This is a genomic window from Serratia sp. LTN-2, assembly GCF_059740205.1.
The window spans coordinates 115,343-173,013 of record NZ_JCAXDO010000008.1; the positions used below are offsets into that span (position 1 = coordinate 115,343).

49 protein-coding genes and 1 riboswitch (2 of these 50 running past the window's edge) are annotated in these 57,671 nt (G+C 60.7%); of the genes, 21 read left to right on the plus strand and 28 right to left on the minus strand.

Annotated features, from left to right (window positions below):
* Both AC6BYQ_RS16605 and sgrT read right to left on the minus strand, forming a co-directional pair.
* Positions 1-87, minus strand: partial view of a sugar efflux transporter gene (locus AC6BYQ_RS16605; protein WP_498057232.1) — the beginning only. It extends 1,110 nt beyond the left edge of the window; 87 of the gene's 1,197 nt are visible here — the first part of the coding sequence; the start codon lies at positions 85-87; its stop codon lies off the left edge, out of view.
* Between the two features lie 153 nt (positions 88-240).
* Positions 241-417, minus strand: a complete 177-nt coding sequence (sgrT, locus tag AC6BYQ_RS16610; protein ID WP_019455054.1) for a glucose uptake inhibitor SgrT — start codon at positions 415-417, stop codon at positions 241-243.
* Positions 418-504: 87 nt separating this feature from the next.
* On the opposite strand from sgrT, the gene sgrR reads away from it, so the two are divergent.
* The 7 genes from sgrR to ilvN all read left to right on the plus strand — a co-directional run bounded on the left by sgrR (position 505) and on the right by ilvN (position 7,945).
* Positions 505-2,166: an HTH-type transcriptional regulator SgrR gene (gene sgrR, locus AC6BYQ_RS16615; protein ID WP_063918150.1), complete on the plus strand. Its 1,662-nt coding sequence runs from the start codon at positions 505-507 to the stop codon at positions 2,164-2,166.
* A 37-nt stretch (positions 2,167-2,203) separates the two neighbouring features.
* A riboswitch (TPP riboswitch) is annotated at positions 2,204-2,322 on the plus strand.
* A 57-nt stretch (positions 2,323-2,379) separates the two neighbouring features.
* Positions 2,380-3,366, plus strand: coding sequence for a thiamine ABC transporter substrate binding subunit (thiB, locus tag AC6BYQ_RS16620; protein ID WP_498057233.1), 987 nt, complete (start codon positions 2,380-2,382; stop codon positions 3,364-3,366).
* A complete protein-coding gene (thiP, locus tag AC6BYQ_RS16625; RefSeq protein ID WP_498057234.1) occupies positions 3,342-4,949 on the plus strand; it encodes a thiamine/thiamine pyrophosphate ABC transporter permease ThiP in 1,608 nt (535 codons plus the stop codon). Before thiB ends, thiP begins: the two co-directional genes overlap by 25 nt.
* On the plus strand, positions 4,936-5,640 hold the full coding sequence (gene thiQ, locus AC6BYQ_RS16630; protein ID WP_063918147.1) for a thiamine ABC transporter ATP-binding protein ThiQ: 705 nt from the start codon (positions 4,936-4,938) through the stop codon (positions 5,638-5,640). The genes thiP and thiQ overlap by 14 nt, the downstream gene beginning before the upstream one ends.
* Before the next feature lie 88 nt (positions 5,641-5,728).
* Positions 5,729-5,842, plus strand: a complete 114-nt coding sequence (gene ivbL / locus AC6BYQ_RS16635) for an ilvB operon leader peptide IvbL (protein WP_154747116.1) — start codon at positions 5,729-5,731, stop codon at positions 5,840-5,842.
* A gap of 111 nt (positions 5,843-5,953) precedes the next feature.
* Positions 5,954-7,648 carry an acetolactate synthase large subunit gene (ilvB, locus tag AC6BYQ_RS16640; RefSeq protein ID WP_498057235.1) on the plus strand — a complete coding sequence of 565 codons (1,695 nt, stop codon included), beginning with the start codon at positions 5,954-5,956 and terminating at the stop codon, positions 7,646-7,648.
* Positions 7,649-7,651: 3 nt separating this feature from the next.
* Complete coding sequence (gene ilvN, locus AC6BYQ_RS16645; RefSeq protein ID WP_016929110.1) at positions 7,652-7,945, plus strand: acetolactate synthase small subunit; 294 nt, start codon at positions 7,652-7,654, stop codon at positions 7,943-7,945.
* A 28-nt stretch (positions 7,946-7,973) separates the two neighbouring features.
* Here the strand turns inward: ilvN and AC6BYQ_RS16650 are convergent, their stop codons facing one another.
* Positions 7,974-8,744, minus strand: a complete 771-nt coding sequence (locus AC6BYQ_RS16650) for a DedA family protein (protein ID WP_074055960.1) — start codon at positions 8,742-8,744, stop codon at positions 7,974-7,976.
* Positions 8,745-8,958: 214 nt separating this feature from the next.
* On the opposite strand from AC6BYQ_RS16650, the gene AC6BYQ_RS16655 reads away from it, so the two are divergent.
* The 3 genes from AC6BYQ_RS16655 (at position 8,959) to rluA (ending at position 15,187) form a co-directional block, all read left to right on the plus strand.
* Positions 8,959-11,325, plus strand: coding sequence for a DNA polymerase II (locus tag AC6BYQ_RS16655; RefSeq protein ID WP_019455047.1), 2,367 nt, complete (start codon positions 8,959-8,961; stop codon positions 11,323-11,325).
* A 247-nt stretch (positions 11,326-11,572) separates the two neighbouring features.
* A complete protein-coding gene (gene rapA, locus AC6BYQ_RS16660; protein ID WP_025159632.1) occupies positions 11,573-14,479 on the plus strand; it encodes an RNA polymerase-associated protein RapA in 2,907 nt (968 codons plus the stop codon).
* Positions 14,480-14,536: 57 nt separating this feature from the next.
* Positions 14,537-15,187: a bifunctional tRNA pseudouridine(32) synthase/23S rRNA pseudouridine(746) synthase RluA gene (gene rluA / locus AC6BYQ_RS16665; protein WP_004932866.1), complete on the plus strand. Its 651-nt coding sequence runs from the start codon at positions 14,537-14,539 to the stop codon at positions 15,185-15,187.
* Positions 15,188-15,232: 45 nt separating this feature from the next.
* On the opposite strand, the gene djlA is transcribed toward rluA, so the two are convergent.
* Entirely contained in the window at positions 15,233-16,054 is an 822-nt protein-coding gene (gene djlA / locus AC6BYQ_RS16670) for a co-chaperone DjlA (RefSeq protein ID WP_019455045.1), read from the minus strand.
* A gap of 228 nt (positions 16,055-16,282) precedes the next feature.
* Between djlA and lptD the strand changes: the two genes are divergently transcribed.
* The 6 genes from lptD to apaH all read left to right on the plus strand — a co-directional run bounded on the left by lptD (position 16,283) and on the right by apaH (position 23,041).
* Positions 16,283-18,643, plus strand: coding sequence for an LPS assembly protein LptD (lptD, locus tag AC6BYQ_RS16675; protein WP_063918143.1), 2,361 nt, complete (start codon positions 16,283-16,285; stop codon positions 18,641-18,643).
* Positions 18,644-18,708: 65 nt separating this feature from the next.
* On the plus strand, positions 18,709-20,010 hold the full coding sequence (gene surA, locus AC6BYQ_RS16680) for a peptidylprolyl isomerase SurA (protein WP_197667715.1): 1,302 nt from the start codon (positions 18,709-18,711) through the stop codon (positions 20,008-20,010).
* Entirely contained in the window at positions 19,997-20,989 is a 993-nt protein-coding gene (gene pdxA / locus AC6BYQ_RS16685) for a 4-hydroxythreonine-4-phosphate dehydrogenase PdxA (protein ID WP_025159630.1), read from the plus strand. The genes surA and pdxA overlap by 14 nt, the downstream gene beginning before the upstream one ends.
* On the plus strand, positions 20,982-21,800 hold the full coding sequence (rsmA, locus tag AC6BYQ_RS16690; RefSeq protein WP_063918142.1) for a 16S rRNA (adenine(1518)-N(6)/adenine(1519)-N(6))-dimethyltransferase RsmA: 819 nt from the start codon (positions 20,982-20,984) through the stop codon (positions 21,798-21,800). Before pdxA ends, rsmA begins: the two co-directional genes overlap by 8 nt.
* A gap of 12 nt (positions 21,801-21,812) precedes the next feature.
* The gene (apaG, locus tag AC6BYQ_RS16695) at positions 21,813-22,190 is read left to right on the plus strand and encodes a Co2+/Mg2+ efflux facilitator ApaG/CorD (RefSeq protein WP_019455040.1); all 378 of its coding nucleotides are present in this window, start codon (positions 21,813-21,815) and stop codon (positions 22,188-22,190) included.
* 2 nt (positions 22,191-22,192) lie between these two features.
* The gene (gene apaH, locus AC6BYQ_RS16700; protein WP_019455039.1) at positions 22,193-23,041 is read left to right on the plus strand and encodes a bis(5'-nucleosyl)-tetraphosphatase (symmetrical) ApaH; all 849 of its coding nucleotides are present in this window, start codon (positions 22,193-22,195) and stop codon (positions 23,039-23,041) included.
* Between the two features lie 48 nt (positions 23,042-23,089).
* Here apaH and AC6BYQ_RS16705 read toward each other — a convergent pair whose 3' ends face one another.
* From AC6BYQ_RS16705 to AC6BYQ_RS16720, 4 genes are all read right to left on the minus strand, one after another.
* On the minus strand, positions 23,090-24,979 hold the full coding sequence (locus AC6BYQ_RS16705; protein WP_498057236.1) for a PhoX family protein: 1,890 nt from the start codon (positions 24,977-24,979) through the stop codon (positions 23,090-23,092).
* Positions 24,980-25,160: 181 nt separating this feature from the next.
* Entirely contained in the window at positions 25,161-25,643 is a 483-nt protein-coding gene (gene folA, locus AC6BYQ_RS16710; RefSeq protein ID WP_074055967.1) for a type 3 dihydrofolate reductase, read from the minus strand.
* A 143-nt stretch (positions 25,644-25,786) separates the two neighbouring features.
* Complete coding sequence (locus AC6BYQ_RS16715) at positions 25,787-26,251, minus strand: threonine/serine exporter (protein WP_019455036.1); 465 nt, start codon at positions 26,249-26,251, stop codon at positions 25,787-25,789.
* Complete coding sequence (locus AC6BYQ_RS16720; protein ID WP_019455035.1) at positions 26,248-27,048, minus strand: threonine/serine exporter family protein; 801 nt, start codon at positions 27,046-27,048, stop codon at positions 26,248-26,250. The genes AC6BYQ_RS16715 and AC6BYQ_RS16720 overlap by 4 nt, the downstream gene beginning before the upstream one ends.
* Positions 27,049-27,175: 127 nt before the next feature.
* On the opposite strand from AC6BYQ_RS16720, the gene AC6BYQ_RS16725 reads away from it, so the two are divergent.
* Positions 27,176-27,790, plus strand: a complete 615-nt coding sequence (locus AC6BYQ_RS16725) for a LysE family translocator (protein WP_019455034.1) — start codon at positions 27,176-27,178, stop codon at positions 27,788-27,790.
* A 36-nt stretch (positions 27,791-27,826) separates the two neighbouring features.
* Here the strand turns inward: AC6BYQ_RS16725 and kefC are convergent, their stop codons facing one another.
* The 8 genes from kefC to pvcA all read right to left on the minus strand — a co-directional run bounded on the left by kefC (position 27,827) and on the right by pvcA (position 39,566).
* Complete coding sequence (gene kefC / locus AC6BYQ_RS16730; RefSeq protein WP_019455033.1) at positions 27,827-29,689, minus strand: glutathione-regulated potassium-efflux system protein KefC; 1,863 nt, start codon at positions 29,687-29,689, stop codon at positions 27,827-27,829.
* Entirely contained in the window at positions 29,682-30,239 is a 558-nt protein-coding gene (gene kefF / locus AC6BYQ_RS16735) for a glutathione-regulated potassium-efflux system oxidoreductase KefF (protein ID WP_063918140.1), read from the minus strand. Before kefF ends, kefC begins: the two co-directional genes overlap by 8 nt.
* A 171-nt stretch (positions 30,240-30,410) precedes the next feature.
* Positions 30,411-33,635: a carbamoyl-phosphate synthase large subunit gene (gene carB / locus AC6BYQ_RS16740; RefSeq protein ID WP_019455031.1), complete on the minus strand. Its 3,225-nt coding sequence runs from the start codon at positions 33,633-33,635 to the stop codon at positions 30,411-30,413.
* A gap of 16 nt (positions 33,636-33,651) precedes the next feature.
* On the minus strand, positions 33,652-34,800 hold the full coding sequence (gene carA / locus AC6BYQ_RS16745; protein WP_071532848.1) for a glutamine-hydrolyzing carbamoyl-phosphate synthase small subunit: 1,149 nt from the start codon (positions 34,798-34,800) through the stop codon (positions 33,652-33,654).
* Positions 34,801-35,271: 471 nt separating this feature from the next.
* Entirely contained in the window at positions 35,272-36,093 is an 822-nt protein-coding gene (dapB, locus tag AC6BYQ_RS16750) for a 4-hydroxy-tetrahydrodipicolinate reductase (protein WP_019455029.1), read from the minus strand.
* Between the two features lie 262 nt (positions 36,094-36,355).
* The gene (locus AC6BYQ_RS16755; RefSeq protein WP_197667742.1) at positions 36,356-37,615 is read right to left on the minus strand and encodes a glycosyltransferase; all 1,260 of its coding nucleotides are present in this window, start codon (positions 37,613-37,615) and stop codon (positions 36,356-36,358) included.
* Between the two features lie 24 nt (positions 37,616-37,639).
* Positions 37,640-38,503, minus strand: a complete 864-nt coding sequence (locus AC6BYQ_RS16760) for a TauD/TfdA dioxygenase family protein (protein WP_498057237.1) — start codon at positions 38,501-38,503, stop codon at positions 37,640-37,642.
* A gap of 94 nt (positions 38,504-38,597) precedes the next feature.
* On the minus strand, positions 38,598-39,566 hold the full coding sequence (gene pvcA, locus AC6BYQ_RS16765; RefSeq protein WP_063918138.1) for an L-tyrosine isonitrile synthase: 969 nt from the start codon (positions 39,564-39,566) through the stop codon (positions 38,598-38,600).
* Positions 39,567-39,777: 211 nt separating this feature from the next.
* Between pvcA and AC6BYQ_RS16770 the strand changes: the two genes are divergently transcribed.
* Positions 39,778-40,683 carry a LysR family transcriptional regulator gene (locus AC6BYQ_RS16770; protein WP_019455025.1) on the plus strand — a complete coding sequence of 302 codons (906 nt, stop codon included), beginning with the start codon at positions 39,778-39,780 and terminating at the stop codon, positions 40,681-40,683.
* A gap of 273 nt (positions 40,684-40,956) precedes the next feature.
* Here AC6BYQ_RS16770 and ispH read toward each other — a convergent pair whose 3' ends face one another.
* The 5 genes from ispH to ribF are packed head-to-tail and all read right to left on the minus strand — an operon-like array spanning position 40,957 to position 46,673.
* Entirely contained in the window at positions 40,957-41,910 is a 954-nt protein-coding gene (gene ispH, locus AC6BYQ_RS16775; protein WP_004932946.1) for a 4-hydroxy-3-methylbut-2-enyl diphosphate reductase, read from the minus strand.
* Positions 41,891-42,361: an FKBP-type peptidyl-prolyl cis-trans isomerase gene (gene fkpB / locus AC6BYQ_RS16780; RefSeq protein WP_019455024.1), complete on the minus strand. Its 471-nt coding sequence runs from the start codon at positions 42,359-42,361 to the stop codon at positions 41,891-41,893. Before fkpB ends, ispH begins: the two co-directional genes overlap by 20 nt.
* Position 42,362: 1 nt before the next feature.
* The gene (gene lspA / locus AC6BYQ_RS16785; protein WP_019455023.1) at positions 42,363-42,872 is read right to left on the minus strand and encodes a signal peptidase II; all 510 of its coding nucleotides are present in this window, start codon (positions 42,870-42,872) and stop codon (positions 42,363-42,365) included.
* Positions 42,873-42,885: 13 nt separating this feature from the next.
* Complete coding sequence (gene ileS / locus AC6BYQ_RS16790) at positions 42,886-45,702, minus strand: isoleucine--tRNA ligase (protein WP_498057238.1); 2,817 nt, start codon at positions 45,700-45,702, stop codon at positions 42,886-42,888.
* Positions 45,703-45,734: 32 nt separating this feature from the next.
* On the minus strand, positions 45,735-46,673 hold the full coding sequence (ribF, locus tag AC6BYQ_RS16795) for a bifunctional riboflavin kinase/FAD synthetase (protein WP_019455021.1): 939 nt from the start codon (positions 46,671-46,673) through the stop codon (positions 45,735-45,737).
* Between the two features lie 390 nt (positions 46,674-47,063).
* Here ribF and rpsT point away from each other — a divergent pair, with 390 nt between their 5' ends.
* On the plus strand, positions 47,064-47,327 hold the full coding sequence (gene rpsT, locus AC6BYQ_RS16800) for a 30S ribosomal protein S20 (protein ID WP_004932960.1): 264 nt from the start codon (positions 47,064-47,066) through the stop codon (positions 47,325-47,327).
* Between the two features lie 71 nt (positions 47,328-47,398).
* On the opposite strand, the gene nhaR is transcribed toward rpsT, so the two are convergent.
* From nhaR to dnaK, 4 genes are all read right to left on the minus strand, one after another.
* Complete coding sequence (nhaR, locus tag AC6BYQ_RS16805) at positions 47,399-48,298, minus strand: transcriptional activator NhaR (protein ID WP_025159627.1); 900 nt, start codon at positions 48,296-48,298, stop codon at positions 47,399-47,401.
* A gap of 191 nt (positions 48,299-48,489) precedes the next feature.
* Complete coding sequence (gene nhaA / locus AC6BYQ_RS16810; protein WP_498057239.1) at positions 48,490-49,656, minus strand: Na+/H+ antiporter NhaA; 1,167 nt, start codon at positions 49,654-49,656, stop codon at positions 48,490-48,492.
* 236 nt (positions 49,657-49,892) lie between these two features.
* Entirely contained in the window at positions 49,893-51,017 is a 1,125-nt protein-coding gene (gene dnaJ / locus AC6BYQ_RS16815; protein WP_004932969.1) for a molecular chaperone DnaJ, read from the minus strand.
* A 105-nt stretch (positions 51,018-51,122) separates the two neighbouring features.
* Entirely contained in the window at positions 51,123-53,036 is a 1,914-nt protein-coding gene (gene dnaK, locus AC6BYQ_RS16820) for a molecular chaperone DnaK (RefSeq protein WP_004932972.1), read from the minus strand.
* A 324-nt stretch (positions 53,037-53,360) separates the two neighbouring features.
* On the opposite strand from dnaK, the gene satP reads away from it, so the two are divergent.
* The gene (gene satP, locus AC6BYQ_RS16825) at positions 53,361-53,960 is read left to right on the plus strand and encodes an acetate uptake transporter (protein WP_033652984.1); all 600 of its coding nucleotides are present in this window, start codon (positions 53,361-53,363) and stop codon (positions 53,958-53,960) included.
* Between the two features lie 42 nt (positions 53,961-54,002).
* Here the strand turns inward: satP and AC6BYQ_RS16830 are convergent, their stop codons facing one another.
* The 3 genes from AC6BYQ_RS16830 to tal form a co-directional block, all read right to left on the minus strand.
* Positions 54,003-55,310 carry an MFS transporter gene (locus tag AC6BYQ_RS16830; protein ID WP_440528564.1) on the minus strand — a complete coding sequence of 436 codons (1,308 nt, stop codon included), beginning with the start codon at positions 55,308-55,310 and terminating at the stop codon, positions 54,003-54,005.
* A 124-nt stretch (positions 55,311-55,434) separates the two neighbouring features.
* The gene (mog, locus tag AC6BYQ_RS16835; protein ID WP_004932980.1) at positions 55,435-56,022 is read right to left on the minus strand and encodes a molybdopterin adenylyltransferase; all 588 of its coding nucleotides are present in this window, start codon (positions 56,020-56,022) and stop codon (positions 55,435-55,437) included.
* A 151-nt stretch (positions 56,023-56,173) separates the two neighbouring features.
* Positions 56,174-57,127 carry a transaldolase gene (tal, locus tag AC6BYQ_RS16840; RefSeq protein WP_004932982.1) on the minus strand — a complete coding sequence of 318 codons (954 nt, stop codon included), beginning with the start codon at positions 57,125-57,127 and terminating at the stop codon, positions 56,174-56,176.
* Between the two features lie 383 nt (positions 57,128-57,510).
* Here tal and AC6BYQ_RS16845 point away from each other — a divergent pair, with 383 nt between their 5' ends.
* Positions 57,511-57,671 carry the beginning of an alanine/glycine:cation symporter family protein gene (locus tag AC6BYQ_RS16845; protein WP_063918135.1) on the plus strand. The gene runs 1,276 nt beyond the window's last position, so 161 of the gene's 1,437 nt are visible here — the first part of the coding sequence; its start codon is at positions 57,511-57,513; its stop codon lies beyond the right edge, outside the window.

Consider the following 57,671-nt stretch of genomic DNA (forward strand, 5'->3'; position numbering starts at 1 on the left):
GCCGGCGATGCCGGAAAGAAAAGCGATCAGCAGGAATGCGGCAAAGATGGGGTTGATGCGCAGTGTCAGCCGGCTCAGGCGTTGCATATCGTCTTCCCTGACCTCAAAACGAAAGTGAAACCTTAGGCCACGGCGAGAAAAATGCAAGCGCATCGCCCTGACCAGGCATAAAAAAACCAGTGGGTCGCCCCACTGGCTGGTGAAACAGCACCATTACTCAGAAACTTGTCACCGCAGCCCCTACAGGTGCTCGCGGTACTGCTTGTCGGTCATCTCTTTGATGTCCCATTGCGTCAGGTGCGCCAGCATCGCCAGCCGCGCCTGTTCGGGCACCACGCTCAGCCAGTCGGCATGCTGACGGCGCACCGCGCGGAAATAGCGCTGATAGAACTGTTTGGATAAGAAAGCTTTCATCATTACGCCCTCCCCTTTCATTGATGAAAATTATCGGCGTAATATAGGGAAAGAAAAATTGACGACTTGAGGCGGGAGTGTTCCTCTTTTATGTCCACGTCCAGATTGCAGCAGCAGTTCATCCGTCTGTGGCAGCGCTGCCACGGCGAAACCACCGACACCACGCTGCAGGCGCTGGCAGAGGCGCTCAGCTGCTCGCGGCGGCATGTGCGCTCCCTGCTGAGCGCCATGCAACGGGAGGGTTGGCTCACCTGGCAGGCGGAATCGGGGCGCGGCAAACGTTCGCGTCTCACCTTCCATTACACCGGCCTGGCGCTGCAGCAACAGCGGGCCGAGGAGCTCCTGGAGCAGGATCGCATCGATCAGTTGGTGCAACTGGTAGGCGACAAAGACGTGGTACGCCAGATGCTGCTGTCGCAGCTGGGGCGCAGCTTCCGCCAGGGGAAACACATCCTGCGGGTGCTCTACTACCGGCAGCTGTACAACCTGCTGCCCGGCTCGGCGCTGCGGCGTTCGGAGACCCATTTGGCGCGCCAGATCTTCAACGGCCTGACGCGCATAAATGAGGAAAACGGGGAACTGGAGTCCGACCTGTCCCACCATTGGCAAATGCTGACGCCGCTGCACTGGCGGTTTTACCTGCGCCCGGCGATCCATTTTCATCACGGCCGCGAGCTGGAGATGGCGGACGTCATCAGTTCGCTTTCGCGTCTGACCTCGCAACCGCTGTTCTCGCATATCGAAAGCGTCACCTCGCCGACGCCGTTCGTTGTCGACGTGCATCTGCGCAGCGCCGATCACTGGCTGCCCTGGCTATTAGGCAGCGTACACGCCATGATCCTGCCGCGCGAATGGCGCGAGCTGCCGGACTTCGCCCGCCATCCGATCGGCACCGGCCCATACCGCGTGGTGCGCAATCTCCCCAGCCAGATGAAGATCCACGCCTTCGACGACTATTTCGGCTACCGGGCGCTGATCGATGAGGTGAATATCTGGGTGCTGCCGGAATTCTCCGAAGAGCTGGTGCACTCAGGCGTACAGCTGCAGGGCGATGAAACCGCCAACAATGAACTGGAAAGCCGGCTGGAAGAGGGCTGTTATTTCCTGCTGTTCGATCGGCGCTCCCCATTGGCGGCCGATCCCGCCATTCGCAGCTGGCTGTGCGAATTGATCAATCCCATTTCGCTGCTGAGCCACGCCGGGCCGCTCTATCAGCGCTACTGGTCGCCGGCGTACGGCCTGCTGCCGCGCTGGCACCACAACCGCGCGCTGGCGCAGCAGCCCAAGCCGCCGGGTCTGACCGAACTGACGATGACCCACTTCAATGAGCATTCGGAGTTTCACGCCATCCGTCAGGCGATCGAGCCGCTGCTGGCGCAGCACGGCATCCGCCTGATCGTGCAAAGCGTGGACTACGCCACCTGGCACCAGGGGGACGCGCGCAGCGATCTGTGGCTCGGCAGCGCCAACTTCTATCTGCCGCTGGAGTTTTCGCTGTTCGCCACACTGTATGAACTGCCGCTGATGCAGCACTGCATGAACGAGGATCTGGCGCAGGACGCCGCGCTGTGGCGAGCCAACCGCCTGCCGCTGGCGGAGTTTTGCCAACGTCTGGTCAGCGATCATCAACTGCATCCGCTGTTCCACCACTGGCTGCAGCTGCACGGCCAGCGCAGCATGCGCGGCGTGCGGATGAACACCCTCGGCTGGTTCGACTTCAAGTCCGCCTGGTTTGCCCCACCGGAGGCATAAGCGCCTTTCGTCAAGGCCGGTTAATCTTTACAATAGCGCCGTCTCAACGGGGTGCGGAAATTCGCTGCGTATCACACGCCCGATTTTCCGCTGAGAGCACACCCGTCGAACCTGATCCGGTCAATACCGGCGGAGGGATTTGAGCCCAGCGAACCGGCGACGCCGCCTCGCCCCCTCAGATGCCCTTGCCCCCTTATTTCTCAGGAGTGCAACGTGGTCAAAAAATATCTGCCCTGCTTATTGCTGCTGTGCGCCGCGCCGGTGTTCGCCAAGCCAACGCTGACGGTTTACACCTACGATTCCTTCGCCGCCGACTGGGGCCCTGGCCCGGCGGTGAAGAAAGCCTTCGAGGCCGAGTGCGGCTGTGAACTGAAGTTCGTCGCGCTGGAAGACGGCGTTTCGCTGCTGAACCGTCTGCGCATGGAGGGCAAGAACAGCGCCGCCGACGTGGTGCTGGGGTTGGACAACAACCTGCTGCAGGCGGCGCAGCAAACCGGCCTGTTCGCGCCGAGCGGCGTCGACAGCGCCAAACTGACGGTGCCGGGCGGCTGGCAGGACGCGACCTTCGTGCCTTACGATTACGGGTACTTCGCCTTCGTCTACAACAAAGAAAAACTGAAGAACCCGCCGAAAAGCCTGCAGGAGCTGGTCAGCAGCGATCGCAACTGGAAAGTGATCTACGAAGATCCGCGCACCAGCACGCCGGGGCTCGGCCTGCTGCTGTGGATGCAGAAAGTGTATGGCGACAAGGCGCCGGCCGCCTGGCAGCAGTTGGCGAAGAAGACCGTCACCGTCACCAAAGGCTGGAGTGAAGCCTACGGCCTGTTCCTGAAAGGCGAAGGCGATCTGGTGCTCAGCTACACCACCTCTCCCGCCTACCACCTGATCGCAGAGAAAAAAGACCTCTACGCCGCCGCCATGTTCAGCGAAGGCCACTACCTGCAGGTGGAAGTGGCCGGCAAGCTGAAGGCCGCCAAACAACCCGAACTGGCGGAGCGTTTCATGCAGTTCATGGTGACGCCGGCATTCCAGAACACCATTCCGACCGGCAACTGGATGTACCCGGTGATCAACACTCCGCTGCCCGTCGGCTTTGAACAGATGAACGTACCGCATACCGCGCTGCAGTACAGCGCCGAAGAGGTGGCCACACAACGCGGCGGCTGGATCCGGGCATGGCAAACCGCCGTCAGCCGCTGATCCCCCGCTGGCTCTGGCCGGGGCTGCTGGCCGCCGGCGTGATCCTGCTGGTCGCCGCGCTGGCGATGGGTTCGCTGTGGCGTCACGCGCCGGACAGCGACTGGCGCAGCCTGTGGCAGGACAGCTATCTGTGGCACGTGGTGCGTTTCACCTTCTGGCAGGCGCTGCTGTCGGCGCTGATCTCGGTGCTGCCCGCCATCCCGCTGGCGCGCGCGCTCTATCGCCGCCGTTTCCCTGGCCGGCAACTGCTGCTGCGGCTGTGCGCCATGACGCTGGTGCTGCCGGTGTTGGTGGCGGTGTTCGGCCTGCTCAGCGTCTATGGGCGCCAGGGCTGGCTGGCGACGCTGTGCGGCTGGCTAGGCGTGGAGTATGGCTTCTCGCCCTACGGCCTGCAGGGCATTCTGCTGGCGCACCTGTTCTTTAACCTGCCGCTGGCGACCCGCCTGTTGCTGCAGGCGCTGGAGAATATTCCGGTGGAACAGCGCCAATTGGCCGCCCAACTGGGCATGAGCGGCTGGCAGCAGTTCCGCTTCGTCGAATGGCCGGCGCTGCGCCGCCAAATCCTGCCGAGCGGCGCGCTGATCTTCATGTTGTGCTTCGCCAGCTTCGCCACCGTGCTGTCGCTGGGCGGCGGGCCTCAGGCCACCACCATCGAACTGGCGATCTACCAGGCGCTGAGTTACGACTACGATCTGGGACGCGCCGCCATGCTGGCGCTGATCCAGCTGGGCTGTTGCCTCGGGCTGGTGTTGATCAGTCAGCGCCTGAGCCAGGCATTGCCGGTGGGGCATACCCACGCCCAGCGCTGGCGCAATCCGGAAGACAGCCTGTGGCGACGCATCGGCGATTCCCTGCTGATCGCCGCCGCGCTGTTGCTGTTGCTGCCGCCCTTGCTGGCGGTGATCGCCGATGGCGCCAACCAGGCTATCCTCAGCGTACTGCGCCAGCCTGTGCTGTGGCAGGCCCTGTTCACGTCGCTGCGCATCGCCCTCGGCGCCGGGCTGCTGTGCGTGGCGCTCACCCTGATGCTGCTGTGGAGCAGCCGCGAGTTGAAGCTGCGGCAGCAGCTGCGCGGCGGCCAGGCTCTGGAGCTGAGCGGCATGGTGATCCTGGCGATGCCGGGCATCGTGCTGGCCACCGGCTTCTTCCTGCTGCTGAGCGATACCATCGGGTTGCCGCAGTCGCCCTATGCGCTGGTGATCCTCACCAATGCGCTGATGGCGGTGCCCTATGCGCTCAAGGTGTTGGAGAATCCGATGCGCGACCTCGCCGAACGTTACAACCCGCTGTGCCTGTCGCTGGATATCCGCGGCTGGCAACGGCTGCGGCTGATTGAGCTGCGCGCCTTACGCCGCCCGCTGGCGCAGGCGCTGGCCTTCGCCTGCGTGCTGTCGATCGGCGATTTCGGCGTGGTCGCCTTGTTTGGCAACGAGCATTTCCGTACCCTGCCTTTTTATCTGTATCAGCAGATTGGCGCCTACCGCAGCCATGACGGCGCGGTGACCGCACTGCTGTTGCTGCTGTTATGCTTCCTGCTGTTTACCCTGATCGAACGCTTACCGGGCCGCCATGCTGACGCTTGAAAAACTGACCTATCTGTATGACCACCTGCCGATGCGCTTTGACCTGCGCATCCAGCCGGGCGAGCGCGTCGCGGTGCTCGGCCCCAGCGGCGCCGGCAAAAGCACCTTGCTGAGCCTGATCGCCGGTTTTCTGCCGGCGGCCAGCGGCCGGCTGCTGCTGAACGGTGAGGATCACACCGCCACGCCGCCGGCCAAGCGGCCGGTGTCGATGCTGTTTCAGGAAAACAATCTGTTCGCGCACCTGACGGTGGCGCAGAACATCGGATTGGGGTTGGATCCCGGCCTGCGCTTGAACGCGCAGCAGCGCCAACAGCGGGCGCAAATCGCCCGGCAAGTCGGCCTGGAAGAGCATCTGGAACGCCTGCCGTCGCAACTTTCGGGCGGTCAGCGTCAGCGCGCCGCGCTGGCGCGCTGTTTGATTCGCCAGCGGCCGATCCTGCTGCTCGACGAACCCTTCTCGGCGCTCGACCCGGCGCTGCGCAACGAGATGCTGCAACTGCTGCGGACGGTGTGCGAACAGCGCAACCTGACGCTGCTGATGGTATCGCACAACCTCGACGACGCCGCGCGCATCGCGCCGCGCACGCTGCTGGTGGTCGACGGCCGCATCTACTACGACGGCCCGACGCAGGCCCTGCTGGACGGCAGCGCGCCCGAAGCGCGCGTACTGGGCATTTCGGGCAAAGCGTGATCTGACGCGCGTTTTTTATGCTGCGCCAATAAACCTGTTGTGCGAATTTTGCGCCTGTGTTTTTATAAAAACCTGACTTTTTTTACTGATGATAAGGTTCCCTGTGATCGCATCCTCGCTGACTTCGACCCTACTAGTTACCGCGCTACCAGCCGCGGTGGTCGTCGTGCGTGTGGTGGTGGTCGTCGGCAATGCGCCGTAGGGTCCGAATCAACGCATCGATTCCCAAACCCCGCCGGCGCAAACCGGGCGGGGTTTCTTGTTTTAGCACCCTGCCCAGCAAAGCTCACCGGCCTTGAGAAAGGACAGGAACATGGCAACTTCGGGCACGCCTCAACCGGGCACCAGCTTTACCGGCGCACAATTGATCGTTCATCTGCTGGAGCGTCAGGGCATCACTACCGTCGCCGGCATTCCCGGCGGCGCCGCGCTGCCGCTGTATGACGCGCTGAGCCAAAGCACCCGCATTCACCACGTGCTGGCGCGCCACGAACAGGGCGCGGGCTTTATGGCGCAGGGTATGGCGCGCGCCAACGGCAAGGCGGCGGTGTGCATCGCCTCCAGCGGGCCGGGCGCCACCAACCTGGTTACCGCCATCGCCGACGCCAAGCTCGATTCCATTCCGCTGGTGTGCATCACCGGGCAGGTGCCCTCCTCAATGATCGGCACCGACGCTTTCCAGGAAGTGGACACCTACGGCATTTCCATCCCGATCACCAAGCACAACCATCTGGTGCGTGATATCCGCGAGCTGCCGCAGGTGATCGGCGACGCGTTCCGCATCGCCGAGTCAGGCCGCCCGGGCCCGGTCTGGATCGATGTGCCGAAAGACGTGCAAACCGCCACCATCACGCTGGAAGAGCTGCCGCCGATCGCCGTGCCGGACGCCGCCCCGAGCTTCGATCCGGCACTGGTTTCGCAGGCCGCCGCGATGATCAATCAGGCAAAACGCCCGATCCTCTATCTGGGCGGCGGCATCATCTGCGCCGACGCCCACCGGCAGGCGCTGGAACTCGCCGAGCGCGCCAGCCTGCCCACCACCATGACGCTGATGGCGCTGGGCGCGATGCCGGTGGAACACCCGCTGTCGCTGGGCATGCTGGGCATGCATGCGGCGCGCAGCACCAACTTCATTCTGCAGGAGGCCGATCTGCTGATCGTGCTGGGCGCGCGTTTCGACGACCGGGCAATCGGCAAAACCGAGCAGTTCTGCCCTAACGCCGCCATCATTCACGTGGATATCGATCGCGCCGAGCTGGGCAAGGTCAAACAGGCCAACGTGGCGATCCATGCCGACGTCGGCCAGGTGCTGCAACAGTTGCTGCCGCAGATCGACACGCAGCCGCGCAGCGCGTGGCTGAACACCGTCAATGACCTGAAGCGCGAATTCCCGTTCAACATGCCGAACGCCGACGATCCGCTGAGCCATTACGGCCTGGTGCTGGCCGCCGCGCGCTGCGTGGACGACAGCGCCATCATCACCACCGACGTGGGCCAGCATCAGATGTGGGTGGCGCAGGCCTATCCGCTGAGCCGGCCGCGCCAGTGGCTGACTTCAGGCGGCCTGGGCACCATGGGCTTCGGCCTGCCGGCGGCGATCGGCGCGGCGTTGGCGGAGCCCGAGCGCAAAGTGCTGTGCTTCTCCGGCGACGGCAGCCTGATGATGAACATTCAGGAAATGGCCACCGCGGTCGAGCACGATCTGGACGTGAAAATCATTTTGATGAACAACCAGGCGCTGGGGCTGGTGCACCAGCAGCAAACCCTGTTCTACCAGCAGCGCATCTTCGCCGCCGCCTATCCGAAGCGCACCGACTTCCTGAAAATCGCCGCCGGATTCGGGTTGGATACCTGCGATCTGAATGCTGCGGAAGATCCGCAGGCGGCGCTGGCCGAGGCGATCCAACGACCGGGCCCCTGTCTGATCCACGCGCTGATCGATATTAATGAAAAAGTGTTCCCGATGGTGCCGCCGGGCGCCGCCAACATCGACATGATTGGAGAATAAGCCATGCTGCAACCACAAGATAAACCCCAGGTGATCCTGGAGCTGGCGGTGCGCAACCATCCCGGCGTGATGTCGCACGTTTGCGGGCTGTTCGCTCGCCGCGCGTTCAACGTCGAAGGCATTTTGTGTTTGCCGTTGAAAGACGGCCAGCAAAGCCGCATTTGGCTACTGGTCGCCGACGATCAGCGGCTGGAGCAGATGATAAGCCAGGTGGAAAAGCTGGAGGATGTGCTGCAGGTGAAGCGCCACAGCGAAGACGTGCGGGTATTTGAACAGCTGGAAGCGTTCTTCCAGTAAGGCGAACGGGGGCTTTCGCCCCCTTTTGTCATTGACCCGACAACACCTTCCACAACAGGTGGCGATACACCGGCATCAGCGGCTGCTGGCTCAGCGCATAACCGGCCGCCAGTGCCGCCAGCCAACTCAATCCGCACACCACGCGCAGCCGCAGCGGCGTCAGCCAACGGCTCAGCCGATCGGCGTTGCGCTTGCCCTCACGCCACCAGCGCCAGCTCAACCATACCGCCAGCCAGACAAGCAGCGCCGCCGCAAGCAGCAGCCACTTGAACATCGCGCTGTCGGCACCGGCGGGAATATCGATCGCCACGCCCGCCAGAATGCCGGGGAAGAAATAAACCGGCGGCCAGGTCAGGCAACCGATGATGTTCGGCAGCGCGAACTTGTACGGCGGCAGATCGAGCATGCCGGCCACCATCGGCACCAGCGGGCGCGTCGGGCCGACGAAACGGCCGATCAGAATGGTCGCCATGCTGTGCTGGTGCAAGGCGTGCTCGGTTTTGTCTAGCAGCGCCTTGTTCTTCTTCAGGAAAGACCAACGGTGTAAAGGCCCCTTGAACGCGCGGCCGACGAAATAAGAGATCCAGTCGCCGAGCAGGCAGCCGACGATGCCCGCCGCCCAGGCGTAGTAAAAGTCCACCTTGCCGCTGCCGATCAACGCGCCGATGCTGGCCATCATCACCGTGCCGGGCAGCAGCAGCCCCACCAGTGCCAGCGACTCCAGAAAAGCGACCAGCAGGACGACCATCAGGGTGAAAGCCAGTGACTGGGTGATCAAATCTTGTAAATAGGCTTCCATTACACCTCTGTGGATTATTCGGGCCAAACGGGCGGAGGATTTTCCAGTGCCGCCGCAGACGAGTCAATCGATGAATTGTATGCGTATTTGGCAACACCGCGCGGCAATGGACAATCACTGTATAAAAACCCATACTATAATTTATCTATATTAGCGCCAAAACCGGCATCTCGCTGAATGTCGCGCACGCCACCCGGCGGAAGACGAAGGGGTTATGACAGCACTGCAACAGGGTTTCCTGCTCACTCGCCACTGGCGCGACACGCCCACCGGCACCGAGGTCGAATTTTGGCTGGCGACCGACGCGGGCCCGCGTCAGCTGCGTCTGCCGCCGCAAACCTCGGTGGCGTTTATCCCCGCCGAACACCGGCAGCGCGCGGAACTGCTGCTGCGGGAAGAGCGGCAAGTCGAACTGAAACCGCTGGCACTGACGGATTTTCACCACCGCCCGATGCTGGGGCTTTACTGCCGCCAGCACCGTCAGCTCATCAAGCTGGAAAAACTGCTGCGGGAAGGCGGCGTTGCGGTCTACGAGGCCGACATTCGCCCACCGGAGCGCTACCTGATGGAGCGCTTCATCACCGCGCCGGTGTGGTTCAACGGCAACCCCAACGGCGGCGGCCTGTTGCTCAACGGCCAGATGAAGCCGGCGCCGGAGTACCGCCCAACGCTCAAGCTGGTATCGCTGGATATCGAGACCACCGCCCACGGCGAACTTTACTCCATCGCGCTGGAAGGCTGCGGCCAGCGGCAGGTGTACATGCTGGGGCCGGCCAACGGCGGCGATGAGCCGCTGGATTTCGATCTGGAATATTGCGCCAGCCGCCCCCAGCTGCTGGAACGGTTGAACGCCTGGCTGGAACGCCACGATCCCGACGCCATCATCGGCTGGAACCTGGTGCAGTTCGATCTGCGGGTGCTGCAAAAGCACGCCGAGCGCTACCAGATCCCGCTGCGGCTGGGGCGCGGCGGCAACCTGCTGGAGTGGCGCGAGCACGGCTTCAAACAGAACCACTTTTTCGCCGCCGCCGCCGGCCGGCTGATCATCGACGGCATCGAAGCGCTGAAATCCGCCACCTGGAACTTTCCCTCCTTCAGCCTGGAATACGTTTCACAGGAACTGTTGGGTGAAGGCAAGGCGATCGACAACCCTTATCAGCGCATGGCGGAGATCGACCGGCGCTTCGCTGAAGACAAGCCGGCGCTGGCCCGCTACAACCTGAAGGACTGCGAGCTGGTGACGCGCATCTTCGCCAAGGCCGATCTGCTGAACTTCCTGCTGGAGCGCGCCACCGTCACCGGGCTGGCGGCCGATCGCAGCGGTGGCTCGGTGGCAGCCTTCAGCCACCTCTATATGCCGCGCATGCACCGCCTGGGCTTTGTCGCCCCCAACCTCGGCGAACAGCCGGAGGAGCACAGCCCCGGCGGCTTCGTGATGGACTCGCGGCCCGGCCTGTACGACTCGGTGCTGGTGCTGGACTATAAAAGCCTGTACCCGTCGATCATTCGCACCTTCCTGATCGATCCGGTCGGGCTGGTGGAGGGCATGCGCCATCCGGGCGACGCCGACTCGGTGCCCGGCTTTCGCAACGCCCGCTTCTCGCGCAGCAAACACTGCCTGCCGGCGATCGTCGAGCAGATCTGGCAGGGCCGCGAGGCCGCCAAACGCCAGCACAACAAGCCCCTGTCGCAGGCGCTGAAAATCATCATGAACGCGCTGTACGGCGTGCTGGGATCGAGCGGCTGCCGCTTCTTCGATCCGCGGCTGGCGTCGTCGATCACCCTGCGTGGCCACGAGATCATGCGGCAAACCCGCGAGCTGATCGAAGCCGAAGGCTACCAGGTAATTTACGGCGATACCGACTCCACCTTCGTGTGGCTGAAACAGCCGCATGACGAGCAACAGGCGGCGCAGATCGGCCGGGCGCTGGTGCAACGGGTCAACGCCTGGTGGCGGCAACAGCTGCAGCAGCAGTTCGGGCTGGAGAACGCGCTGGAGCTGGAGTTCGAAACCCACTACTCCCGTTTCCTGATGCCGACCATTCGCGGCGCCGAACAGGGCAGCAAAAAACGCTACGCCGGCCTGATCGCACGCGCCGACGGCGAGGAAGAGATGGTGTACAAAGGGCTGGAAACGGTGCGCACCGACTGGACGCCGCTGGCGCAGCAATTCCAGCAACAGCTCTATCAGCGCATCTTCAAACGGCAGCCCTATCAGGACTATGTGCGCGACTACGTCGGCAAAACCCTGAACGGCGACTTCGACGATCAGCTGGTGTACCGCAAACGCCTGCGCAGAAAGCTCGACGACTATCAGCGCAACGTGCCGCCACATGCCCGCGCCGCGCGCATCGCCGACGACTACAACCGCCAACAGGGGCGGCCGCTGCAGTATCAGAACGGCGGCTGGATCAGCTACGTGATGACCGTGGCCGGGCCGGAACCGCTGGAAACCCGCCATTCGCCCATCGACTATCAGCATTACCTCGAACGCCAGCTGCAACCGGTGGCAGACGCTATACTCCCTTTCTTGCACGACGATTTCACCACGCTGGTCACCGGGCAAATGGGGCTGTTTTGAGATTGCGCCAGGTTAAGAAAAATCATCGGGTTTTGCAGGTGACGAACGCGCCGCCTTCCATTACCATAGCGCCCTTCCCAAAACTGAACCACGCTTAGCCCTGCCGTCTCGCGACGTCTGCATGGCGTGAACGGCTATTGCCCGCCAAATTTAAAACAAACCGGGATTAGCTGACGTTCAGTACAGGTGCCGCGGCCCTTCCCGCCCGGTAACAAGACTTACTTACAAAGAATCGAGCCGACAATATATGCCTTTTACTCTTGGTCAACGCTGGATCAGCGACACGGAAAGCGAATTAGGATTGGGAACCGTCGTGGCGCTGGATGCGCGCATGATTACCCTGCTTTTCCCCGCCACCGGTGAAAACCGCCTCTATGCCAGAAACGATTCGCCGATCACCCGCGTGATGTTCAACCCGGGCGATACCGTCAGCAGCCACGAGGGCTGGCAGCTGCAGGTGGAAGAGGTGAAAGAGGAAAACGGTCTGTTGACCTATATCGGCACCCGTCTGGACACCCAGGAAAGCGGCGTGGCGATGCGCGAAGTGCTGCTGGACAGCAAACTGACCTTCAGCAAACCGCAGGATCGTCTGTTCGCCGGCCAGATCGACCGCATGGACCGTTTCGCGCTGCGTTTTCGCGCGCGCAAATACCAGAGCGAGCAGTATCGCCTGCCGTTCGCCGGCCTGCGCGGCATGCGCGCCAGTCTGATCCCGCACCAGCTGCACATCGCCCATGAAGTCGGCCAGCGCCATGCGCCGCGCGTTCTGCTCGCGGACGAAGTCGGCCTCGGCAAAACCATCGAAGCCGGCATGATCATCCACCAGCAGCTGCTGGCGGGCCGCGCCGAGCGCGTGCTGATCGTGGTGCCGGAAACGCTGCAGCACCAGTGGCTGGTGGAGATGATGCGCCGCTTCAACCTCTACTTCTCGCTGTTTGACGACAGCCGCTACGCCGAAGCCAAGCTCGACAGCAGCAACCCGTTCGAGACCGAACAGCTGGTGATCTGCTCGCTGGACTTCGTGCGCCGCAACAAGCAGCGTCTGGAAGAGCTGGCGGACGCCCAGTGGGACCTGCTGGTGGTCGATGAAGCGCACCACCTGGCCTGGAGCGAAGAAGCGCCGAGCCGCGAATATCAGGTGATCGAACAGCTGGCCGAGCATATCCCCGGCGTGTTGCTGCTGACCGCCACCCCGGAACAGCTCGGCCAACAGAGCCACTTTGCGCGCCTGCGCCTGCTCGATCCAAACCGTTTCCACGACTACGGCGAGTTCGTCGCCGAGCAGCAGAAATACCGTCCGGTGGCCGACGCCGTCACCCTGTTGCTGAGCGGTGAGCGCCTGGCTGACGACAAGCTGAACCTGCTGGGCGAGCTGATCGACGAGCAGGACATCGAGCCGCTGCTCAAAGCCGCCAACAGCGAAGGCGACAACGCCGAGCAGGCGCGCCAGGAGCTGGTTTCGATGCTGATGGATCGCCACGGCACCAGCCGCGTGCTGTTCCGCAACACCCGTAACGGCGTGAAGGGCTTCCCGCACCGCAACCTGCACCAGATCAAGCTGCCGTTGCCGACCCAGTATCAGACCGCGATCAAAGTCTCCGGCATCATGGGCGCCAAAAAGTCCGTCGAAGCCCGTGCGCGCGACATGCTGTACCCGGAGCAAATCTACCAGGAATTCGAAGGCGAAAACGCCACCTGGTGGAACTTCGACCCGCGCGTCGAATGGCTGCTGGATTACCTGCTGGCCAACCGCAACGAAAAAGTGCTGGTGATCTGCGCCAAGGCCGACACTGCGCTGCAGCTGGAGCAGGTGCTGCGCGAACGTGAAGCGATCCGCGCCGCGGTGTTCCACGAAGGGCTGTCGATCATCGAGCGCGACCGCGCCGCCGCCTACTTCGCCTCCGAAGAGGAAGGCGCGCAGGTGCTGCTGTGTTCCGAGATCGGTTCCGAAGGCCGCAACTTCCAGTTCGCCAGCCAGCTGGTGATGTTCGATCTGCCGTTCAACCCGGACCTGCTGGAGCAGCGTATCGGCCGTCTGGACCGTATAGGCCAGATGCACGACATCCAGATCATGGTGCCTTACCTGGAGCACACCGCGCAGGCGGTGCTGGGCCGCTGGTTCCACGAAGGGCTGGACGCCTTCGAGCACACCTGCCCGACCGGCCGCACCATCTACGACAGCTGCTATGAGCAGTTGATCGGTTTTCTGGCCGCGCCGACCGAGCAGGAAGGGCTGGACGAATTCATCCACGCCTGCCGCCAACAGCACGATCAATTGAAAGCGCAGTTGGAACAGGGGCGCGACCGCCTGCTGGAGATGCACTCCAACGGCGGCGATAAAGCCCAGGCGCTGGCCGCCGCCATCGCCGAGCAGGATAACGACGTCAACCTGGTGGGCTTTGCGCTCAACCTGTTCGACATCGTCGGCATCAATCAGGAAGACCGCAGCGACAACCTGATCGTGCTGACGCCGTCCGACCATATGCTGGTGCCGGACTTCCCGGGCCTGCCGCAGGACGGCTGCACCGTCACCTTCGACCGCGATCAGGCGCTGTCGCGCGAAGACGCGCAGTTCGTCAGCTGGGAACACCCGATCATTCGCAACGGCCTGGATCTGATCCTGTCCGGCGATACCGGCAGCTGTGCGGTGTCCCTGTTGAAAAACAAAGCGTTGCCGGTCGGCACCCTGCTGGTTGAGCTGGTGTACGTGGTGGAAGCCCAGGCGCCGAAGCACCTGCAGCTGACCCGCTTCCTGCCGCCGACGCCGATCCGCATGCTGATGGATCGCAAGGGCACCAACCTGGCGGCGCAGGTCGAGTTCGAAAGCTTCAACCGCCAGTTGAACGCGGTCAACCGCCACACCTCCAGCAAGCTGGTCAACGCCGTGCAGCAAGACGTGCACGCCATGCTGCAGCAGGCGGAAAGCCTGGTCGAAGCGCAGGCGCGCACGCTTATCGAGCAAGCCAAACAAGAGGCGGACGACAAGCTGAGCGCCGAGCTGGCGCGTCTGGAAGCGCTGAAAGCGGTCAACCCGAACATTCGCGACGACGAAGTCGAAACGCTGGAGTTCAACCGCCGTCAGGTGCTGGCCAACCTCAATGAAGCCGGCTGGCGCCTGGATGCCATTCGTCTGGTGGTGGTCACCCACCAGTAACCGGCGCGACGCGGGGAGGCAGCCGCCTCCCCGTTCGGCCCTTTTCGCGGAGCCAAGATGGAACCCTATAATCCCCCGCAGGACCCGCTGCACATCCTGTATCAGGATGAACACATCATGGTGGTCAACAAGCCCAGCGGCTTGCTGTCGGTGCCCGGCCGCGCGCCGGAAAACAAAGACAGCCTGATGACCCGCATTCAGGCCGATCATCCGGCCGCCGAATCGGTGCACCGGCTCGACATGGCCACCAGCGGGGTGATCGTGGTGGCGCTCAACAAGGCCGCCGAGCGTGAGCTGAAGCGGCAGTTCCGCGAACGCGAACCGAAGAAATCCTATATCGCCCGCGTTTGGGGGCATATGGAACATGACGAGGGGTTGGTGGATTTGCCGCTGATCTGCGACTGGCCGAATCGGCCGCTGCAAAAGGTGTGTTTTGACACCGGCAAAGCGGCGCAAACCGAGTATCTGGTGCTGTCGCGCGACGCCGATGGCAGCACGCGCGTGAAGCTGACGCCGATCACCGGCCGCTCACATCAGCTGCGGGTGCACATGCTGGCGCTGGGGCACCCGATACTCGGCGACGGTTTCTACGCCCCGCCGGAAGCCAAGGCGATGGCGCCGCGATTGCAGCTGCATGCGCAAGAGTTGCGCATCACCCATCCCGCCTTCCAGACGCCGATGCACTTTCGCGCCGAGCCGGATTTCTGAATCATATGTTAAACGGGCTCGGCATGCCGGGCCCGCTTTCATCGCCTATTTAAAACCTTTCTCGCGTTTGATCAGGTCGTACGCAGCCTGAATCTCCTGCGCTTTTTGCTTGGCCATTTCCATCATCTGCGGCGGCAAGCCTTTCGCCACCAGCTTATCCGGATGGTGTTCGCTCATCAGCTTACGGTAGGCGCGCTTGATGGTGGCGGCATCGTCGCTGCTGTTCACGCCGAGCACCTTGCACGCATCGTCGAGCGTCGGGCCGCGCTGAGCCTGCTGATAGCCGCCCTGCGAATACCCGCCCTGTTGACCGCCGCCGAATTGGCGCCCCCCCTCCATCATGCTGAGGAACTGATCGAACTGCGCGCGCGAAATGCCCAGCTCTTCGGCGATGACGTACAGTACCTGACGTTCATTCGGATGCAGCGAGCCGTCGGCGAACGCCGCCTGAATCTGAATTTCCAGAAACATCCGAATCAAATCAAAGCGGCCAAAGCAGATGCTGCGGAACTGCTGCAGCGTCTCACGCAGCGGGAACTGGCTCTGTTTGCCCTCGCGGAACGCCTGCTGCGCCGCGGTGCGCGCTTCGCCGTGCAGCTGCAGGCGATCCATGAACAGGCTGGCAATCTGGATATCCGCCTCGGTGACGCGTCCTTTGGATTTGGTCAGGTGGCCCATCACCTGAAAAGTGGTGCGGAAAAACAGCGTTTGCCGCGTTTGCTGGTCGGTGAAAAAACCCCGGCTGCGCTTGTTGCTGCGCGCCGTATCGATCATATGACCGATAATCAGCCCCAGAACTACACCCCAGAATCCCGCGCCAGACCAGATGGCGACGATGACGCCGAGCAGTTTTCCCCAATACTGCATATACTCCTCAATTATCATGCCGAAAGCCGCCCGCTCTCCTCCGTTTCAGGAAAGGGCGCAGGCGATTTTTCCCAGAATTTGGATTATCATACCTGTCATTTATCTTTGCGCCTAACGACGACGCAAGTAAACGGCTGGATTTAGCACTAGCGCAACGCAGATGAGTAATATAGTCTCTGACCGTTTGCCGGACACGACGCCTCTGATGACGGAACACCAAAACCGCGTATGAAAAAAAGTTTCCCAACCCTGCTGGCCACGATGATTTGGACGGCACTCTACAGTCAGCATGCGCTGGCTGATCTGGCCGAGCAATGCATGCTTGGCGTTCCCGTTTACGACAAGCCTTTGGTCAGCGGCGATCCAAACAGCCAGCCTGTGACCATCAATGCCGACGACTCGCGCGCCGACTACCCGAAAAGCGCCCTGTTCAGCGGCAACGTGCGTGTCGAGCAGGGCAACAGCACCCTGACCGCCAAAGAAGTTGAGCTGAACCAGACGCAAAACCCGGGTCAGACGGAGCCCGTGCGCACCGTCACGGCCACCGGTGACGTGCACTACAGCGACAATCAGATCAAACTGAAAGGCCCGAAGGCCTGGTCGAACCTGAACACCAAAGATACCGACGTCTATGAGGGCGACTACCAGATGGTAGGTCGTCAGGGGCGCGGCGACGCCGACAAGATGAAAATGCGCGGCGCCAACCGTTACACCATTCTGGAAAACGGCACCTTTACCTCCTGTCTGCCAGGTGACGACAGCTGGAGCGTAGTCGGCTCCGAAGTGATCCACGATCGTGAAGAACAAGTGGCAGAAGTGTGGAACGCCCGCTTCCGCATCGGCGGCGTGCCGGTGTTCTACAGCCCGTATCTGCAGCTGCCGGTCGGCGACAAGCGCCGCTCCGGCTTCCTGATCCCGAACGCCAAGTACGGCAGCAACAACGGCTTCGAATTCATGTTGCCGTACTACTGGAACATCGCGCCGAACTACGACGCCACCATCACGCCGCACTATATGTCCAAGCGCGGCCTGCAGTGGCAGACCGAATTCCGCTACCTGGTGCAGCCGGGTCTCGGCCTGATGGAGTTGGACTGGCTGCCGAAAGATCGGGAATACGGCAAAGACAATGACGACAGCAAACGCTGGCTGTTCTACTGGAACCACAACGGTGTCATGGACCAGGTGTGGCGCTTCAACGTCGACTACACCAAGGTCAGCGATTACAAATACTTCACCGATCTGGACTCCAAGTACGGGTCCACCACCGACGGCTACGCCACGCAAAAATTCAGCCTCGGCTACGCCAACGAGAACTGGAACGCCACGCTGAGCTCCAAGCAGTTCCAGATCTTCGACAATACCGATCGTACCTGGTCGCAGACCTACAAGGTGCAGCCGCAGCTGGACCTGAACTACTACAAGAACGACCTCGGCCCGTTCGATTTCCATATCTACGGCCAGGCGGCCAAGTTCACCAGCGTCAACCCGTATAGCCCGGACGCCACCCGTCTGCATATGGAACCGACGCTCAACCTGCCGCTAACCAACGGCTGGGCCAGCCTGAACACCGAAGCCAAGGTGATGGCGACCCACTACCAGCAGGATATTCCTGACGGTTTCGCCGCCAACTACCAGAGCCGCAAAGGCGCCGCCGCGCCGGATCTTGACGATTCGGTCAACCGCGTATTGCCGCAGTTCAAGGTCGACGGCAAGCTGGTGTTCGAGCGGCCGATGATCTGGGCAGAAGGCGCTACCCAGACCCTGGAGCCGCGCGTGCAGTACCTGTACGTGCCGTATCGCGATCAGAGCAACATCTACACCTACGACACTACGCTGCTGCAGACCGATTACTCCGGCCTGTTCCGCGACCGCACCTACAGCGGCCTGGATCGCATCGCTTCGCAGAACCGTGTCTCCACCGGTTTGACCACCCGTATTTATGATGACGCGCTGGTTGAACGTTTTAACGCTTCCGTGGGTCAAATCTACTACTTCAGCCGTTCGCGTACCGGCGACCAGATGACGAGTTTCGATAACAACGATAATACCGGCAGCGTGGCCTGGGCCGGCGATACCTATTGGAAGATCGACGATCGTTGGGGTCTGCGCGGCGGCCTGCAGTACGACACCCGCCTGAGCAGCGTCTCGCTGGGCAACGGCGTGGTGGAATACCGCCAGGACGCCGAGCGCGTGGTGCAGCTGAACTACCGTTACGCCACGCCGGAATACATCCAGACGGCGTTGAACACCAAGACGGTTCCGGCCTTCCAGGACGGCATCTCGCAGGTGGGCATTACCGGCAGCTGGCCGATCGCCGATCGTTGGGCGGTCGTCGGGGCGTATTACTACGACACCCGCGCCAAACAATCCGCCGATCAGCTGGTGGGGCTGAAGTACAACACCTGCTGCTGGGCAGTGACCCTGGGCTATGAGCGCAAGATCACCGACTGGAACACCAGCAACAATACCAGCGTTTACGACAACAGAGTTTCGTTCAACGTCGAACTGCGTGGCCTGAGCAGCGATCATAGTCTCGGCTCCGCGGAAATGCTGCGCTCCGGCATTCTGCCGTATCAGCGCGCATTCTGACGCTTTGCAACACTTTGAAAACGAGAACTTTCACCCGCATTTGCGGATTACATAATGGGAAATGTATGAAGAACTGGAGAACGCTTATTCTCGGATTGGTGGTTTGCGCCAATGCCGCGTTCGCAGCACCCCAAGAAGTGGATAAAGTCGCCGCCGTCGTGGATAACGGCGTGGTACTCGAAAGCGACGTCAACGGACTGTTGCAGTCGGTGAAACTCAACGCCCAGCAGGCCGGCCAACAGCTGCCGGACGACAAGACGCTGCGCCATCAGATCATCGAACGTCTGATCATGGATAACATCCAGCTGCAGATGGCCAAGAAAATGGGCATCACCGTGTCCGACGCCGATCTGGACAAGGCGATCGCCAACATCGCCGCGCAAAACCGCATGAGCGTCGATCAGCTGCGCAGCCGCCTGTCGTATGAAGGGCTGAACTACAACACCTATCGCGCGCAGATCCGCAAAGAGATGCTGATCTCCGAAGTGCGTAACAACGAAGTGCGTCGCCGCGTCACCATCCTGCCGCAGGAAGTGGACTCGCTGGCCAAACAGGTGGGTGCGCAGAACGGCAGCGACACCGAAATGAACATCAGCCACATCCTGATCCCGCTGCCTGAGAACCCGTCGCAGCAGCAGGTCGACAAAGCCGAAGAACTGGCCAAACGTCTGGTGGGCGAGATCAACAGCGGCGCCGACTTCGGCAAGCTGGCGATCACCTACTCCGCTGACTCTCAGGCGCTGAAAGGCGGCAACATGGGCTGGGGCAAACTGCAAGAGATCCCGACCCTGTTCGCGGAACGTCTGGTGAGCGCCAAGAAAGGCGACGTCGTCGGCCCAATCCGTTCCGGCGTCGGCTTCCATATCCTGAAAGTGAACGACATCCGCGGCGCCAGTCAGTCGGTCTCGGTCACCGAAGTGCACGCCCGTCACATCCTGCTGAAGCCTTCCGTGGTGTTGACTGACGATCAGGCGCGCGCCAAGCTGCAATCCGTGGCGGAAGCCATCAAGAGCGGCCGCGCCAAATTCGCCGACGAAGCCAAACAGCTGTCGCAAGATCCGGGTTCCGCCATGCAGGGCGGCGATCTGGGCTGGGCTTCTCCGGACATCTACGATCCGGCCTTCCGCGATGCGCTGCTGAAGCTGAGCAAGGGTGAAATCAGCGCGCCGGTACACTCTTCCTTCGGTTGGCACCTGATTCAGCTGCTGGATACCCGTCAGGTGGATAAAACCGACGCCGCGCAGAAAGATCGCGCTTACCGCATGCTGTTCAACCGCAAGTTCGCCGAAGAAGCGCAGACCTGGATGCAGGAACAGCGCGCCCAGGCCTACGTGAAGATCCTCGATGGCAGCGATGCACAGCAATAAACGCGTCGTCATTACCCCCGGCGAACCCGCCGGGGTGGGGCCGGATTTGGTAGCCGCCCTGGCGCAACAGGATTGGCCTGTTGAGCTGGTGGTGTGCGCCGATCCGGCCTTGTTGCTTGAACGCGCCGAACGCCTGGGCCTGCCGCTGACGCTGCGCGACTACCAACCGCAGCAACCGGCCGAAGCGCAACGCGCCGGCACGCTGACCGTGCTGCCGGTGCCGCTCGCTCACCCGGTTACCGCCGGTGAGTTGAACGTCGGCAACAGCGCCTACGTGGTGGAAACCCTGGCGCGCGCCTGCGACGGCTGCCTGAACGGCGAGTTTTCCGCACTGATCACCGGCCCGGTGAACAAGGGCGTGATCAACGACGCCGGCGTGCCGTTTATCGGCCATACCGAATTCTTTGCCGATCGCAGCCGCTGCGATCGCGTGGTGATGATGCTCGCGACCGAAGAGCTGCGCGTGGCGCTGGCGACCACCCACCTGCCGCTGCTGGCGGTGCCGGGCGCCATCACGCAGCAGAGCCTGTTCGAAGTCATCCGCATTCTCGACCACGATCTGAAAACCAAATTTGGCATCGCCCAGCCGCACATTTACGTCTGCGGTCTGAATCCCCACGCCGGGGAAGGCGGCCATATGGGGCGCGAAGAGATAGACACCATCATCCCGGCGCTCGATGCGCTGCGCGCTGACGGCATCCATCTTGTCGGCCCGCTGCCGGCGGACACCCTGTTCCAGCCCAAATATCTGCAAGATGCCGATGCGGTGCTGGCGATGTATCACGATCAGGGGCTGCCGGTGCTAAAATACCAAGGGTTCGGCCGCGCGGTGAATATCACCCTCGGTTTGCCTTTCATACGCACCTCGGTCGACCACGGCACCGCTCTGGAACTGGCCGGCACCGGCACCGCCGATGTCGGCAGTTTCCAAACGGCCCTGAATCTCGCCATTAAAATGATAATTAATTGTAATGAATAACAGAGTCCACCAAGGGCACTTTGCCCGCAAACGCTTTGGACAAAACTTTTTAACCGATCAGTTTGTCATCGATAGCATTGTCTCCGCCATTCACCCGCAGCCGGGCGAAGCGGTGGTTGAGATCGGCCCCGGTCTCGGCGCCTTGACCGAGCCGGTCGGCGCGCGCATGGACCGCATGACGGTGATCGAACTGGACCGCGATCTGGCCACCCGGCTGGAGAATCATCCGCAGCTGAAAGACAAGCTGACCATCCGCCAGCAGGACGCCATGACGGTGAATTTCGCCGAACTGGCCGAGGAAGCTGGCCAACCGCTGCGCGTATTTGGTAACCTGCCGTACAATATTTCGACGCCGCTGATGTTCCACCTTTTCAGCTATACTCAGGCAATCCGCGACATGCACTTTATGTTGCAGAAAGAGGTGGTCAACCGTCTGGTGGCCGGCCCTGACAGCAAGGCCTACGGGCGTTTGACCGTGATGGCGCAGTACTACTGCAACGTCATTCCGGTGCTGGAAGTGCCGCCGACCGCGTTCGCGCCGCCGCCGAAGGTCGATTCCGCCGTGGTGCGCCTGGTGCCGCACCGCGTGCTGCCAAACCCGGTGGGCGACGTGCGTATGCTGAGCCGCATCACCACGCAGGCGTTCAACCAGCGGCGGAAAACCATCCGCAATAGCCTGGGCGACCTGTTCACGCCGGAGCAGCTGACGGAACTGGGTGTCGATCCTTCGCTCAGAGCAGAGAATATTTCTGTGGCGCAGTACTGCAAGCTGGCGAACTGGCTGTCAGCCAATCCGGCGCCGCAGCAATAAGGAGTTGTTGTCATGATTGATTCGCCCCGCGTGTGTATTCAGGTTCAGAGCATCTATGTGGAATCACAGTCGATCCCTGAAGAAGAGCGTTACGTCTTCGCCTATACCATCACTATCCGCAATTTGGGGCGGAGCGACGTGCAACTGCTGGGCCGTTACTGGCTGATCACCAACAGCAACGGCCGCCAAACCGAAGTCCAGGGCGAAGGCGTGATCGGCGAACAGCCCGTCATTCCGCCCGGCGGAGAGTTTCAGTATACCAGCGGCGCCATTCTGGAAACGCCGCTGGGCACCATGGAAGGCCATTACGAAATGGTTGATCATCAGGGTCAGCCGTTCCGCACCGCTATTCCCGTGTTCCGCTTAGCCATTCCAACGCTGATCCATTAATTATGTCGACATACCTTATCGGCGACGTTCACGGCTGTTTTGATGAACTGAAGTCGCTGCTGGCTCAGGCTGCTTTCGATCCCGAGCGCGATCAACTGTGGCTGACCGGCGATCTGGTGGCGCGCGGCCCCGCCTCGCTGGACGTGCTGCGCTACGTGCGCTCGCTCGGCCCGGCGGTGCGCATGGTGCTGGGCAACCACGATCTGCACCTGCTGGCGGTTTACGCCGGCATCAGCCGCAACAAACCCAAAGATCGCATCACACCGCTGCTGGAAGCGCCTGACGCCGACGAGCTGATCAACTGGCTGCGCCGCCAACCGGTGCTGCAGGTGGATGATGAGCAAAAGCTGGTGATGGCGCACGCCGGCATCACCCCGCAGTGGGATATCGACACCGCGAAAATGTGTGCGCGCGAAGTGGAGGCGGTATTGAGCAGCGACAGCTACCCGCTGTTCCTCGACGCCATGTACGGTGATATGCCGAACAACTGGGCGCCGGAGTTGAGCGGCCTGGCGCGCCTGCGTTTCAGCACCAATGCGTTCACGCGCATGCGCTACTGCTTCCCCAACGGCCAGCTCGACATGATCTGCAAAGATGCGCCGGGCAGCGCACCTGCGCCGCTGAAACCGTGGTTCGAACTGCCGCGCCTGATCGACCCCGAATACACCATCATCTTCGGCCATTGGGCCTCGCTCGAAGGCAAGGGCACGCCGGAAGGCGTGATCGGGCTGGATACCGGCTGCTGCTGGGGCGGCGATCTGACGATGCTGCGCTGGGAAGACCGTCGTTATTTCACCCAGCCAGCTAATCGCAGCGAAGCGCCTGACGCCGGCAGATTAGCCGCATCCTGAAAATACAAAGGCGGCCCCGTGGCCGCCTTTGTTTTCTATATTATCGCCTTACGCCCCAATCACCCCGCCATCTTCACGCGTGATCATCAATACCGATGAACGCGGGCGCGGGCTGTTGTTCGGGAAGTGCGAATCGCCCTCTTCTCCCGGATGCTGCACGTTGACGAACATCGTCCTGTAGTCCGGAGTGAAGGTGATGCCGGTCAGTTCGCAGGACTTCGGCCCCACCATAAAGCGGCGAATTTCGCCGCTGACCGGATCGCCCACCAGCATCTGGTTGTTGCCCTGCCCGACGTAGTCGCCCTTGTTGCTGTACTTGCCGTCGGTGAGGATCCACAGGCGGCCGGCGCGATCGAATCCCAGCCCGTCCGGGCTGTTGAAGGTGTTATCCGCCGTGATGTTCGGCGTGCCGCGGTTAACGCCTTCCGGGTGGGCGATCGGGTTACCGCACAGCGCATAGATATCCCACGCGAAAGCGTCGGCGGTGGCGTCGCCGCCCTCGTCCCAGCGAATAATCTGGCCATAGACATTGTTCGGCCGCGGATTAGCGGCGTTCAACGGCATCCCTTCCTCGCCGCGCTTGCTGTTGTTGGTCAGCGTGCAGTACGCGCGGCCGTCATGCGGGTTCACCGCGATCCACTCCGGGCGATCCATTTTAGTGGCGCCGACCTGCTGCGCCGCCTTACGGGCGAAGATCAGCACTTCAGCCTCATCGCGGAAACCGTTCTCCGGCGTCAGGCCGTTCGTGCCGAACTCGAGCGCAATCCAGCGCCCTTTGCCCTTCAGCGGGGTGCCGGCTTCGTCGCCGTCAAACTGCGCCACATACAGCGTCCCTTCGTCCAGCAGCGTGCGATTGTTGGCCGGATTGGCGATGTCGACCACGCCTTTGGAGATGTACTTATAGATATGCTCGCCGCGCTCGTCGTCCCCCATATACACCACCAGACGGCCGTCTTTGGCGACGGTCACCGCCGCGTTCTCATGTTTGAAGCGGCCCAGCGCAGTGTGCTTAATCGGCGTCGAGGTTGGATCCAGCGGATCGATCTCCACGATCCAGCCGTGGCGGTTGAATTCGTTGGGGTTCTTCGCCACGTCGAAGCGTTCGTCGTAGTCCGGCCAGTTGCGCTCCGGCTCGTTGGCCTTCAGCGTGTAGCGTTTCTGTTCCGGGGTAGTTTGGTAATCGGCCTGGTGAGTCCCGAAGTAGGTATCGAAATTTTCTTCACAGGTCAGGTAAGTGCCCCACGGCGTCTTGCCGTTGGCGCAGTTGCCGAAGGTGCCCAACACCTTGCGGCCGCTCGGATCGGCGGCGGTCTGCAGCAGCGGATGCCCGGCAGCCGGGCCGCTGAACTGCATGTCGCTGTTGGCGGTAATGCGGCGGTTATAGCGCGACGGGCGCTCGACTTCCCAGCGCTGGCCATCGCCGACGCGTTTGACCGCCACGATAGAGACGCCGTGCGCCGCCTGCGACTTGCGCACTTCTTCCAGGCTGGTGGCCTTGGTGCCGCCGTGGGCGAACAGGTACTGCTCGTTGACGTATTCGTTGTTGATGGCCATCACGCCGTGATTGTCATCGATCGGGAAAAAGCTCATGCCGTCGTTGTTGTCGCCAAACTGCTTTTCCTGATCGGCGGCGCTGTTGTTGCCCTGCGGATCGAAGGCCGGCGCGCCGTCCACCAGCGGCTCGCCCCAGGAGATCAGCACCTCGGCCCGGTAGCCCGGCGTGATGGTCACCTCATCGGCGGTCGACGCGGCGATGCCCTGAAAGCCCAGCAGCCTGTTCGGCGGCAGATCCTCGGCCAACGCCTCGGCGGAGACCGACCAGATGCCGCCGCCGAGAAAACCGGCCAGGCCGACGGCGCCGGCGCTGCCGAGCAGCAGTTTGCGGCGAGTGGGATCGATCAGGCGATCGGCGTCTAATTGCTCAATTTGCTTGGTCATAGCGTGGTTACCTTTTTAGTTATGGCGCCGCGATCAAGATTCACCAGAGTTGCCGAGGCGCTCGGAGTTGGGCTTCATACTAATCAGGTAATGTGACGGAAAGGTTACGCATGACGGACGCAAAAAGACCGGGGGCGCAATTGCTTGCGCCCCCGGGGATAGCCTGGCTAACGCGCTGAAATCAGCGGCGCTGCAGGATCTCGAAGCAGTAGCTGTGCGAGTTCAGATCGTCGGCGTCGTGGAACTCGCTGAAGGTGGTTTCCCACTCGTCCGGCTCGTAATCGGGGAAGTGGGTATCGCCGCCGACTTCGGCGTCGATGTGCGTCAGGTACAGGCGATCGGCGCGCGGCAGCAGCTGGGTATAGATGCGCCCGCCGCCGATCACCATCACTTCTTCCACGTCGCCGGCGGCGGCCAGCGCCTCATCCAGCGAAGTCGCCCAGGTCACCCCGGCTTCGCTGCCCGGGCGGCTGCTCAAAACGATATTGTGGCGGCCCGGCAGCGGGCGGCCGATGGACTCGAAGGTCTTGCGGCCCATAATAACCGGCTTATTCAACGTGTTGCGTTTAAACCACGCAAGGTCCGCCGGCAGGTGCCACGGCATGGCGTTTTCCATGCCAATAACGCGATCCGCCGCCAAGGCAGCGATCAGGCTGATAATCATTGTTTAACCCTGTGTAGGCAGCAAAATTGGTGACACTATACGTAAAGGCCTGAGTGCCGTCGATAGGCTAATCAAGCAAGATGAATATATAAGATAGCTCTTATCAGCATATCTAATAACCAACGTTCTTCCGCCGGGAAATTTCACACGCCGGGGCGTTTGCGGTACAGCCACAGACCCGGTAACGACAGGCCGATCGACAAGGCGCCGACGATGAAACTGGCCTTAAGGAAGTTGGTGATCATGGTCTCCATCAAGGCCTCGCTGTAGCCCAGATGCGAGATCTCTACCACAGTTATCATCGCGGTATAGGCGGAAATGCCGGGGAACATCGGGATCACCGCCGCCACGGTGAATACCTTCGGGTGCGCCAGCAGCCAGCGCGACCAATAGATGCCGATGATGCCGATCAGGATCGCCGCCAGCAACGAGGCCCACTCGATGTTCATGCCGCCGTGCATCATCAGCATGCGCGAACCGCGCCCGATAGCCCCGAGCAACGCGCAATAGCGCAGCGCACGCAGCGGCACGTTGAACACCATGGCGAAGCCCAGCGCCGGCACCGCCGCCAACAGCATCTCCTGCAACAAGGCCCACAGCAGATTCATGACCACCCCCGCAGATCCCACAGCGACATCGCCATCACCACGCCGATACAGGTCGCCAACGTCAACAGGCTGGCCATCGCCCAGCGTGCCAGCCCGGTATTCACATGCCCTTTGAACATGTCGGCCACCGCGTTGATCAACGGAAAGCCCGGCACCAGCAGCAGCACGCTGGCGGCCATCGCCACGCTCGAGGTATCTTTAAACGCCGGCAGGCGCAGCAGCAATCCGGAGATCGACGTAGCGACAAACGCCGTCAGGCAGAAATTGATCAACGGATTCATATGCCGGGCGGTGAGGATTTGGCGCACCAACATCGCCGTGCCGCTGGCGATAAAGGTCACCAGGAAGGCGTCGCCACCGCCGCCGTTGAGCATGCTGAAGCACCCGCAGGACAACCCCACCATCAGCACCACCAGCCAGCGCGGATAGCGCAGCGGCCGGATCCTTTCAAAGCGGCGCGCCACGTCGTGCGCATCCGCCAGGTGGTGCTCGGCGAGGATCACGATATGCTGCACTTCGGTCACCACCTGCATATTGATGCCGCGATCGACGTTCTTGCGGGTGGTGGTCAGGCAGGCGCCGTGGCTGAGGGTGGTCAGCACCACCGCATTGGCGGAGATCGAGCTTTCCACGCTGTCCATCCCCAGCGCCAACCCCAGGCGGGTCGACAGCTGTTCCACCACCGTGCTCTCGGCGCCGTGCTGCAACAGCAGCAACGCGCATTGAATGCACAGGCGGGTGATTTCACGCTGTTGCCGATGCGGTTCCGGCATGTCTGTGGCGGTAGTCTGCTGCATGGTGCTCCGTCGCGGGTGGTAGATGAATTATTATCATAGAGCCTAACAATACCTCATTGGGTTGATGCGCATCAGAGGAAGCGGCGTTATTATCGCCAGAATTCTGCCTTTTGCGCGAGACGCTCCCATGCTTGAAACTTCGCTGTTCGTCGCCGGCATCGCCACCCTTGGCATGCTCTCCCCCGGCCCGGATTTTTTCCTGGTGATTAAAAACGCCGCCCGCTACCCACGTCTGGCCGCCATGATGACCGCCTTCGGCGTGATCTGCGGCGTCGCCACCCACATGTCCTACTGCGTCGCCGGACTGGCGGTGGTGATCACCACTACGCCGTGGCTGTTCAACCTGCTGAAATACGCCGGGGCGGTGTATCTGGTGTGGATCGGCATCCAGGCGCTGCTGTCGCGCGGCGGCGGCAAAATGAACGTCAGCAATCTGCCGCAGCAGCAGGTCAGCCTGAAGAGCGCCTTTGCGCAAGGCTACCTGTGCAATCTGCTGAACCCAAAGGCCACCCTGTTCTTCCTGGCGGTGTTCACCCAGGTGCTGCAGATCGATTCTGGCCTGGGCGACAAACTGTGGTACGCGGGGATTATTCTCGGCCTGTCGGTCATCTGGTGGCCGCTGCTGGTATTCCTGATCCAAAGCGGACCGGTACGCCGCGGGCTGGAGAAGGCACAGAAGGTCGTCGACAAATTGCTGGGCGGCATGCTGATCGCCTTAGGCATCAAGGTCGCGCTGAGCTGAACAAAAAAACGGGGCGCCATCGCGGCGCCCCTGTTGTTATCCTTTGGCTTCTTTGGCTTCCACCACTTCGTCTTCCGGCGCCTTGCCGTCGATACTGCCGCGCCAACCGGTCTGCTGCACCCGCGCCAACCGATTCTGATCCTGCTCGATGGCCGCGCTGAGCATCTCCTTGGCCCGTTGCAGGCTGGCGATACGGAATTCAGTGTCCTGATAATTCTCCAGCGTATCTTCCAGCATCTTCAGGTTATAGCGACGGAAAGTGTCCGCTTTCTCGCGCGCTTCATAGGCGTCCAGTCCCAGCAGCTCTAGCGTTTCACGGCCGATGCGCAGCGAGCTTTCGAAGGTTTCGCGCTCCGGTTTTTCCACCCCCAGTTGCCGCAGCTGATACCAGTGGTCGACGTCGCGCGCCCGCGCCACCACCTTCAGATGCGGGAAGTGCTGCCTGGCCAGCTCGGTTAACGCCAGGCTGTCCTCCACATCGTCGATGGCGTTGATCAACACCTTGGCGTGGGCGGCGCCGGCGGCCTCCAGCAGATCGGCCCGCGTGGCGTCGCCGTAGAACACCTTGGTGTCGAATTTGCGCAGCGTTTCGATATGATCCGGATCGTGATCCAGTACCACGGTGTGCACGCCGTTGGCCAACAGCAGACGACCGGCGATCTGACCGAAACGGCCGAAACCGGCGATGATCACGCTGGCATTTTCGTCGTCAATGACGTCAGCCGGGCGCTCCTCTTTCGGCGCATTTTTCTCCAGCTGCGCGGCGATCACCAACAGCAGCGGCGTGGCCGCCATCGACAGCGCCACCGCCAGCGTCAGCGACTTGGCCCACTCGACCGGCAAAACGCCGGCCAGCTGCGCCGCGCTGAAGATAACGAAAGCGAACTCACTGCCCTGGCCAAGCAAAATGGCGAACAGGCCGCGCTGGCGTTTCGGCACCCCAAGCAGCGGCCCGATCAGCCACAGCAGCGCCGCTTTGATCAGCATAAAGCCCAGCAGCAGCGAGGCGATCAGCAGCGGATGATGGAACAGGGTGCCGAAATCGATCGACATGCCGACGCCGATGAAGAACAGCCCCAGCAGCAGCCCTTTGAATGGCTGAATATCGCTCTCCAGCGCGTGGCGGTATTCCGAGCTCGCCAGCAGTACCCCGGCGAGAAACGCCCCCATCGCCATCGACAGCCCGGCCATCTCCAGCAGGATGCCGAAGCCGAACACCAGGAACAGCGCCACGGCGCTGAATACCTCGCGCATGCCCGAGCGGGCGACGAAATGCAGCAGCGGGCGGGTGACATAGCGGCCGAGCAGCACCACCATCACCAGCGCGCCCACCACCTTGGCCGCCGACAGCACGAATGCGCCCAGCGTGGTGCTGGCGCCGCTGCTGGCCAGCAGTGGGATCATCGCCACCAGCGGGATCGCCGCGATGTCCTGGAACAGCAGCACCGCAAACGCGCTGCGGCCGATCGGAGACGGCGTCAAATTGCGTTCGCTCATCGCCTGCATGGCGATGGCGGTGGATGAGAGCGCCAGCGTCAAACCGATCAGCAGCGCCACCTTCCAGTTGAGGCCAAGGAAGTAACAGAACGCGCTCAGCGCCAGGCCGCAGCCTACCATCTGAATGCTGCCGCCGCCGAACACCGAGGCGCGCAGCGTCCACAGCCGCTTGGGATCCAGCTCCAGACCGATGATAAACAGCATCAGCACCACGCCGATCTCGGCGAAGGTGAGGATCGACTCGGCGTCCGACACCAGTTTCAGCCCCCAGGGGCCGATGATGCAGCCGGCGATCAGGTAACCGAGCACCGAGCCCAGCCCCAGCCGCACCGCGATCGGTACAAATAACGCGGCGGAGCCGAGATAGATCAGCCCCTCGATCATCATATGGTGATTATCCATGGCTGGCCTCCCCGGTTTCCGCTTCGGCGTGTTCCATCAGGTAGTCGACCAACCGCTGCCGGTAGGCTTCACCGGCGGCGAGCAGCGCCGGTTCGTTGCAGGTAAAGGTGTTGTGCAGGGCGAAATACGGCTGCCAGTTCATGCCGCAATAGATCGCCGTGGCCTGCAGCGGCTGCGCCAGCGCGGCGAAGTTGGGAAAATCGCCCAGTTCGAAATGGTGCTCGTCACCGCCGCTGGTTACCGCCCACAGGCAGTCTTTGCCCACCAGCGCATTGCCGTCGTGGCCATAGGCCCAGCCGTGCTCCAGCACTTTATCGATCCACAGCTTCAACAGCGGCGGAAAGCTGTACCACTGCATCGGATGCTGCAACACCACCATGTCGGCGCGCTCCAGCGCCTGCTGTTCGGCATTGATGTCGATATTGAAATCGGGGTACAGCTCATACAGCGAGCGCACCTCTACCTCGGGGAGATCCTTCACCGCCTGCAGCAGGCGCTGATTGGCATGCGAATGCCGGGGATACGGGTGAGCATAAATTATCAAAATCATTGTTATCGTCGTTCCTTCGTTCCTTGCCAATACACCAAGCATATACCAATCACACAGAGTGACAGTTTGCCCACTGATTGATAGCGGAAATTTTTAACGCCAGCCGACAAATTTGCTGAATAAAAAAGGGGCGCTGCATTGCAGCGCCCCTGACATAGCGTTATCGCACGGTTACTTGCCGATGCGCGCGTGCATTTCCTGCACCGAAGTGACCTGCTCGGTCGGATCCGCTTTCAGCGCCATCGCGGTGGCGAAGCCGCCGTTCAGCGTAGTGTCGTAGTGCACCTTGTACTGCAGGGCGCTGCGGCGAATCAGCTTGGAGTCTTCAATCGCCTGACGGCCGGCCGTGGTGTTGACGATGTAGGTGTACTCGCCGTTCTTGATACGGTCCTGAATGTGCGGACGCCCTTCGTGCACCTTGTTGACCAGGCGCGGGTTGATGCCTGCTTCGCCCAGCACCACCGCGGTGCCGTGGGTTGCGTCCAGCTCGAAGCCCTGCTTCAGCAGGCTGGCGGCCAGGTCGACCACGCGGGCTTTATCGCCTTCGCGCACCGACAGCAGCGCGCGGCCCTGTTTCTTCATGCCCGAGTTGCTGCCCAGCATCGCTTTGGAGAAGGCTTCCGCGAAGGTGCGGCCCACGCCCATCACTTCCCCGGTAGAGCGCATTTCCGGCCCCAGAATCGGGTCGACGCCCGGGAATTTGTTGAACGGCAGCACCACTTCTTTCACCGAGTAGTACGGCGGGATGATCTCTTCGGTCACGCCCTGCTCAACCAGCGTTTTGCCCGCCATCACGCGCGCGGCCACCTTGGCCAGCGGCACGCCGGTGGCTTTGGACACGAACGGCACGGTACGCGCGGCGCGCGGGTTGACTTCAATCAGGTATACTTCGTTGTCTTTCACCGCGAACTGCACGTTCATCAAGCCGCGCACCTGCAGCTCGAACGCCAGTTTTTCCACCTGGCGACGCATCACGTCCTGAATTTCCTGGCTCAGGGTGTATGCCGGCAGCGAACACGCGGAGTCGCCGGAGTGCACGCCCGCCTGTTCGATGTGCTCCATGATGCCGCCAATCAGCACGCGCTCGCCGTCGCAGATGGCGTCGACGTCCACTTCTACCGCATCGTCCAGGAAGCGGTCCAGCAGCACCGGCGCATCGTTGGACACGCTGACCGCGGTCTGGAAGTAACGGCGCAGGTCGGTTTCGTCATAGACGATTTCCATAGCCCGGCCGCCCAGCACGTAGGAAGGGCGCACCACCAGCGGATAGCCGATGCCCGCCGCCTTCTCCACCGCCTGCTCGATGGCGGTGACGGTGGCGTTGGCCGGCTGCTTCAGGCCCAGACGGTTAACCGCCTGCTGGAAGCGCTCGCGGTCTTCGGCGCGGTCGATGGCGTCCGGGCTGGTGCCGATGATCGGCACGCCTGCGGCTTCCAGCTCGCGCGCCAGCTTCAGCGGAGTCTGGCCGCCGTACTGTACGATAACGCCTTTCGGCTTCTCGATGCGCACGATTTCCAGCACGTCTTCCAGCGTTACCGGCTCAAAGTACAGACGGTCGGAGGTGTCGTAGTCGGTGGAGACGGTTTCCGGGTTACAGTTGACCATGATGGTCTCGTAGCCGTCTTCGCGCAGCGCCAGCGAGGCGTGCACGCAGCAGTAGTCGAACTCGATGCCCTGGCCGATACGGTTCGGCCCGCCGCCCAGCACCATCACTTTCGGCCGGTCGTTGGTCGGATTGGACTCGCACTCTTCTTCATAAGTGGAGTACATGTAGGCGGTGTCGGTGGCGAATTCCGCCGCACAGGTGTCCACGCGCTTGTACACCGGGTGCAAACCGTGGCTGTGGCGCAGCTTGCGAATTTCGCTCTCGGCGACGCCGGCCAGCTTGGCCAGGCGCGCATCGGCGAAGCCTTTGCGCTTCAGGGTGCGCAGGAACTCTTTGTTCAGGCCGTTGATGCCCGCGTCGGCCACCTGCTCTTCCAGGCGCACCAGCTCTTCAATCTGCACCAGGAACCAGCGGTCGACGTTGGTCAGGTTGAAGACGCCGTCGACCGACAGACCGGCGCGGAAGGCGTCGGCGATGTACCAGATGCGGTCGGAACCGGCGTCTTTCAGCTCGCGGCGAATTTTGGTCAGCGCTTCCGGATCGTCCAGGCTCACTTTCGGGTCGAAACCGGTGGCGCCCACTTCCAGGCCGCGCAGCGCTTTCTGCAGCGACTCCTGTTGGGTGCGGCCGATGGCCATCACTTCACCGACCGACTTCATCTGGGTGGTCAGGCGATCGTTGGCGCCGGCGAACTTCTCGAAGTTGAAGCGCGGGATCTTGGTGACGACGTAGTCGATGGACGGCTCGAACGACGCCGGGGTGCGGCCGCCGGTGATGTCGTTCATCAGCTCATCGAGGGTGTAACCCACCGCCAGCTTGGCGGCGATCTTGGCGATTGGGAAGCCGGTGGCTTTCGACGCCAGCGCCGAAGAGCGCGATACGCGCGGGTTCATTTCGATGACGATCAGGCGGCCGGTTTTCGGGTTGACCGAGAACTGCACGTTGGAGCCGCCGGTTTCGACGCCGATCTCACGCAGCACCGCCATCGAGGCGTTGCGCATGATTTGGTATTCCTTGTCGGTCAGGGTCTGGGCCGGCGCGACGGTGATCGAGTCGCCGGTGTGGATGCCCATGGCGTCGAAGTTTTCGATGGAGCAAACGATGATGCAGTTGTCGTTCTTATCACGCACCACTTCCATCTCGTACTCTTTCCAACCGATCAGCGATTCGTCGATCAGCAGCTCGTTGGTCGGCGACAGATCCAGACCGCGTTCGCAGATTTCTTCGAACTCTTCACGGTTGTAAGCGATGCCGCCGCCGGTACCGCCCATGGTAAAGGAAGGACGGATGATGCACGGGAAGCCGACGTCAGCGGCAACCGCCAGCGCTTCTTCCATGGTGTGCGCGATGCCGGAGCGCGCGGTATCCAGACCGATCTTCTTCATCGCCACGTCGAAACGGCGACGGTCTTCGGCCTTGTCGATCGCATCGGCGGTAGCGCCGATCATGGTGACGCCGAACTCGGCCAGCACCCCCTGACGCTCCAGCTCCAGCGCGCAGTTCAGCGCCGTCTGGCCGCCCATGGTCGGCAGCACCGCATCCGGGCGCTCTTTTTCGATGATCTTGCGCACCACTTCCCAGTGGATCGGCTCAATGTAGGTAGCGTCGGCCATTTCCGGGTCGGTCATGATGGTCGCCGGGTTGGAGTTGACCAGAATGACGCGGTAGCCCTCTTCGCGCAACGCTTTACACGCCTGGGCACCAGAGTAGTCGAACTCACACGCCTGGCCGATAACAATCGGGCCCGCGCCGAGGATCAGGATGCTTTTTATGTCTGTACGTTTTGGCATTTTTTACTGCTCCTGATTATTTGGCGTTAGAACGGTAAGTCTCAATCAGTTCGATAAAGTGATCGAACAGCGGCGCGGCGTCGTGCGGGCCAGGGCTGGCTTCCGGGTGCCCCTGGAAGCTGAACGCCGCCTTGTCGGTGCGGTGAATGCCCTGCACAGTGTGGTCGAACAGCGATTTGTGCGTCACGCGCAGGTTCGCCGGCAGGTTATTCTCGTCTACCGCAAAGCCGTGGTTCTGCGCGGTGATCATCACGGTATTGTTGTCCAGATCCTTCACCGGGTGGTTGCCGCCGTGGTGGCCGAGCTTCATCTTCATGGTTTTCGCCCCGCTGGCCAGTGCCAGCAGCTGGTGGCCCAGACAGATGCCGAACACCGGAATGTCGGTTTCCAGGAACTGTTTGATGGCGGCGATGGCGTAGTCGCACGGCTCCGGGTCACCCGGGCCGTTGGACAGGAAGATGCCGTCCGGATTCATTTTCAGCACCTCGTCGGCCGGGGTCTGCGCCGGCACCACGGTCAGGCGGCAGCCGCGATCCACCAGCATGCGCAGGATGTTGCGCTTGGCGCCGTAGTCGTAAGCCACCACGTGGAAAGGCAGTTCCGCGGCGGTTTTGGCTTCAGGCAGGTCGCCTTCAAGCGTCCAGCTGCCTTGCTGCCAGCTGTAGGCCTCTTGGGTCGTGACTTCTTTCGCCAGATCCATGCCCTTCAACCCCGGGAAACCTTGCGCCTTGGCCAGGGCCAGCGCGGCGTCCGGCGTATCGGCGGCGACGATGCAGCCGTTCTGGGCGCCCTTCTCGCGCAGCAGGCGGGTCAATTTACGGGTATCGATATCGGCGATCGCCACGATGTTGTGACGCTTGAGGTAGTCGGACAGGCTTTCTTCGTTGCGGTAGTTGCTGGCGATCAGCGGGAGGTCACGAATGACGAGGCCTTGGGCGTGTACTGCGGAGGATTCTTCGTCGGAAGCATTGGTGCCGACATTGCCGATATGAGGATAAGTAAGAGTAACGATCTGGCGGGAATAGGAAGGATCAGTGAGGATTTCTTGATAACCGGTCATCGACGTATTGAAGACCACTTCCCCCACTGCCGTTCCCTCTGCCCCGATGGCCCGACCGTGGAATTGGGTTCCGTCTTCCAGAACCAATAGCGCTGACTTAATCAAAACATCCTCCGAGGAATAATCAATCACAATATTTGCATATTAATTCAGATATCGCGATCTAAATCAATGCAAAAACCGTCCGCGAGGCCAATTTTTGGCAAATTGGGCGCATTTTAATGATGAGTGTTCGGCTTGTCTACCCAAACTGCCATTTTTTGTTTTATTTTTGCAGTTTTCGGTGCCCAAGCGGCTTGAGCGGCGATAAAAACACAGAAAACCGGGGCTGGAAAACGGTTGCGAGGCCGAATGACGGAAAACAGCGCCGGAACGGGCTAAAATAGACGTTAAAATAGCCTCAGGCGGAGAAAAACAAGGTAATTAGTAAGACAAACATCAACAAACACAACCTTTAAAACAAAAAATAAACCAAAGCTATATTTATCATGTTAAAAAAAAAGGACAATAAAATTATTGTCCGATTATCATAGCATTATGATCAATACACCCACATCACGATGGCATGCAAATCAATTATAACTGCTCGAGATTCAGCACATCTCGCATATCAAACAGGCCTTTATCTCGATTATACAGCCAGACTGCCGCACGCACCGCGCCGCTGGCAAAAGTCATGCGGCTGGAAGCTTTATGGGTGATCTCCACCCGCTCACCGATGTCGGCAAACATCGCGGTGTGCTCGCCGACGATGTCGCCGGCGCGAATGGTGGCAAAGCCGATGCTTTTCGGATCGCGCTCGCCGGTATGGCCTTCGCGCGCATAGACCGCGCAGCTTTTCAGGTCGCGCCCCAGCGCGCCGGCGATCGCTTCGCCCATCGCCAATGCCGTGCCCGATGGCGCATCCACTTTGTGGCGGTGGTGCGCCTCAACGATTTCGATGTCGGTATAGTCGCCCATCACCTGCGCGGCCTTCTCCAGCAGTTTCAACACCAGGTTGACGCCGACGCTGAAGTTGGCGGCAAACACGATGCCGATATGCTGCGCCGCATCGCGGATCGCCTGCTTGCCGGCGTCATCGAAGCCGGTGGTGCCAATCACCATCGCCTTGTGGTGCGCCACGCAAAAATCCAGGTAGCTCCGCGTGCTTTCCGGACGGGTGAAGTCGATCAGAATGTCGAACTCGCTCGCCACTTTCTCCAGGCTGTCGCTTACCTTGACACCCAGCGCGCCGATGCCCGCCAGCTCACCGGCGTCGACGCCGATCAGGCTGGAGCCCGGTCGCGACAGCGCCGCGCCCAACACTACGCCTTCCGCCTGCTGCACCGCCTGGATCAATTGACGGCCCATCCGGCCGCCGGCGCCCGCAATCGCAATGCGGATTTGTGAATCTTTCATGCTTGCTCTCTTCTTGATTTAACGCGTATCCCATTAATCCATCGATTCAGGGTAACTGCCCCGCTTGCGCGCCGCCAGAGGATTCATGACATCATTAGAAAATGATGATATTCCCCCGCTTCCATCAGCGGCGCTGTCATAAGATTAACATTCAACCGATTTGGCGGCCTGCGGCGATTGTACATAATCATGCAGTTTCCATTGAGAAAAAATGCAGAAAAAAGGCGCCGAAAACGGCGCCTGGGAAGGAGGTGCAGCGAGATCAGGCGGTAATAGCCGCCACTTCGTTGGCTATCGCCGTTAGCGCATCGTGGCGGGCATAATCTTCACGCACCAGCGCCGCGCGTTGGCGGTAGATCGGCTGCTGCAGAATACGCGACGCCGCCGCCAGGATCTGTTCTGCGCTCGGCGTGCTGGTGTGTAGGCTGATGCCGCAACCGGCAGCGACCACGCGCGCCGCCGCCTCCAGCTTATCCTCGCCGGTGCCGGCGACGATCAGCGGCACGCCGCTGTCCAGCGCATAGTTGATCGAGCCGTAACCGCCGTTGGTGATCAGCAGCGACGCCTGCGGCAGCCAGCGTTCGAAGGAGATAAACTCCCGCACTCTGGCGTTGTCCGGCAACGCGTCCATCAGCCCTGCCGTCGCCCGCCCGCCGGTGGTGGCCAACACCCGCACCGGCAGATGCGCCAGCGCCTGCAGCGTCGGCACGATCAGCTGATGCAGATCGACGTTGGCCAACGTGCCCTGAGACACGATCACCAGCGGCCGATCATCGTCCGCCTCCCACAGCGTCTCTTCCGCCGCCGGTTGACCGCCGCTACGCAGCGGACCGACGAAGCGCACGCCGCTCGGCAGATCGTCGCGCTCATATTCCAGCGCCGTGGTGGCCAACTGCAGGAAACGCTCGCAGCCGCCGATCAGCGCATCGGTAAACGGACGAGTCAGCGCCCGCCCGCCCGCTTGCACCAGCGCCGCATCGAAGCTCCGCTGCACCTCATCAAGCAACACGCGCGTCTCTTCATCCACCAATTGCTCGCGGGTCAGCGCCTGCGGCAACAGCGCCGGCGGGATGCGCGGGCCGTAAAAAATGGCGTCACGCGAAGAATACGACAGCGGCGTAACGCCGATACCGAAGACCGGTGGCCGTTCGGCGGACTGCAACAGCGGCAATACGCCGTAGAAGCAGTTCTCCACCATCAACAAATCGGTCTTTTCGGCGGCAATGGCCGCACGCAGCTGCCGATCCAGCAGCGGGATCGGCGCGGCGAAGAAATCCTTCAGCGCCAGCGCCATCTGCGCATTGCCCGGCGGCAGCGCGGCGCGCTGCGGAAAGTGCTCTTCAAGGTGGCGATAATCGAAGTCCACCTGCGCGTCGAACGGTACGAAGTTCGCCCCAGCCGCTTCGGCGCGTTCGCGAAACAGCGCGCCGGTCATCACCCGCACCTGATGCCCTTGGGCGATCAGGTGACGAGCGATAGCTAACATCGGGTAGACGTGCCCCGGAGTGGCGACCGCCGCCATCAGTATCCTTGCCATAATGCTCCTTTACGCTTCTGCGTTGGCCGGCTTCAGCGCCAGATTGGCGCACACCGGGTTGCTCTGAATATGCACGCGCTGCAAATGACGCGCGGAACGGGCGGTAAAGCCCTCACGGCCGTGCAGCAGCGAGAAGTTGTCCGCCACGACCACGTCGCCCAGCTGCCACTGGTGGGCATAATAGTGACGCGGATCGTACAGGTGCTGCTGCAGGGTGTGGTGGAACTGTTCCTGCTGTTGCTCCGGCACACCGTGATATTCCAGCGCATGCTGGTTGAGGAATTTTTTGCCTTCCGTCGGCGGTTCATTGTAGCGCATGATCAATCCCCTGCCGTTCGGGTGCTGCACCACCAGCGGCGAACAGACTTCACCGCCGTAGTGCACCACCTGCTTAATGCGGTAAGTGATCGACACCGACAGCCACTGATCCAGCAGCGCTTCGTCCGCGTTGGCCAACAGTCGCGTGGTATCGACGAAGGTGGTGCATCCGCCTTCATCCTGCGATGGCGCCGCCACGCAGTGGAACAGCTGGAACTCGGGGATGGTCGGCTTATACATGCCATCCCAATGCAGCGGAACGTAGCTGCTGTCGAAGATATGATCCTTGGCGTCCGGATGTTCTTTCACGTCCAGCACCGCGCCGAACGGCCACATCATGATCTCGCCCCAGCGTTCGGCATAGCGAGTCAGGACATCCGCGTCGCTGAAACCGGAGTCGAATCCGCGCAGCACCAGCAAGTGGTGCTCCTGCGCCAGCGCCCGCAGTGCCGCCACCGGCAGTTCGCCGATCTTTTGCCCCGGGTGCTGCGGCGTCAGGATCGCGCCGAACGGGGTATTCAGTTGAATGTGGCAATCAAGCGGTTGGTTGTTCATCGGTGATTCTCCTTGCATCGAATGTGCTGCTCACACGGCAACGTGCCGTCAAAAACGCGCCCGCCAGGATTTCGGGCGCAAGGCCTGCAGAGGCTCAGGCCATCTGCGGCTGTTCGATCAGGTAATGGCTCGGCGTGCCGCGGATTTCCACCAGTTCGCCGTCCAGGCTCTGCGCGTCTTTGCGCTTCATCAGCACGAACTGGCCGTTCACGTTGGCCGCCACGCCGTGCCACGGCGTCAACCAGTCGTCTTTGGTCGGCATCATGTGGATACCCATCTTCAGGCTGTCGACCGGCTGCGGGTGAATCGACAGGCGGATCGCCGCCGGGAAGTGCTGCGCCAGCAGGTTGCCCCAGGCCCAGCTGCGCTGAATAACCCCGCAGGCGCGCTGTTTGGCGTCTTTCTGCAGTGCGGCGTTGGAACCGCTGTAACCCGGCAGTTGGCTATCTTCATACAGGAAGCGCGTGATGGCGCGATAAAGCAGTAAGCCCTGTTCGTCCTGCATCAGCTGTTGCTTGATCGCCTCCTCCGGTTCGGCATAGCCTTCCACCAACAGTTGGCGCAGCAGATCGTAATCATCGGTATGTTCGGCCAGGCCTTTGACATCCCCGAGGTTGAATACGCTGAGATGCGTCGCGCCCACTTCATGCAGCAGGTTTTCAATTTCGCGCTGGTAGTGGTTGATCGCTTCGTCACTGACGCGGATCAGATCGCCGAACACGTGGCCGTCGGAGCAGATAACGATATGCGCGCCCGGCGGGTAGTAGAGTTGAATGCGCTGGCACAGCGAATTGAGGAAGATCAGCGACAGACGCTCCGCCATGTCCGGCACCGCGCCGATCACCTTGTTGGCATTAGGCGATTTGGTCGGAAAGGCGGGCAGCACGAACTCGATGCGCTGTTCGTTTTCAATGAATGCCCGAATGCGCGGCAATTGCACCTGGGTGACCCGCCGCTCTTCATCGGCAATCGAGGTGCCATCACCGCCGGGGAAGCGGCGACGGTATTGCAATAATTCACGTAGTATCTTTAACGATATTTCTTCTTTCTGAGCGCTGTCCACAATGAGCTCCTGTTGCGATGTGGCGCGGGTGTATTATTGATAAGCGCAATAAGATTTATCAAAAAGAGAAAAATCCCTGCGGAATAATAACCAGCCCGGCGTTTATATGCTTCAGGCAATATAGAAGAGATGGTGCTATATTATTAGCCCGTATAACTCACAATCTTGGTTAAGTTGTGCTTAACAAACTATGAGCAATATTTTAAGACGTATGGCCATTTTCTCAAAAGTGGTCGATTGCGGCGCATTCAGCATGGCGGCAAAAGAATTGGGCATGACGACTTCCGCCGTTAGTCAGCATATTCGCCAGTTGGAAGAACATCTGGGCATTCAATTACTGCTGCGCTCGACGCGCTCATTGAGTCTGACCGAAGCCGGGCTGTGCTTTTATGAAGATTGCCTGTTGATGATCCACGCCGCCGAACGAGGCCAACAACGGATCGCCGCGCTGCGCGGCGAACTGGTCGGTGAGCTGCGCGTCGCCACCTCCACCGAATTCGCCACTCACTACCTGGTGCCGGCGCTGCAAAGTTTTCTCGACGAACATCCCCGCCTCACGCTGCGGTTGGAAATCCATGATGAGAAGATAGATCTCATCACGCAGCGCATCGATCTGGCGATACGCGGCGGCGTGCTGGCGGACTCCAGCTACGTTTCCACGCGGCTGGCGCGCTGCCGCGAAGTGCTGTGCGCCTCGCCGGCTTACCTGGCGCATCACGGCGTGCCGGATTCGCCACAGGCGCTGACGCACCACCAATGGGTCACCTTTACACCGCTCGGCAACCCGCAGTTTGTTCGTCTGATCCACCGCGACGGCGGCGAGCACCGCATGCGCATGACCGGTCGCTTGTTCACCAACAGCGGCATGGCGATGAAGGAACTGGCGCTGACCGGCAAAGGCATCATTCGCAATTTCTTCGCCAACGTTGAGCGAGAATTGCGCAGCGGCGAACTGATAGAAATATTGCCCGACTGGCGATTACCGGAAATTAATTGCTATGCCATAATGCCGCGCAGGGAGATCCAGCCATTAAAAGTGCGACGATTACTGGAGCATATGAAGATCTATTTACAGAAGAAAGGATTAAACGCTCTAGAACAGATTCGCCAAGAATAAAATAAGAAACATCTGCAACACCACTATTGTAATTATTGTAATCGCGCTGCCAACACCAGGCTCATTTAGATTGCAGACTAATGATATTCTGATTAATGACTTTATTGTCAGACCATATAATTAATTACGCAGAAGCTATTTCAAATACTCAGAATAAATTTGGCTTTAGTTAGCAGAAAATTTGAATATTCGCAGGATTTTATTTTTAACGCCGCAGCCTGCCAAAAAAAACGGGAAGCCTGAGCTCCCCGTGGTTATCGCTATTCACGCACCTTAATCGATCTGACGCACATCCACGCGCAGCTCTTTCGGCACTTCAAACACGATATTCTCTTCACGCCCGCTGATCTCATGCACGTCCAGGCCGCCCAGCGCTTTCAGGCGAGAGATCACCTCCTGCACCAGCACGTCCGGCGCTGAAGCACCGGCGGTGACGCCGATGTTGCGCGCTTCGCTCAGCCAGCTTTCCTGAATATCCGCCGCCGAGTCGATAAGATAAGCCGGTTTGCCGACGCGCTGCGCCAGCTCCGCCAGACGGTTGGAGTTGGAGGAGTTTTTCGACCCCACTACCAGCACCACGTCCGCATCGCCGGCCAGATTGCGCACCGCTTCCTGACGGTTGGTGGTGGCGTAACAGATATCATCCTTGCGCGGGCCGATAATGCTCGGGAAACGCTGCCGCAGCGCGTCGATCACGTCCGAGGTATCATCTACCGACAGCGTGGTCTGCGTCATGAAGCACAGGTTATTTTCGTCCTTCACCTGCAGCTTCCACACGTCATCCGGCGACTCGACCAGGTACATGCCGCCCTGCGGGTTGCTGTACTGGCCCATGGTGCCTTCCACCTCCGGGTGCCCGGCGTGACCGATCAGAATAGCTTCGGTGCCGCGGCGGCTGGCGCGCGCCACTTCCATATGCACCTTGGTCACCAGCGGACAGGTGGCGTCGAACAGCATGGTCAGATCGCGCGCCTTGGCTTCGGCGCGCACCGCCTGAGAAACGCCGTGCGCCGAGAAGATCAGGATAGAACCGTCCGGCACTTCGGCGATCTCTTCGATAAACACCGCGCCGCGCTCACGCAGGCTGTCGACCACGTAGCGGTTGTGCACCACTTCATGCCGCACGTAGATCGGCGCGCCATACAGCTCCAGCGCGCGTTCCACGATGCTGATCGCACGATCGACCCCGGCGCAGAAGCCGCGCGGGTTAGCCAGCAATATTTGCATGCGTCTCCTCCTGCTGCGGATCGATCTCCAGCACTTCGATATCGAAGGTCACTGGATGACCCGCCAGCGGATGGTTGAAATCGACGGTGATCGAGTCTTCCGCCACCGCGCGCACCACGCCCGGCATTTCGCTGCCGTCGATGGCGGTAAACAGCATGATGGTGCCCACGTCCGGCACGCCGGTTTCCGCGAAGTCGCGGCGCGAGAAGAACTGGACCAGATCCGGGTTCTCCGCGCCGAACGCCGCTTCCGGCTGCAGGGTAAAGGCGCATTTGTCGCCCGCGCGCAGGCCGAGCAAATGCGCTTCCAGCGGCGCCGACAGGCTGCCGTCACCCAGACGGAACAGCGCCGGTTTGCCGCTGCTGCGGGTGGATTCGGCGGTCGAACCGTCTTCCAGTTTCAGCGTAAAGTGAACCAGCACCGCGCTGTCACTGATAACCTGAGCCGTCATATTACTCACCTTTACTCTTTGCGCCTTTGCTCGCCGGCGACAGGAAACCTTCCAGCACGATCATCGCCGCACCCACGCAGATAAAGCTGTCCGCCAGATTGAAGGTCGGGTAGTGCCAATCACCGACGTAGAAGTCGATGAAGTCGACCACGAAACCGTGCCACAGGCGATCAAACAGATTGCCCAACGCCCCGCCGATAATAAAGGCGTAGGCGATGTTGTTCAGCTTCTGCTGCGCAGTGCTGCGGTACATCATCACCAGCAGCACCGCGACGATGGCGATGGCGATACCGGCGAAGAACCAGCGCTGCCAGCCGCCATGGTCGGCCAGGAAGCTGAACGCAGCGCCGTAGTTGCGCGCGTAAAACAGGTTGAACGACGGGATCAACGGCTGGGACTGGCCCAGCGCAAAGTTAGCGAGGATCCACTGTTTGCTGCCGAAATCCAGCACCAGCACCGCCACCACAACCCACAGCCAACGCAGGCCGGTCGAACAAATTGGTTTACTCATCAGGCGCGAATTCTCAGGCAAAGTTACGTTTCTCGCCGTCACCGGCGACATTGCTTACACAGCGGCCGCAGATGTCTGCATGCTCCGCCACCAGACCGATATCGGTGGTGTAATGCCAGCAGCGCGGGCACTTCTCCCCCGGCGCCGTGCTGAAGGCGATCTTCAGCCCTTTCAGCAGCTCGGAAGCCTGTGCGTCGGCCGGCGCATCCGCCAATGGCGCAACGCTTGCCGCAGAGGTCAGCAGCACAAAGCGCAGCTCATCCTGCAGGCTGTTCAGACGCGCCGCCAACTCGCTGTCGGCATACAGCGTCACCGCCGCTTCCAGCGAACCGCCGAGGCGTTTGTCGGCGCGCGCCTGCTCCAGCACCTTGTTCACTTCACCGCGCACTTTCAGCAACTCGGCCCAGAAAGCGTCGTTCATCGGCTCGCCTTCCGCCAGCCCGAACAGGCCGTCGTACCACTCTTCAGTGAACACGTACTGCGCGCGTTTGCCCGGCATGAAGCCCCAGATCTCGTCCGCAGTGAACGACATGATCGGCGCCATCCAGCGCACCAGCGCTTCCACGATGTGATACAGCGCGGTCTGGCAGCTGCGGCGGGCGACGCTGTCGCTCTTGGCGGTGTACTGGCGATCCTTGATGATATCCAGATAGAACGAGCCCATCTCGACCGAACAAAACTGCATCAGACGCTGCACCACTTCGTGGAAATCGTAGTTGGCGTAAGCCTGCTCGATATCCCGCTGCGCCGCCAGCGCACGGCCGACCGCCCAACGATCCAGCACCACCATGTCTTCCGGCGCCACGCAATCGGTGCTCGGCTCGAACCCGTTCAGGTTGGCCAGCAGGAAGCGCGCGGTGTTGCGGATGCGGCGATAAGAGTCGGCGGAACGCTTGAGGATCTCGTCGGACACCGCGATCTCGCCGGTGTAGTCGGTCGACGCCACCCATAGACGCAGAATGTCGCCGCCCAGCTTGTTCATCACGTCCTGCGGGCTGACGGTGTTGCCGATCGACTTGGACATCTTGCGGCCCTGGCCGTCGACGGTGAAGCCGTGGGTCAGCACTTCCTTGTAAGGCGCTTTGCCCTTCATCGCGGTGGAGATCATCAGCGATGACATGAACCAGCCGCGATGCTGGTCGGAGCCTTCCAGATACATGTCGGCGCCGTGACCGTTAAACTCAGGGCGCACGTCAACCACCGAGGCGTGAGTGGAGCCGGAGTCGAACCATACGTCCAGCGTATCCGGCACTTTCACGTAGTCGGCGGCTTCCGCGCCGAGGATGTCGGCCGCGTCCAGATCCCACCAGGCCTGAATGCCGTCCTGCTCGACGCGCTTGGCCACTTCTTCCATCAGCTCAACGCTGCGCGGGTGCAGCTGCTCGGTCTCTTTATGCACGAACAGCGACATCGGCACGCCCCAGGTGCGCTGACGCGAGATGCACCAGTCCGGGCGGTTGGCGACCATCATTTCGATGCGCGCCTGGCCCCAATCCGGGATCCACTGCACGCCCTTGATCTCTTCCAGCGACTGCTGACGCAGGCCTTTCTGATCCATGCTGATGAACCACTGCGGCGTGGCGCGGAAGATGATCGGCGTCTTGTGGCGCCAGCAGCACGGATAGCTGTGCAGGAACTTCTCGACGTGCAGCAGCGCGCCTTTCTCACGCAACAGGTCGACGATCAGATCGTTGGCCTTGAAGACGAACTTGCCGTCCAGCAGTGGGTAGGTGCCGGTCAGGTAGCAGCCGTTCGGCCCCACCGGGTTGGCCACTTCCAGACCGTATTTCTGACCGATCACGAAGTCGTCCGGGCCGTGGCCTGGCGCGGTGTGCACCGCACCGGTACCGGCGTCCAGCGTCACGTGCTCGCCGAGGATCGCCGGCACGTCGAAGTCCATGAACGGGTGTTTGAAGCGCAGCAGCTCCAGATCGGCGCCTTTGCAGCTGCCCAGCACCGTCCACTCGGTGATGCCGGCGCGTTTCATCACGCTTTCCACCAGCTCAGCCGCCAGGATCAGGCACTGGCCGTCAACCTGCACCAGCTGATAGGTGAAGTCCGGGTGCAGCGAGATCGCGCGGTTGGCCGGCAGGGTCCACGGGGTGGTGGTCCAGATAACCAGGGAGATGGAGCCGCTGAAGTTGCTCACGCCGAACTTGGCCGCCACGGCAGCCGCATCGGCCGCATGGAAGCTCACGTCGATCGACGGCGAAGTCTTGTCGTAGTACTCCACTTCCGCTTCCGCCAGCGACGATCCGCAGTCGGTGCACCAGTGAACCGGCTTGGCGCCTTTCAACAGGTGGCCGTTGCTGATGATCTTGCCCAGCGCGCGGATGATGTTGGCTTCTGTTTTGAAGTCCATGGTCAGGTAAGGACGATCCCAATCGCCCAGCACGCCCAGACGGATGAAGTCCTTCTTCTGGCCCTCAACCTGCTCGGCCGCGTATTCGCGGCACTTCTGGCGGAACTCGGCCGCCGTCAGCTTCTCGCCCGGCTTGCCGTACAGCTGTTCAACCTTCAGTTCGATCGGCAGGCCGTGGCAGTCCCAACCCGGCACATAAGGCGAGTCGAAGCCGGCCATCCCTTTCGACTTGATGATAATGTCTTTGAGAATCTTGTTAACCGAGTGACCAATGTGAATGCTGCCGTTCGCATACGGAGGGCCGTCATGCAAAATGAAGGTTTTTTTGCCCTTTTTGGCAGTACGAATAATCCCGTACAGATCCTGTTCATACCAACGTTCCAGCATGCCAGGTTCACGCTTGGCGAGGTCGCCGCGCATCGGGAACCCTGTTTCCGGCAAGTTCAGGGTATTCTTGTAGTCACTCATTAGATTCTCGGTTCCGTTTTCGGCTATAGAGATTAAACCGGTGTCTGTAGCCCGAAGAACTTCCGGGCCGTCACCACATCATTGGCGATCTGCTGCTTCAGGGCATCGAGCGAAGCAAACCGCTGTTCATTGCGCAATTTTGCGCGGAGCACCACCTCAATATGGCGCCCGTAAAGATCCATTGTGACATCCAGCAGATGCACTTCCAGCTGCTGGCGCACGCCGGCGACGGTCGGGCGCGTGCCGATGTTGGCCACGCCCGGCAGCGGCTGCGGCCCCAGGCCGTACACCTCCACCGCATATACCCCTTTCACCGGCGCCACCAGGCGCTTGAGCGGCAGGTTGGCGGTCGGGAAGCCGATGGTGCGCCCCAGCTCGTCGCCATGCACCACCCGCCCTGAAATACTGTAAGGGTGGCCCAGCAGGGTCTCCGCCAGCGGCAGATCGTCCTCGCTCAGCGCGGTGCGGATCGCGGTGCTGCTGATGCGCCGCTCGCCCTCGCGGAAGGTCGGGGTGCTGACCACCTCGAAGCCGTACTCTTTTCCGGCCTGCTGCAATAGCGGGAAATCGCCCTGACGCCCGGCGCCAAAGCGAAAATCATCCCCCACCATCAGGAATTTGACGCCCAGTTTTTCCACCAGCAGCTCGGCGACGAACGCCTGCGCGGTGTTGGCGGCAAAACGCGGATCGAATTTGACGCACAGCAGGTAATCGACACCCGCCTGCGCCAGGTAGTTGGCCTTGTCGCGCAGGCGCGTCAAACGGGCCGGCGCCTTGTCTGCGGCGAACATCTCCAGCGGCTGCGGCTCAAAGATCATGACCATCACCGGCAGCCCGAGGCGTTTCCCCTGTTGCTTCAACTGTTCCAGCAACGCCTGATGGCCGCGATGCACGCCGTCAAAGTTGCCGATGGTGAGCACGCAACCATGGTGGCGCGCCCGGATATTGTGAATGCCGCGAATTAGCTCCATAGCTGGCTCAAAACAGTGGAAATCGGCGGATTATACCTTGTACAGCCGGTAAGGTTAACCCGCGATTGGTGCCTTTATGTAATAGACATACCATACCGGAGATAATCTGCGCGTGAAACGGCTTCGCCGCAGTTTATCCGGCGCCGCCGGGCCGATTCTCGACCGCGGCCAACGGCTTGCGCCCGGTGCGGCAAAACATTGGCGAATTTTCTCGCGAAACACTGTATTCCCAAGAGCGAAGCTGGTAAAATCCTGCGCCATCACAACGTAGCGAGTGCCGCCTGTACAAACGGCGCTTATTTGCACAAATCCATTGACAAACGAAGGCTAAAAGGGCATATTCCTCGGCCTTTGAATTGTCCTCAATAGAATATATTTGGGAGTTGGACCTTGGCTAATATCAAATCAGCTAAGAAACGCGCCGTACAGTCTGAGAAACGCCGCAAGCATAACGCAAGCCGTCGCTCAATGGTGCGTACCTTCATCAAGAAGGTAGACGCAGCTATCGCAGCTGGCGACAAAGAAGCAGCACAAAATGCATTCCTGGTAATGCAGCCACTGGTGGACCGTCAGGCAGCTAAAGGCCTGATCCACAAAAACAAAGCAGCGCGTCATAAGTCAAACCTGACTGCACGCATCAACGCAATGCAATAAGCATTTCGTTATCTGCTTGATAAAAAAACCGGCTCAGGCCGGTTTTTTTACGCCCTGCGTTCAGCGAACCGCTAGCAGGAAAACAGCGCCGAGAAATCTTTGTTGCACACGCGCTGCACCGCCGGGTGCTGGATCATGCGCTCGGCGAAGATGATGTAATACTCCTCCTGCACGCTGTCGATGCGTCCGATCTCCACCACGTTGTCATCGTTGTAGGTATCCTGCGCATACAGCGTCGGCGCCACGAAAATCGCATTGTGGTACATACCGAAGGCCTTCATCAGCGCCGCATCGTCGAACTCGCCCAGAATCTCCACCTGGATGCCCTGCGTATTGAACCAGTTGAGCAGCTTGCGCCCCAGCATCGAACGGCGGCCGGGGATCAGCAGCTTGCGCTGTTCCAGGCAGGCCGGGAACGGCAGCTCCGGCGCCGGCTGGCGGCAGAAGAAACTGATGCCGCACTCGCCCAGCTTCAGCGAAAACAGCCCTTCCTGCTGGCTGGAGTCCACCGGGCAATCCGACAGGATCATATCCAGCTTGTGCTGGCTGAGCTGCTCCAGCAGCATCTCGTGCGTCGATTCAAAACAGCGCAGGTGGATCTGCTCGTTGTCCACCACCACCGCCGCCTCCAATACCTGGCTGACCAGCCGCTTCGACAGCGCATCCGCCACGCCGACGTCGAACAGCAGGTTGGACTCTTTGCGGTAGTTGACGATATCCAGCATTTCCTGGCTGAGCATAAACATCTTGTCGGCATAGCGGAACACCAGCTGCCCCAGTTCCGAAGGCACCAAGCCGCGCCCCTGGCGCTTGAACAACTTGCCGTCCAGCCGCTCTTCCAGCGCTTTGATCTGGCCGGTGATGGTCTGCGGCGTCAGGAACAACGCTTCGGCGGCGCCGACCACGGAGCCGGCCTTGCAGACCTGCCAGAAATAGTAAAGGTGATTAAAGTTGATATGCGACATCCTCACGAGCGGCTCTCCTTAACAACGTTTCGCAGCGGCAAACGGTGTGCCGTGACGAGCGACAAACTTCCTTTCCCTGCTTCAGACAACGTATAACCCCATTAGTCCCAACGAAGAACGGCCGAAGCTGCACATATTTTATACCGCGCAGCTCCGACCAGCCATTTTTTATGCGCCCCTGTCGGGCGCATTCAGGATTAACGCACGCGCGGCAACGCCAAGCGCAGTAATCCGTACCCGACTACCGCCGCAGCGGTGGAGCCCAACAGGATCCCCAGACGGGAATAGGTGCTGAGCGCCGCATCCGCATCGCCGAACGCCAGCGAGGCGATGAAAATCGACATGGTGAAACCAATACCACAGAGCACCGAAACGGCAAACACCTGTTTGAAGCCGATGCCCTCAGGCAAGCGGGCGATACCCATCTTCACCGCCAGCAGGCTGAAGAGGAAAATACCCAGCGGCTTGCCGATAAACAGGCCGGCCGCAATCCCTACCGGCAGCAGCGACGTCAGCCCTTCCAGCGATACGCCCTGCAGAGAAACCCCGGCGTTGGCGAAGGCGAACAGCGGCAGGATCATAAACGCCACCCACGGGTGCAGCTCATGCTCCAGCGTCTCCGACGGCGATGGCCCCTTCTTCACGTTCAGCGGGATCATAAAGCCGACAATCACCCCGGCCAGCGTCGCATGCACCCCGGACTTGAGGATCGCCACCCACAGCACCAGGCCGACCATCATGTACAGCGAGGTCTTGCCGACGCCGCGCCAGTTCATCACCGCCAGCAGCGCGGTCGCCGCCGCCGCCACGCCCAGCGCCACCATCGACACTTCGTGGGTATAGAACAGCGCGATGATGATAATCACGCCCAGGTCATCGATGATCGCCAATGCCAGCAGGAACACTTTCAGGCTGGTCGGGACGCGATTGCCCAGCAATGCCATCACGCCCAAGGCGAAGGCGATGTCGGTCGCGGCCGGGATCGCCCAGCCCTGGCGGGTGACTTCGTCCGCGCCGTTGAACAGCAGGTAAATCAGCGCCGGCGCCAGCATGCCGCCCAGCGCGGCGATCGCCGGAAACACCGCCTTGTCGCGCCCGGACAGCGAACCTTGCATCAGCTCGCGCTTGACCTCAAGCCCCACCACCAGGAAGAAGATGGCCATCAGCCCGTCGTTGATCCACAGCAGCAGCGGCTTGGCGATCTCCAGCGAAGCGATCTTCACCATCACCGGCAGATTAAGAAAGGCCTGATAGATCCCTTGCGCCGGGGTGTTGGCCATGATCAGGGCGACGATCGCCGCCGCGATCAGGATGATGCCGCCCGCGGCTTCCTGACGTAAAAATTGACGAATAATGTTGGTCACAATACGTCTCTCCAAATCTGTGCAAGGCGCAGCGCCCTGCGAACCACAGTCATGAAGTGAGTATAGATGGCGTTTTAGTTCGAAAAAATAAGTTTATAAATGCTAAATAACTCGAAAAAACCGATCAAAAGCACGAATAAGTCACATTTATGTTAGGGAATTAGCGGTTTGGCGCACAAATAAAAACCCCGGGACAAAAGCCCGGGGTTCGCACATAAGCCAACAGAAACAGAAGGTTAGCGAGTCAGATCGTCAAAGAACTTTTTCACCCCGTCGAAGAAGCTCTTCGAACGCGGGCTGTTCTTGTCACCGGACGGGCCACCCAGGCTCTCTTCCAGCTCACGCAGCAGTTGCTTTTGCTTGTCGTTCAGATTGACCGGGGTTTCCACCACTACGCGGCACAGCAGGTCGCCCTGGCTGCCGCCACGCACCGATTTCACGCCCTTGCCGCGCATGCGGAACAGCTTGCCGGTTTGGGTCTCCGAAGGCACCTTCAGTTTCACCCGGCCATCCAGCGTCGGCACTTCAATCTCGCCGCCCAACGCCGCCATGGCGAAGTTGATCGGCACTTCACAGTACAGGTTGTTGCCTTCACGCTCGAAGATCGGGTGCGCTTTCACCTGCACCTGAACGTACAGATCGCCCGCCGGTGCGCCGTGCTCGCCGGCTTCGCCTTCACCCGCCAGGCGGATGCGGTCACCGGTATCCACGCCGGCCGGAATTTTCACCGACAGCGTTTTGGATTTCTCTACCCGGCCATGACCGTGGCACTTGTTGCACGGATCTTTGATGATCTGACCGCGACCATGACAGTGCGGACACGCCTGCTGCACGGTGAAGAAGCCCTGGCGCATCTGCACCTGCCCCTGACCATGACAGGTTGGGCAGGTAACCGGTGAGCTGCCCGGCTTGGCGCCGCTGCCGTGGCAGACGTCGCACTCTTCGAGCGTCGGGATGCGGATCTCTTTGGTGACGCCACGTACCGCTTCCTCGAGGGTCAGCTCCATGTTATAGCGCAGATCGGAACCGCGGCTGGCGCGCTGACGGCGGCCTCCGCCGAAGATGTCGCCAAACACGTCGCCAAAGATATCGCTGAAGTCGGCACCGCCGCCAAAGCCGCCGCCGCCCATGCCGCCTTGTTCAAAGGCCGCGTGCCCATACTGGTCGTAGGCCGCGCGTTTCTGATCGTCGGTCAGGACTTCGTAAGCTTCTTTAACTTCTTTAAACTTGGTTTCGGCGTCTTGTTCCTGGTTGCGGTCAGGATGGTATTTCATCGCCAGGCGCTTGTACGCCTTTTTGATCTCACGTTCATCCGCCGTCTTACTGACGCCGAGAATCTCGTAATAGTCTTTCTTCGCCATTCTTTCGCTTACCCTTAACATGCGTGCACGGGCGCAGAGTTGCCTCGACGCCCGTGCTGGTTTCCGGGAGCGGCATCTCGCCGCCCCGTGCCCGCTTAAGGGCGATTATTTTTTGTCTTTAACTTCTTCGAACTCGGCGTCAACCACGTCGTCGTCTTTCTGCGCCGCGTTGTCCGCGCCGGCGTCAGCACCCTGCTGAGCCTGCTGCGCCTGAGCCATTTCCAGCAGTTTGCCGGAAACCTGCACCAGCGCCTGAGTCTTCGCTTCGATCTCGGCTTTGTCTTCGCCTTTCACCGCCGCTTCCAGATCTTTCAGCGCTGCTTCGATCGCCGTTTTGTCTTCCGCCGGCAGTTTGTCGCCCGCTTCTTCCAGCTGCTTGCGAGTGCCGTGGATCAGGTGATCCGCCTGGTTACGAGTCTGCACCAGCTCTTCGAACTTGCGGTCCGCTTCAGCATTCAGCTCGGCGTCGCGCACCATTTTCTGGATTTCGTCTTCGTTCAGGCCAGAAGATGCCTTGATGGTGATCTTCTGCTCACGGCCGGTGTTCTTGTCTTTGGCAGACACATGCAGGATGCCGTCGGCATCGATATCGAAGGTCACTTCGATCTGCGCCATGCCGCGCGGTGCCGCCTGGATGCCGTCCAGGTTGAACTGGCCCAGAGATTTGTTATCGCTGGCGCGCTTACGCTCACCCTGCAGCACGTGGATGGTTACCGCAGACTGGTTGTCTTCAGCGGTAGAGAACACCTGGCTGTGCTTGGTCGGGATAGTGGTGTTTTTGGTGATCAGCGGCGTCATCACGCTGCCCATGGTTTCGATACCCAGCGACAGCGGGGTCACGTCCAGCAGCAGAACGTCCTTCACATCACCGGCCAACACGCCGCCCTGTACCGCAGCGCCCACGGCAACCGCTTCGTCCGGGTTCACGTCTTTACGCGGCTCTTTGCCGAAGAAGTCTGCAACTTTCTTCTGCACCATTGGCATACGGGTCTGGCCGCCCACCAGGATCACGTCCTGAATGTCGGAAACCGACAGGCCTGCGTCTTTCAGCGCCACTTTCAGCGGCTCGATGGAGCGCGCCACCAGATCTTCAACCAGCGACTCGAGTTTGGCGCGAGTCACTTTGATGTTCATGTGTTTTGGACCGGTCGCATCTGCGGTGATGTACGGCAGGTTGACGTCGGTCTGCTGCGCGGAAGACAGCTCGATCTTCGCTTTCTCAGCGGCTTCTTTCAGACGCTGCATCGCCAGCGGATCGTTGCGCAGATCGATGCCCTGATCTTTTTTGAACTCTTCCACCAGATAGTTGATCAGACGGCTGTCGAAGTCTTCGCCACCCAGGTGGGTGTCACCGTTGGTCGCCAGCACTTCGAAGGTTTTTTCGCCGTCAACGTCGTCGATTTCGATGATGGAGATATCGAAAGTACCGCCGCCCAGGTCATAAACCGCGATGGTGCGGTTGCCGACTTCTTTGTCCAGACCGTAGGCCAGGGCCGCAGCGGTCGGTTCGTTGATGATGCGTTTTACTTCCAGACCCGCGATGCGGCCGGCGTCTTTAGTCGCCTGACGCTGGGCGTCGTTGAAGTAAGCCGGTACGGTGATAACCGCTTCAGTTACCGGTTCGCCCAGGTAATCTTCCGCCGTTTTCTTCATTTTCTTCAGCACTTCCGCAGAGATCTGCGGCGGAGCCATTTTCTGGCCTTTCACTTCCAGCCAGGCGTCGCCGTTGTCGGCTTCGACGATTTTGTACGGCATGATCGCTTTGTCGCGCTGCGCTTCTTCATCCTGGAAGCGGCGACCGATCAGGCGCTTGATGGCGAACAGGGTGTTTTCAGGGTTGGTCACTGCCTGACGCTTAGCCGGCTGGCCAACCAGAGTTTCACCGTCCTGGGTATATGCGATAATAGAAGGAGTAGTGCGGTCGCCCTCGGCGTTTTCCAGCACGCGTGCCTTGGCACCATCCATAATTGCTACGCAAGAGTTGGTAGTACCCAGGTCGATACCAATAATTTTGCCCATCTAAACGTCTCCACTAAAAAATTCATAATCAGTCAGGTTGCTAACCTATATGCGGGCGATTTTTTACTTTTCAACTGCCCGATATCTCAGTGCGACCCGCGGTTAGCAACTGCGGTTGCAAATAAGATGGGGCCATCCAATCCGGCATCAAGGGGCAAGGCGAAAAAAATTTCTTTTTTTATCGTCATTCAGATCATTGTTTCCGGCTGCGGGGATCATTATGATGCGCGCGCTCTGATGGAAAACTTCGATTTTTTGGCCATTCAGACCATTTATTATTTTACTTCGCTGTTTCCGTTAATTTTCTGTTATCGCAGAGGACTTATGCACACCAACAAGTTGGCGAATCCCGGCCCTCTCGGCCTGATGGGCTTCGGGATGACCACCGTCTTGCTGAACCTGCACAACGCGGGCTTTTTCCCACTGAACTCCGCCATCATCAGCATGGGAATTTTCTTCGGTGGCCTGGCCCAGATCCTGGCCGGTCTGCTGGAATACAAGAAGGGCAACACCTTCGGCATGACCGCGTTTACCGCCTACGGCAGCTTCTGGCTGAGCCTGGTCGGCCTGCTGCTGCTGCCGCGCCTGGGCCTGGCTGAAGCCACCGAGGCGCACGTGCTGGGCATCTACCTGGCGCTGTGGGGCGTCTTCACCCTGTTCATGTTCTTCGGTACTCTCGGCGCCAACCGCGTGCTGCAGTTCGTGTTCGCCAGCCTGACGCTGCTGTTCGCCCTGCTGGCCGTCGGCAACATCACCGGCAACCACGCGCTGCTGACCTTCGCCGGCTATGAAGGCATCATCTGCGGCGCCAGCGCCATCTACCTGGCGATGGCAGAAGTGCTCAACGAGCAGTATGGCCGCACCGTGCTGCCGATTGGCGAACCGGCTCCGGCTCGCGTCGCGGCATCGCCGGTCACGGCGTAATCGCCCCCCTTAACGAAAAGCCCTGCGATGCAGGGCTTTTTTTTAGCTGTAAGAATCGGCTTGCCGCTCTCCGGCTTCGCTGTTGAGGTCGCGATGCAGGTAGACACCGAGCAGCAGCCCGATCAGCGACAGCGCCAGTACGTAGTAAGCGGGCGCTAACGGGGTTAATTTCATGATCAGCGTCACAAAAACAGGGGTTAAACCGCCGAAAATAGCGTACGAGACGTTATATGAGAACGAGATGCCGGTAAACCGCACTTCCGCCGGGAATGCCCGCACCATCACGTACGGCACAGCCCCCACCACGCCTACGCTGAACCCCACCAGGGCATAGCAGGCGAACAGCATTTCCGGGCGTACGCCCACCGTTTGATAAAACAGCCAGCTGCAGCCGGCCAGCAGCAAACTGCCGACCACCAGCGTTTTGCTGGCGCCGAAACGATCGGCCGACACGCCGGCGACGATGCAGCCGGCGATCAGCATGATGGTGGCGATGCTGTTAGCCTGCAGCGTCAACGCCGGCGCGATGCCGAACTGTTTTTGCAGATAGGTCGGGGTCATCAGGATCACCACCACGATGCCGGCGGAGAGCAGCCAGGTCAGCAGCATCGATACCGCCACTTCCCGTTTGTAGTTGAGCACCACCGATTTCAACGGCAGTTCTTCGGCCAGCGCTTTACGCGCCTGCATCTCGATGAAGATCGGCGTTTCCTGCAGCCAGCGGCGCAGGTACATCGCCACCAGGCCGAACATGCCGCCCAGCAGGAAAGGAATGCGCCAGCCGCCGCCGGCGATGCTCTGCGGGCTGAGCGTGGTGTTGATCACCGTCGCTACCACCGAACCCAGCAGGATGCCGACCGTCAGCCCGGCGGTCAGCGTGCCACAGGCGAAGCCGATGCGCCGGCGCGGCACGTGTTCAGCGACGAAGACCCAGGCGCCCGGCACTTCCCCGCCGATCGCCGCCCCTTGCAGCACGCGCATCAACAGCAGCAGCAGCGGCGCGGCGATGCCGATGCTGGCGTAGGTCGGCAGCAGGCCCATCGCCAGCGTCGGCAACGCCATCAGCAGAATGCTCAGGGTAAACATCTTTTTGCGGCCGACCAGATCGCCGAAGTGCGCCATCACGATGCCGCCCAGCGGGCGGGCCAGATAGCCGGCGGCGAAAATGCCGAAGGTCTGCACCAACCGCAGCCACTCCGGCATGTCCGCCGGGAAGAACAGATCGCCGACCACGGCGGCGAAGAACACGAAGATGATGAAGTCGTAAAACTCCAGCGCGCCGCCCAACGCGGCCAACGTCAGCGTTTTGTAGTCTTGCCGGTTCAGCCGGCGATTAGTGTCGTGAGGCATAGGGCACCGTCGGTAAAGGCTGTAAAAATAAAAGCCGCAGGCTTTTTGTAAAAGAATCCTTACTATAGCGGCAAATTATTTTCACACCAGACGGACTGAAGCCGATGTCGCAGAACGCTGAAATTTAGAGGTTTATCTCGCGGCGTGCGCTCTTTGGCCGAAATGCTGCTACCACCGCGGCGTGCGTTTCGACGTAAGGCCCGTCGAGCAGTTGAATGCAATAAGGCACGCTGGCGAAGATGCCGTGTACCACCGCATTGCCCTGCTCATCCTTCACCCCTTCCAGCGTCTCCTTGATCGACTTCGGCTGACCGGGCAGGTTGATGATCAGCGCCTGTTTACGGATCGCGCCCACCTGACGAGAAAGAATTGCCGTTGGCACATAGTGTAGGCTGATCTGACGCATTTGCTCGCCGAAGCCGGGCATCACGCGATCGGCGATCGCCAGCGTGGCGTCGGGGGTGACGTCGCGGCGCGCCGGCCCGGTGCCGCCGGTAGTCAGCACCAGATGGCAGCCCATTTCATCCACCAGCTCACACAGCGTTTGTTCAATCTGCGTCTGCTCATCGGGGATCAGTCGGGTTTCCAGCTTGAACGGCGTTGCCAGCGCGCCGCTCAGCCACTCTTCCAGCGCCGGGATGCCTTTATCCTGGTAAACGCCGCCGGAAGCGCGGTCGGAAACGGAAACCAAACCAATACGTAAAATATCCATGCGTAACCTCTACTGCCTGATGGGGTCCGAACGGGTTCGTCCCCCGCTCTGTTGTCATTGCCGAGAGTATAAGGGCTTCCCCCGCCGGCGGGAGCGCCGGGCATAAAAAAAGGTGGCCTGAGCCACCTTTTTACTGTGCGATCTGCGGCGATTACAGCAGGTCGGCGATCATTTTTTCCAGTTTGCCCTGGTCTACGGCGAACTTGCGGATGCCGTCGGTCAGTTTTTCAACCGCCATCGGATCCTGGTTGTGCTGCCAGTAGAACTCAGGTTCAGTCAGTGCGGCAGGACGTGCCTTCACTTCACCGGTGTAAGACAGTTTGCGCTCCAGCGCGCCTTCGCTCTCCGCCAGCTCTTTCAGCAGCGCAGGGGCGATAGTCAGGCGGTCGCAGCCGGCCAGCTCAATGATTTCGCCGACGTTGCGGAAGCTGGCGCCCATCACCACGGTGTTGTAACCGTGCTGTTTGTAGTACTGGTAAATCTCGGTCACGGAGATCACGCCCGGATCTTCATGCGGCGCAAACTCTTTCTTGTCGCCGTTGGCTTTGTACCAGTCGAGGATACGGCCGACGAACGGCGAGATCAGGTAAACGCCGGCTTCGGCGCAGGCGCGAGCCTGAGCGAAGGAGAACAGCAGGGTCAGGTTACAGTTGATGCCTTCTTTCTCCAGCTGCTCCGCCGCGCGGATGCCCTGCCAGGTCGAAGCCAGTTTGATCAGGATGCGATCGTTGCTGATGCCGGCTTCGTTGTACAGCTTGATCAGGCGCTTGGCCTTGGCCACGCTGGCCACGGTGTCGTAAGACAGACGCGCGTCCACCTCGGTGGAGATGCGGCCCGGAACCAGTTTGAGGATCTCCAGACCGATGTTGACCGCCAGCTTGTCGGCGGCGTCGGCGATCTGCTGCTCGCGATCGCTGCTCTGGCCGCGCGCCCAGGCGATGGCTTCGTCAATCAGTTTGCGGTATTCAGGAATTTGGGCTGCATTGAGGATCAGCGAAGGGTTGGTTGTGGCGTCCTGCGGTTGATACAGCTTCATTGCCGCGATATCACCCGTATCTGCAACCACCGTAGTCAGTTGGCGCAGGGAAGTTAATTTGTCGGTCATGTTGGCATTATCTCATCGTTTGTGCATGAACTTTTGGCATTGTTCAACCATGCCCTGCCCTGATAATAACATGCGCCAAGCCCGGTGCAAGGCTGGAAAACCGCGGCGCGCAAGCATCTGTTTTATCCTTGGGCGAGCAACCGTTTACGCCGATATCTTTCGCCATTACCGAGCGGATGAAAAGGCAATAACGTGCTATCACCCGAATAAATTATGTTAAATTCGAAAAAATTGATGCAATTCGTCCGCTAATCTGCGAAAAATCTTAATCGACTGACGCCGGACCGATTCCAGCTAAGCTCTTGTAAAAAATAGGCCAATGTTTTTCACCTGCGGTGGATGCTGCCAGGTGCGCATTAAATTTCGATAAGAGGAGGGATCCCTTGACGGACCTGATGAATTTTATAAACAACATTTTGTGGGGGTCGGTGCTGATTTATCTGCTGCTTGGCACCGGCATTTACTTCACGTTGCGCACCCGCTTTATTCAGCTCCGCCACTTCAGCCACATGTTCTCGGTGTTGAAAAACAGCAATAAAAGCGA

What these genes read in the sequence shown, in the direction of transcription:
- AC6BYQ_RS16705 (WP_498057236.1), bottom strand. Translation starts at nt 24,979, where the DNA reads ATGACCAAGCAAATTGAGCAATTAGACGCCGATCGCCTGATCGATCCC.
- mog (WP_004932980.1), bottom strand. Translation starts at nt 56,022, where the DNA reads ATGGATATTTTACGTATTGGTTTGGTTTCCGTTTCCGACCGCGCTTCC.
- AC6BYQ_RS16755 (WP_197667742.1), bottom strand. Translation starts at nt 37,615, where the DNA reads ATGGCGGCGGTCGCCACTCCGGGGCACGTCTACCCGATGTTAGCTATC.
- AC6BYQ_RS16770 (WP_019455025.1), top strand. Translation starts at nt 39,778, where the DNA reads ATGGCCATTTTCTCAAAAGTGGTCGATTGCGGCGCATTCAGCATGGCG.
- dapB (WP_019455029.1), bottom strand. Translation starts at nt 36,093, where the DNA reads ATGAAAGATTCACAAATCCGCATTGCGATTGCGGGCGCCGGCGGCCGG.
- lspA (WP_019455023.1), bottom strand. Translation starts at nt 42,872, where the DNA reads ATGAGTAAACCAATTTGTTCGACCGGCCTGCGTTGGCTGTGGGTTGTG.
- rapA (WP_025159632.1), top strand. Translation starts at nt 11,573, where the DNA reads ATGCCTTTTACTCTTGGTCAACGCTGGATCAGCGACACGGAAAGCGAA.
- AC6BYQ_RS16655 (WP_019455047.1), top strand. Translation starts at nt 8,959, where the DNA reads ATGACAGCACTGCAACAGGGTTTCCTGCTCACTCGCCACTGGCGCGAC.
- rsmA (WP_063918142.1), top strand. Translation starts at nt 20,982, where the DNA reads ATGAATAACAGAGTCCACCAAGGGCACTTTGCCCGCAAACGCTTTGGA.
- thiP (WP_498057234.1), top strand. Translation starts at nt 3,342, where the DNA reads ATGGCAAACCGCCGTCAGCCGCTGATCCCCCGCTGGCTCTGGCCGGGG.
- kefC (WP_019455033.1), bottom strand. Translation starts at nt 29,689, where the DNA reads ATGGATAATCACCATATGATGATCGAGGGGCTGATCTATCTCGGCTCC.
- AC6BYQ_RS16830 (WP_440528564.1), bottom strand. Translation starts at nt 55,310, where the DNA reads ATGCCTCACGACACTAATCGCCGGCTGAACCGGCAAGACTACAAAACG.
- AC6BYQ_RS16650 (WP_074055960.1), bottom strand. Translation starts at nt 8,744, where the DNA reads ATGGAAGCCTATTTACAAGATTTGATCACCCAGTCACTGGCTTTCACC.
- rluA (WP_004932866.1), top strand. Translation starts at nt 14,537, where the DNA reads ATGGAACCCTATAATCCCCCGCAGGACCCGCTGCACATCCTGTATCAG.
- surA (WP_197667715.1), top strand. Translation starts at nt 18,709, where the DNA reads ATGAAGAACTGGAGAACGCTTATTCTCGGATTGGTGGTTTGCGCCAAT.
- carB (WP_019455031.1), bottom strand. Translation starts at nt 33,635, where the DNA reads ATGCCAAAACGTACAGACATAAAAAGCATCCTGATCCTCGGCGCGGGC.
- ileS (WP_498057238.1), bottom strand. Translation starts at nt 45,702, where the DNA reads ATGAGTGACTACAAGAATACCCTGAACTTGCCGGAAACAGGGTTCCCG.
- djlA (WP_019455045.1), bottom strand. Translation starts at nt 16,054, where the DNA reads ATGCAGTATTGGGGAAAACTGCTCGGCGTCATCGTCGCCATCTGGTCT.
- ivbL (WP_154747116.1), top strand. Translation starts at nt 5,729, where the DNA reads ATGATAAGGTTCCCTGTGATCGCATCCTCGCTGACTTCGACCCTACTA.
- pdxA (WP_025159630.1), top strand. Translation starts at nt 19,997, where the DNA reads ATGCACAGCAATAAACGCGTCGTCATTACCCCCGGCGAACCCGCCGGG.
- apaG (WP_019455040.1), top strand. Translation starts at nt 21,813, where the DNA reads ATGATTGATTCGCCCCGCGTGTGTATTCAGGTTCAGAGCATCTATGTG.
- dnaK (WP_004932972.1), bottom strand. Translation starts at nt 53,036, where the DNA reads ATGGGCAAAATTATTGGTATCGACCTGGGTACTACCAACTCTTGCGTA.
- ilvN (WP_016929110.1), top strand. Translation starts at nt 7,652, where the DNA reads ATGCTGCAACCACAAGATAAACCCCAGGTGATCCTGGAGCTGGCGGTG.
- dnaJ (WP_004932969.1), bottom strand. Translation starts at nt 51,017, where the DNA reads ATGGCGAAGAAAGACTATTACGAGATTCTCGGCGTCAGTAAGACGGCG.
- thiQ (WP_063918147.1), top strand. Translation starts at nt 4,936, where the DNA reads ATGCTGACGCTTGAAAAACTGACCTATCTGTATGACCACCTGCCGATG.
- tal (WP_004932982.1), bottom strand. Translation starts at nt 57,127, where the DNA reads ATGACCGACAAATTAACTTCCCTGCGCCAACTGACTACGGTGGTTGCA.
- sgrR (WP_063918150.1), top strand. Translation starts at nt 505, where the DNA reads ATGTCCACGTCCAGATTGCAGCAGCAGTTCATCCGTCTGTGGCAGCGC.
- AC6BYQ_RS16725 (WP_019455034.1), top strand. Translation starts at nt 27,176, where the DNA reads ATGCTTGAAACTTCGCTGTTCGTCGCCGGCATCGCCACCCTTGGCATG.
- lptD (WP_063918143.1), top strand. Translation starts at nt 16,283, where the DNA reads ATGAAAAAAAGTTTCCCAACCCTGCTGGCCACGATGATTTGGACGGCA.
- apaH (WP_019455039.1), top strand. Translation starts at nt 22,193, where the DNA reads ATGTCGACATACCTTATCGGCGACGTTCACGGCTGTTTTGATGAACTG.
- AC6BYQ_RS16715 (WP_019455036.1), bottom strand. Translation starts at nt 26,251, where the DNA reads ATGAATCTGCTGTGGGCCTTGTTGCAGGAGATGCTGTTGGCGGCGGTG.
- kefF (WP_063918140.1), bottom strand. Translation starts at nt 30,239, where the DNA reads ATGATTTTGATAATTTATGCTCACCCGTATCCCCGGCATTCGCATGCC.
- fkpB (WP_019455024.1), bottom strand. Translation starts at nt 42,361, where the DNA reads ATGACGGCTCAGGTTATCAGTGACAGCGCGGTGCTGGTTCACTTTACG.
- AC6BYQ_RS16760 (WP_498057237.1), bottom strand. Translation starts at nt 38,503, where the DNA reads ATGAACAACCAACCGCTTGATTGCCACATTCAACTGAATACCCCGTTC.
- AC6BYQ_RS16720 (WP_019455035.1), bottom strand. Translation starts at nt 27,048, where the DNA reads ATGCAGCAGACTACCGCCACAGACATGCCGGAACCGCATCGGCAACAG.
- ispH (WP_004932946.1), bottom strand. Translation starts at nt 41,910, where the DNA reads ATGCAAATATTGCTGGCTAACCCGCGCGGCTTCTGCGCCGGGGTCGAT.
- folA (WP_074055967.1), bottom strand. Translation starts at nt 25,643, where the DNA reads ATGATTATCAGCCTGATCGCTGCCTTGGCGGCGGATCGCGTTATTGGC.
- ilvB (WP_498057235.1), top strand. Translation starts at nt 5,954, where the DNA reads ATGGCAACTTCGGGCACGCCTCAACCGGGCACCAGCTTTACCGGCGCA.
- ribF (WP_019455021.1), bottom strand. Translation starts at nt 46,673, where the DNA reads ATGGAGCTAATTCGCGGCATTCACAATATCCGGGCGCGCCACCATGGT.
- sgrT (WP_019455054.1), bottom strand. Translation starts at nt 417, where the DNA reads ATGATGAAAGCTTTCTTATCCAAACAGTTCTATCAGCGCTATTTCCGC.
- satP (WP_033652984.1), top strand. Translation starts at nt 53,361, where the DNA reads ATGCACACCAACAAGTTGGCGAATCCCGGCCCTCTCGGCCTGATGGGC.